Annotated in this window: 58 protein-coding genes and 1 pseudogene (1 of these 59 cut by a window edge); 22 read left to right on the top strand and 37 right to left on the bottom strand. The window is 68.2% G+C overall.

Translation table 11 applies throughout. From position 1 onward, the window contains the following. Positions 1-122: 122 nt before the first annotated feature. Positions 123-428: an integrase core domain-containing protein gene (locus ACUDP5_RS16375; RefSeq protein WP_445656598.1), complete on the bottom strand. Its 306-nt coding sequence runs from the start codon at positions 426-428 to the stop codon at positions 123-125. A 285-nt stretch (positions 429-713) separates the two neighbouring features. On the opposite strand from ACUDP5_RS16375, the gene ACUDP5_RS16370 reads away from it, so the two are divergent. From ACUDP5_RS16370 to ACUDP5_RS16360, 3 genes are all read left to right on the top strand, one after another. Further along, positions 714-1145, top strand: coding sequence for a hypothetical protein (locus tag ACUDP5_RS16370; protein ID WP_445656597.1), 432 nt, complete (start codon positions 714-716; stop codon positions 1143-1145). Between the two features lie 393 nt (positions 1146-1538). Then, a complete protein-coding gene (locus ACUDP5_RS16365; protein ID WP_445656596.1) occupies positions 1539-2618 on the top strand; it encodes a hypothetical protein in 1080 nt (359 codons plus the stop codon). Between the two features lie 202 nt (positions 2619-2820). Then, the gene (locus ACUDP5_RS16360; protein WP_445659176.1) at positions 2821-3327 is read left to right on the top strand and encodes a cupin domain-containing protein; all 507 of its coding nucleotides are present in this window, start codon (positions 2821-2823) and stop codon (positions 3325-3327) included. Between the two features lie 46 nt (positions 3328-3373). Here the strand turns inward: ACUDP5_RS16360 and ACUDP5_RS16355 are convergent, their stop codons facing one another. Then, positions 3374-4780, bottom strand: coding sequence for a CoA transferase (locus tag ACUDP5_RS16355; protein WP_445656595.1), 1407 nt, complete (start codon positions 4778-4780; stop codon positions 3374-3376). 163 nt (positions 4781-4943) lie between these two features. Between ACUDP5_RS16355 and ACUDP5_RS16350 the strand changes: the two genes are divergently transcribed. After that, entirely contained in the window at positions 4944-6137 is a 1194-nt protein-coding gene (locus ACUDP5_RS16350) for a citrate synthase family protein (RefSeq protein WP_445659175.1), read from the top strand. On the opposite strand, the gene ACUDP5_RS16345 is transcribed toward ACUDP5_RS16350, so the two are convergent. The 7 genes from ACUDP5_RS16345 to ACUDP5_RS16315 all read right to left on the bottom strand — a co-directional run bounded on the left by ACUDP5_RS16345 (position 6134) and on the right by ACUDP5_RS16315 (position 11502). Beyond that, complete coding sequence (locus ACUDP5_RS16345) at positions 6134-6619, bottom strand: DUF6882 domain-containing protein (RefSeq protein WP_445656594.1); 486 nt, start codon at positions 6617-6619, stop codon at positions 6134-6136. The genes ACUDP5_RS16350 and ACUDP5_RS16345 overlap by 4 nt on opposite strands. A gap of 139 nt (positions 6620-6758) precedes the next feature. Further along, the gene (locus ACUDP5_RS16340) at positions 6759-7529 is read right to left on the bottom strand and encodes an aldolase/citrate lyase family protein (protein ID WP_263913092.1); all 771 of its coding nucleotides are present in this window, start codon (positions 7527-7529) and stop codon (positions 6759-6761) included. Positions 7530-7539: 10 nt separating this feature from the next. Next, the gene (gene hpaH / locus ACUDP5_RS16335) at positions 7540-8322 is read right to left on the bottom strand and encodes a 2-oxo-hept-4-ene-1,7-dioate hydratase (RefSeq protein WP_263913093.1); all 783 of its coding nucleotides are present in this window, start codon (positions 8320-8322) and stop codon (positions 7540-7542) included. A gap of 10 nt (positions 8323-8332) precedes the next feature. Beyond that, the gene (locus tag ACUDP5_RS16330; protein ID WP_445656593.1) at positions 8333-9196 is read right to left on the bottom strand and encodes a fumarylacetoacetate hydrolase family protein; all 864 of its coding nucleotides are present in this window, start codon (positions 9194-9196) and stop codon (positions 8333-8335) included. Continuing rightward, the gene (locus tag ACUDP5_RS16325; protein WP_445656592.1) at positions 9193-10065 is read right to left on the bottom strand and encodes an amidohydrolase family protein; all 873 of its coding nucleotides are present in this window, start codon (positions 10063-10065) and stop codon (positions 9193-9195) included. Before ACUDP5_RS16325 ends, ACUDP5_RS16330 begins: the two co-directional genes overlap by 4 nt. A 24-nt stretch (positions 10066-10089) precedes the next feature. Then, the gene (locus tag ACUDP5_RS16320) at positions 10090-10470 is read right to left on the bottom strand and encodes a RidA family protein (RefSeq protein WP_175195161.1); all 381 of its coding nucleotides are present in this window, start codon (positions 10468-10470) and stop codon (positions 10090-10092) included. Between the two features lie 69 nt (positions 10471-10539). Beyond that, a complete protein-coding gene (locus tag ACUDP5_RS16315; RefSeq protein ID WP_445656591.1) occupies positions 10540-11502 on the bottom strand; it encodes a Bug family tripartite tricarboxylate transporter substrate binding protein in 963 nt (320 codons plus the stop codon). 223 nt (positions 11503-11725) lie between these two features. Here ACUDP5_RS16315 and ACUDP5_RS16310 point away from each other — a divergent pair, with 223 nt between their 5' ends. After that, a complete protein-coding gene (locus ACUDP5_RS16310) occupies positions 11726-12358 on the top strand; it encodes a flavin reductase family protein (RefSeq protein ID WP_445656590.1) in 633 nt (210 codons plus the stop codon). Further along, positions 12355-13236, top strand: a complete 882-nt coding sequence (locus tag ACUDP5_RS16305) for an IclR family transcriptional regulator (protein WP_445656589.1) — start codon at positions 12355-12357, stop codon at positions 13234-13236. The genes ACUDP5_RS16310 and ACUDP5_RS16305 overlap by 4 nt, the downstream gene beginning before the upstream one ends. Here ACUDP5_RS16305 and ACUDP5_RS16300 read toward each other — a convergent pair. Further along, the gene (locus ACUDP5_RS16300) at positions 13217-13720 is read right to left on the bottom strand and encodes a GNAT family N-acetyltransferase (protein WP_445656588.1); all 504 of its coding nucleotides are present in this window, start codon (positions 13718-13720) and stop codon (positions 13217-13219) included. The genes ACUDP5_RS16305 and ACUDP5_RS16300 overlap by 20 nt on opposite strands. Positions 13721-13833: 113 nt before the next feature. Here ACUDP5_RS16300 and ACUDP5_RS16295 point away from each other — a divergent pair, with 113 nt between their 5' ends. After that, positions 13834-14367, top strand: a complete 534-nt coding sequence (locus tag ACUDP5_RS16295; protein WP_263913100.1) for a MarR family winged helix-turn-helix transcriptional regulator — start codon at positions 13834-13836, stop codon at positions 14365-14367. After that, positions 14364-15158, top strand: coding sequence for a DNA alkylation repair protein (locus ACUDP5_RS16290; RefSeq protein WP_445656587.1), 795 nt, complete (start codon positions 14364-14366; stop codon positions 15156-15158). Before ACUDP5_RS16295 ends, ACUDP5_RS16290 begins: the two co-directional genes overlap by 4 nt. A 41-nt stretch (positions 15159-15199) precedes the next feature. On the opposite strand, the gene ACUDP5_RS16285 is transcribed toward ACUDP5_RS16290, so the two are convergent. Together ACUDP5_RS16285 and gstA are read right to left on the bottom strand one after the other, a co-directional pair. Beyond that, on the bottom strand, positions 15200-16009 hold the full coding sequence (locus ACUDP5_RS16285; RefSeq protein ID WP_445656586.1) for a nucleotidyltransferase domain-containing protein: 810 nt from the start codon (positions 16007-16009) through the stop codon (positions 15200-15202). A gap of 110 nt (positions 16010-16119) precedes the next feature. Next, entirely contained in the window at positions 16120-16725 is a 606-nt protein-coding gene (gene gstA, locus ACUDP5_RS16280) for a glutathione transferase GstA (protein ID WP_445656585.1), read from the bottom strand. A gap of 111 nt (positions 16726-16836) precedes the next feature. Between gstA and ACUDP5_RS16275 the strand changes: the two genes are divergently transcribed. Beyond that, positions 16837-17766, top strand: coding sequence for a LysR family transcriptional regulator (locus tag ACUDP5_RS16275; RefSeq protein WP_445656584.1), 930 nt, complete (start codon positions 16837-16839; stop codon positions 17764-17766). 24 nt (positions 17767-17790) lie between these two features. Next, positions 17791-18219: a GNAT family N-acetyltransferase gene (locus ACUDP5_RS16270; protein WP_263913105.1), complete on the top strand. Its 429-nt coding sequence runs from the start codon at positions 17791-17793 to the stop codon at positions 18217-18219. Positions 18220-18241: 22 nt separating this feature from the next. On the opposite strand, the gene ACUDP5_RS16265 is transcribed toward ACUDP5_RS16270, so the two are convergent. Further along, positions 18242-19144 carry a LysR family transcriptional regulator gene (locus tag ACUDP5_RS16265; RefSeq protein ID WP_445656583.1) on the bottom strand — a complete coding sequence of 301 codons (903 nt, stop codon included), beginning with the start codon at positions 19142-19144 and terminating at the stop codon, positions 18242-18244. Positions 19145-19251: 107 nt separating this feature from the next. On the opposite strand from ACUDP5_RS16265, the gene ACUDP5_RS16260 reads away from it, so the two are divergent. Together ACUDP5_RS16260 and ACUDP5_RS16255 are read left to right on the top strand one after the other, a co-directional pair. After that, positions 19252-20460: an MFS transporter gene (locus tag ACUDP5_RS16260; RefSeq protein ID WP_445656582.1), complete on the top strand. Its 1209-nt coding sequence runs from the start codon at positions 19252-19254 to the stop codon at positions 20458-20460. A 167-nt stretch (positions 20461-20627) separates the two neighbouring features. Beyond that, positions 20628-21299 carry an HAD family hydrolase gene (locus ACUDP5_RS16255; RefSeq protein ID WP_263913108.1) on the top strand — a complete coding sequence of 224 codons (672 nt, stop codon included), beginning with the start codon at positions 20628-20630 and terminating at the stop codon, positions 21297-21299. 75 nt (positions 21300-21374) lie between these two features. Here ACUDP5_RS16255 and ACUDP5_RS16250 read toward each other — a convergent pair whose 3' ends face one another. The 11 genes from ACUDP5_RS16250 to ACUDP5_RS16200 all read right to left on the bottom strand — a co-directional run bounded on the left by ACUDP5_RS16250 (position 21375) and on the right by ACUDP5_RS16200 (position 29689). Next, a complete protein-coding gene (locus ACUDP5_RS16250; protein WP_445656581.1) occupies positions 21375-22334 on the bottom strand; it encodes a DMT family transporter in 960 nt (319 codons plus the stop codon). Positions 22335-22501: 167 nt separating this feature from the next. After that, positions 22502-23380, bottom strand: coding sequence for an AraC family ligand binding domain-containing protein (locus tag ACUDP5_RS16245; RefSeq protein ID WP_445656580.1), 879 nt, complete (start codon positions 23378-23380; stop codon positions 22502-22504). Between the two features lie 129 nt (positions 23381-23509). Then, on the bottom strand, positions 23510-24808 hold the full coding sequence (locus ACUDP5_RS16240; RefSeq protein ID WP_445656579.1) for an RNA polymerase sigma factor: 1299 nt from the start codon (positions 24806-24808) through the stop codon (positions 23510-23512). Beyond that, complete coding sequence (locus ACUDP5_RS16235; RefSeq protein ID WP_445656578.1) at positions 24805-25212, bottom strand: VOC family protein; 408 nt, start codon at positions 25210-25212, stop codon at positions 24805-24807. The genes ACUDP5_RS16240 and ACUDP5_RS16235 overlap by 4 nt, the downstream gene beginning before the upstream one ends. Positions 25213-25234: 22 nt before the next feature. Continuing rightward, on the bottom strand, positions 25235-25648 hold the full coding sequence (locus tag ACUDP5_RS16230; RefSeq protein WP_263913112.1) for a YciI family protein: 414 nt from the start codon (positions 25646-25648) through the stop codon (positions 25235-25237). Positions 25649-25813: 165 nt separating this feature from the next. Beyond that, the gene (locus ACUDP5_RS16225; RefSeq protein WP_263913113.1) at positions 25814-26167 is read right to left on the bottom strand and encodes a YciI family protein; all 354 of its coding nucleotides are present in this window, start codon (positions 26165-26167) and stop codon (positions 25814-25816) included. 115 nt (positions 26168-26282) lie between these two features. Beyond that, the gene (locus tag ACUDP5_RS16220) at positions 26283-26474 is read right to left on the bottom strand and encodes a helix-turn-helix transcriptional regulator (RefSeq protein WP_263913114.1); all 192 of its coding nucleotides are present in this window, start codon (positions 26472-26474) and stop codon (positions 26283-26285) included. Then, positions 26471-26857 carry a hypothetical protein gene (locus ACUDP5_RS16215; protein ID WP_263913115.1) on the bottom strand — a complete coding sequence of 129 codons (387 nt, stop codon included), beginning with the start codon at positions 26855-26857 and terminating at the stop codon, positions 26471-26473. The genes ACUDP5_RS16220 and ACUDP5_RS16215 overlap by 4 nt, the downstream gene beginning before the upstream one ends. Positions 26858-26981: 124 nt before the next feature. Continuing rightward, positions 26982-28022, bottom strand: a complete 1041-nt coding sequence (locus ACUDP5_RS16210; protein WP_445656577.1) for an OmpA/MotB family protein — start codon at positions 28020-28022, stop codon at positions 26982-26984. After that, on the bottom strand, positions 28019-28885 hold the full coding sequence (locus ACUDP5_RS16205) for a MotA/TolQ/ExbB proton channel family protein (RefSeq protein ID WP_263913117.1): 867 nt from the start codon (positions 28883-28885) through the stop codon (positions 28019-28021). The genes ACUDP5_RS16210 and ACUDP5_RS16205 overlap by 4 nt, the downstream gene beginning before the upstream one ends. A gap of 213 nt (positions 28886-29098) precedes the next feature. Next, on the bottom strand, positions 29099-29689 hold the full coding sequence (locus tag ACUDP5_RS16200; protein ID WP_263913118.1) for a GNAT family N-acetyltransferase: 591 nt from the start codon (positions 29687-29689) through the stop codon (positions 29099-29101). 131 nt (positions 29690-29820) lie between these two features. On the opposite strand from ACUDP5_RS16200, the gene ACUDP5_RS16195 reads away from it, so the two are divergent. Beyond that, complete coding sequence (locus ACUDP5_RS16195) at positions 29821-31455, top strand: NYN domain-containing protein (protein WP_445656576.1); 1635 nt, start codon at positions 29821-29823, stop codon at positions 31453-31455. 78 nt (positions 31456-31533) lie between these two features. On the opposite strand, the gene ACUDP5_RS16190 is transcribed toward ACUDP5_RS16195, so the two are convergent. Next, positions 31534-32325, bottom strand: coding sequence for an AraC family transcriptional regulator (locus tag ACUDP5_RS16190; RefSeq protein WP_445656575.1), 792 nt, complete (start codon positions 32323-32325; stop codon positions 31534-31536). Positions 32326-32420: 95 nt separating this feature from the next. Here ACUDP5_RS16190 and ACUDP5_RS16185 point away from each other — a divergent pair, with 95 nt between their 5' ends. The 3 genes and pseudogenes from ACUDP5_RS16185 (at position 32421) to ACUDP5_RS16175 (ending at position 33720) form a co-directional block, all read left to right on the top strand. Beyond that, entirely contained in the window at positions 32421-32672 is a 252-nt protein-coding gene (locus ACUDP5_RS16185) for a hypothetical protein (RefSeq protein WP_263913121.1), read from the top strand. A 141-nt stretch (positions 32673-32813) separates the two neighbouring features. Then, positions 32814-33308, top strand: a pseudogene (locus ACUDP5_RS16180) (DUF523 domain-containing protein); the annotation flags it as partial. Between the two features lie 85 nt (positions 33309-33393). After that, positions 33394-33720, top strand: a complete 327-nt coding sequence (locus ACUDP5_RS16175) for a hypothetical protein (RefSeq protein WP_263913122.1) — start codon at positions 33394-33396, stop codon at positions 33718-33720. Positions 33721-33818: 98 nt separating this feature from the next. Here ACUDP5_RS16175 and ACUDP5_RS16170 read toward each other — a convergent pair whose 3' ends face one another. Both ACUDP5_RS16170 and ACUDP5_RS16165 read right to left on the bottom strand, forming a co-directional pair. Continuing rightward, positions 33819-34373, bottom strand: coding sequence for a hypothetical protein (locus ACUDP5_RS16170; protein ID WP_263913123.1), 555 nt, complete (start codon positions 34371-34373; stop codon positions 33819-33821). Positions 34374-34487: 114 nt separating this feature from the next. Next, positions 34488-35057, bottom strand: coding sequence for a carboxypeptidase regulatory-like domain-containing protein (locus ACUDP5_RS16165; protein ID WP_445656574.1), 570 nt, complete (start codon positions 35055-35057; stop codon positions 34488-34490). Positions 35058-35162: 105 nt separating this feature from the next. On the opposite strand from ACUDP5_RS16165, the gene ACUDP5_RS16160 reads away from it, so the two are divergent. After that, the gene (locus ACUDP5_RS16160) at positions 35163-35726 is read left to right on the top strand and encodes a TetR/AcrR family transcriptional regulator (RefSeq protein WP_263913125.1); all 564 of its coding nucleotides are present in this window, start codon (positions 35163-35165) and stop codon (positions 35724-35726) included. A 54-nt stretch (positions 35727-35780) separates the two neighbouring features. On the opposite strand, the gene ACUDP5_RS16155 is transcribed toward ACUDP5_RS16160, so the two are convergent. Together ACUDP5_RS16155 and ACUDP5_RS16150 are read right to left on the bottom strand one after the other, a co-directional pair. Further along, positions 35781-36857 carry a tripartite tricarboxylate transporter substrate-binding protein gene (locus ACUDP5_RS16155; RefSeq protein WP_263913126.1) on the bottom strand — a complete coding sequence of 359 codons (1077 nt, stop codon included), beginning with the start codon at positions 36855-36857 and terminating at the stop codon, positions 35781-35783. Positions 36858-36925: 68 nt separating this feature from the next. Then, positions 36926-37363 carry a hypothetical protein gene (locus ACUDP5_RS16150; protein WP_445656573.1) on the bottom strand — a complete coding sequence of 146 codons (438 nt, stop codon included), beginning with the start codon at positions 37361-37363 and terminating at the stop codon, positions 36926-36928. A gap of 246 nt (positions 37364-37609) precedes the next feature. Here ACUDP5_RS16150 and ACUDP5_RS16145 point away from each other — a divergent pair, with 246 nt between their 5' ends. Continuing rightward, on the top strand, positions 37610-38494 hold the full coding sequence (locus tag ACUDP5_RS16145; RefSeq protein ID WP_445656572.1) for a LysR substrate-binding domain-containing protein: 885 nt from the start codon (positions 37610-37612) through the stop codon (positions 38492-38494). Between the two features lie 75 nt (positions 38495-38569). On the opposite strand, the gene ACUDP5_RS16140 is transcribed toward ACUDP5_RS16145, so the two are convergent. From ACUDP5_RS16140 to ACUDP5_RS16115, 6 genes are all read right to left on the bottom strand, one after another. Continuing rightward, positions 38570-39502: an ABC transporter ATP-binding protein gene (locus ACUDP5_RS16140; protein ID WP_445659174.1), complete on the bottom strand. Its 933-nt coding sequence runs from the start codon at positions 39500-39502 to the stop codon at positions 38570-38572. A gap of 220 nt (positions 39503-39722) precedes the next feature. Next, entirely contained in the window at positions 39723-40709 is a 987-nt protein-coding gene (locus ACUDP5_RS16135) for an ABC transporter ATP-binding protein (protein WP_445656571.1), read from the bottom strand. 1 nt (position 40710) lies between these two features. Beyond that, positions 40711-41604 carry an ABC transporter permease gene (locus tag ACUDP5_RS16130; protein WP_263913130.1) on the bottom strand — a complete coding sequence of 298 codons (894 nt, stop codon included), beginning with the start codon at positions 41602-41604 and terminating at the stop codon, positions 40711-40713. Position 41605: 1 nt separating this feature from the next. Further along, positions 41606-42523: an ABC transporter permease gene (locus ACUDP5_RS16125; protein ID WP_025138347.1), complete on the bottom strand. Its 918-nt coding sequence runs from the start codon at positions 42521-42523 to the stop codon at positions 41606-41608. Between the two features lie 27 nt (positions 42524-42550). After that, on the bottom strand, positions 42551-44146 hold the full coding sequence (locus ACUDP5_RS16120; RefSeq protein WP_445656570.1) for an ABC transporter substrate-binding protein: 1596 nt from the start codon (positions 44144-44146) through the stop codon (positions 42551-42553). 183 nt (positions 44147-44329) lie between these two features. Continuing rightward, positions 44330-45100: a GntR family transcriptional regulator gene (locus ACUDP5_RS16115; protein WP_445656569.1), complete on the bottom strand. Its 771-nt coding sequence runs from the start codon at positions 45098-45100 to the stop codon at positions 44330-44332. Positions 45101-45300: 200 nt separating this feature from the next. Between ACUDP5_RS16115 and ACUDP5_RS16110 the strand changes: the two genes are divergently transcribed. The 3 genes from ACUDP5_RS16110 (at position 45301) to ACUDP5_RS16100 (ending at position 48763) form a co-directional block, all read left to right on the top strand. Beyond that, the gene (locus tag ACUDP5_RS16110; protein ID WP_445656568.1) at positions 45301-46482 is read left to right on the top strand and encodes a pyridoxal-phosphate-dependent aminotransferase family protein; all 1182 of its coding nucleotides are present in this window, start codon (positions 45301-45303) and stop codon (positions 46480-46482) included. Between the two features lie 71 nt (positions 46483-46553). Further along, on the top strand, positions 46554-47612 hold the full coding sequence (locus ACUDP5_RS16105) for a serine hydrolase domain-containing protein (RefSeq protein WP_263913135.1): 1059 nt from the start codon (positions 46554-46556) through the stop codon (positions 47610-47612). Positions 47613-47752: 140 nt separating this feature from the next. Continuing rightward, complete coding sequence (locus tag ACUDP5_RS16100) at positions 47753-48763, top strand: aldo/keto reductase (protein WP_445656567.1); 1011 nt, start codon at positions 47753-47755, stop codon at positions 48761-48763. Positions 48764-48853: 90 nt separating this feature from the next. Here the strand turns inward: ACUDP5_RS16100 and ACUDP5_RS16095 are convergent, their stop codons facing one another. After that, entirely contained in the window at positions 48854-50185 is a 1332-nt protein-coding gene (locus ACUDP5_RS16095) for an MHS family MFS transporter (protein ID WP_263913137.1), read from the bottom strand. Positions 50186-50300: 115 nt separating this feature from the next. Continuing rightward, positions 50301-51968 (bottom strand): GMC family oxidoreductase, encoded by a 1668-nt coding sequence (locus tag ACUDP5_RS16090; protein ID WP_445656566.1) that lies wholly within the window; start codon positions 51966-51968, stop codon positions 50301-50303. 205 nt (positions 51969-52173) lie between these two features. On the opposite strand from ACUDP5_RS16090, the gene ACUDP5_RS16085 reads away from it, so the two are divergent. Further along, positions 52174-52680 carry the 5' portion of an IclR family transcriptional regulator gene (locus ACUDP5_RS16085; RefSeq protein ID WP_445656565.1) on the top strand. 336 nt of this gene lie beyond the right edge of the window, so 507 of the gene's 843 nt are visible here — the first part of the coding sequence; its start codon is at positions 52174-52176; its stop codon lies beyond the right edge, outside the window.

Genomic DNA, 52680 nt, shown 5'->3' with positions numbered 1-52680 from the left:
GGTGTCAGCTTTCGGCCTGAAGGTGGCTGTGTGAAGACGTAGTCTGACAACTTACTTTCGAAATTCAAATGAAAAAAGACGAAATTTTTGATAGCGTTATAAATAGTTCGTAAGCACCCCTGTCAAGTAGACATCGGTTGATAGACGATCGGAGCAAGGGTTAGCCGGGGCATGAATTGCACTGGCGGAAGGCCACCCAGCGATTCGTGCGGGCGGTACTGGTTGTAATCGAGCAGCCATTGATCGGTAATCGCTTGGACCTGCTCAAGGTTGGCGAACAGGTGCGGAAGCCTCAGTGTCAGACTACGTTTTCGAATCCCGCGCAGCGCCAGGGCCGGAGCATCGTCGCGCAAGGCCACGCGGCCCAGGGCGCGCAACGGGTCGCTCGCAGCCAACGCATGTGCCGCGGCGGTGATAAGCAAGTCCATGAAGGTTCTGGCCTGACAGTTGCCTGCCGAAGGTTGCAATCTACCATCGGCGTCTTGGGGGGCGAAGTCCGCCATGTCTCGCGCGTCAGGGATCCGATTTGCTTCAGGCTACCTAAAAATCGGAATCTTCTAGTGCCCAAGGGGATCGGGAGTGCGTAGTGTAGACCCGCTGCAATTTCCGAATCGATGCTTAGGAAATGTCGATAGTCGGCAACGTATTGGCGGGCTGCGCGCGGGCTGGCGCCAGATTTCGTGAGACGTACCTTCTTCCCTTAAGGAAAAAATATGGTGAAACCGCTCACCGATCAACAACTCAGCTCTTTACAGAAATACGCGAATGAAGGGCGAGTGGCCTGGAAATCTGGAGATATCGAAAAGGCTGAATCGAAATTTCTCAATGCTTGGACATGTATCCCCGAGCCAAAGATCGACTACGACTATGCTCAATCGTTGGCTCGTGGGCTAGTGGTTTTCTATAGAGACACAAGAAAATACAAGTCAGCAAAGTCGTGGATTGAAGTTATGACGCTTCTGTATGGGTCGTCATCAGACCCTTCAGTGCAATTCCTCGCTGCAACCGTACACTTCGACGCAGAGGAATTTGATCAAGCGTACGAACTATTTCGGCAGCTATATGCGAGCTTCGGAAAGCGGCTATTCGACGGGGAAGATAAAAAGTACTTGGAATTCGTGAAAAGGCGATCCAAAGAACAATGACACGGAGTTCCTGGGCGGCATATGCGATGACACCGATGCCCTACTGAGGCGGGTTGAGGTGTCAGACTACGTTTTCGAATCCCGCGCAGCGCCAGGGCCGGTGCATCGTCGCGCAAGGCCACGCGGCCCAGGGCGCGCAACGGGTCGCTCGCAGCCAACGCATGTGCCGCAGCGGTGATCAGCAAGTCCATAGGGAATCGTGAAGGAGAGCAGGCTTGTCGATGGCGACAATCTACTCCGGCGTTCACCGGATGGGGGCGTTGCCTGCGTCTCGGACGTGTGCAATTGCGCTATCGTTTGGGCGCATCGTTGGGGCGGCCTTGCGGCGCTTCATGCGGAAACCATAGCTTTAAGATGCGTTTCTCGTTCGGCAATTGAATTCAGGGTCTTGGTATGAGCAACAATAAAAATTATTCCAAAACGCGCATGGTTACTCTGTTCAAGCGTCCCGGCATCTTCGGCGCTGTCTATGTAGTGACGATAATCCTGGCCGTCTTGTTCATCCCCAATCTGGCGGTAAAGAAAGGATTTGCCGGGCTGTTGATCCTGAGCATGGTTTATCCGATTTTGCGCGAATGGCTGCCATTGCTGCGGCCATTGAGGATGTGGCTGCTTCGGGTGACGGTTCGTCTCATGCGCAAGTTGAGGGCGCTGCAGAAGATTCCGGTAGATGTCATGGTCTGCTATGGCGCAACAGCCATGTTGTGGATCTCCATGCTGGCGTTAGGGGTGGCCGTCGATATGAACATCTTGTGGCATCCCTGGGTCATGGGGGTGTCGTTGGCGTTGCTGACCTATGCGGCCTTGCGGAACATTTTTTTCATCATACGTTCCGTCTGGCGATGGAGCCGACCGTTCTGGGCATCGATTTATCTGCTGATTGGGTCGGTGGCGCTTTGGACCGGCAGGGCGCAGGCATCGCGTTTCACGCTCGAGATAACGGGTGAACCCGCCGAGCGCTTCCCCAATTTCCTGGGGCTGCTTTCATCGGCGTCTTTTGTGCTGCACTTGATCCAGTTTGCGGCCGTCTTGCTGGCGATCTTCGCGGTGGTGCAAATGTTGGTGATCATGCTTGCATCATTCACCCGCGGCTTCAAGGTGTTCAACAAAGCGTCCGCGAAAGACAGGGCGGGATTCTGGGAGCGTTTGCGTACCGGCAAGAAATTCGCAAACGCTCGCGAAGACGGTGAGTTGCGGGCACTCAACGAATTTTTCGCACCTCTTGCCTACACTCTTTTTGCGATGATGGCGATGATGCTGCCCGGCAAGGTGATGGACGCGCCGTCAACCGTTGTCGCGCTCTCTCACGTTCTTGTCGCGATGGAATATTCATCCGCAGGCGCATGCGTCGGTGAGCAAGGCCCGGGGTTGTACGTGCGCATCGCCGACGATCGTGTGTCGAGCGCGAAGAGGGTGGGCGAGGGATATGCCTTTGATTCCGTCGTTTGCGCCAAGCCGGGCCAGCAGGACTAGCGAGTACGCCACTCAACAACCAGGGCTTCTCGCCGTGCCAATAGACGCGCGGCCAATGCACGCAGGGGTGCCGATCTGAGTAGAATCAAGTGCCCGCCATCAGCAATCCCGTGGCGCATTTTTTGCAGCGTTTGATCTGCTGCATGCAGGGCAGATCGGTCTGTTGCCGAGCCAATTCATCCCTTCATTGATTTCACATGCCATGCCAATTTCTGCCGCTGACCTGATTGCGCAGTTTGACCTGCAGCCGCACCCCGAAGGGGGCTATTTCCGTGAAACCTATCGTGCTGCCGATTCGATCTTGCGGGCGGCAGATGGGGCGTCGCGGTCCGCATCAACGGCGATCTATTACTTGTTGTGTGATGGGGCGTATTCCTCGTGGCACAGGATCGGCTCGGACGAAATCTGGCATTTCTACGCGGGCGATCCGCTCGAGGTGTGGGTGCTCAGCGAGGGCAAGGGGTTGACGATCCACCGACTGGGTAACCCGCTTACTCATCCTGGCAGCGTGTTCCAGGCCGTCGTGCCAGCGGGATGCTGGTTTGGTGCGCGCTGTGCGGCGCCTGAGCATCTCGCGCTGGTGGGCTGCACGGTCGCGCCGGGTTTCGAGTTTTCTGAATTCGAACTGGCGGACGCGGCGGCGTTGGCCGCGGCGTTTCCAGACTATGCAGAACATGTTGCGCAGCTCGCACCGCACTCGAAGGCGTGAACGCACCTAGCTCGCCGCTCATCGCGGCTGCGCACAACGCCTGCAGTCACCGCCACCGCGCCGGGCTCGACCCCAACGCACTCGCGGGGTAATCCCACGCTTCCGGAATGTCACCCACTCGCAGCGGCACGTTGACGCGCCGCACCGGGCCCCAAGACGTTTCTTCGATCGTCGTCGTCAGATCCTGCGGTGATTCGGGCGCCAAGGCCGGTCCGCCCTGCAACGGGCCCGCATGCGCCACCAGCACCCGCGCCGTCCGCGCCAGCGAGGCCCGGGCGCTGCTGCCCACACCGGTCGCGTAGCGTTCGGTCAGGCCGCGCAGCGCTGCCGCGGCCATCAGGTAGCCGGTGGCGTGGTCGATGGCCTGGCAGGGCAGCGGCACGGGGCGGTCGCTGCCCGCCGCGCGCATGCCGGCATCGGCAATGCCGGTGCTCATCTGCACCAGGCTGTCGAAGCCGCGGCGGCCATGCCAGGGGCCGGTCCAGCCATAGGCGTCCAGCGACACATCCACCAGCGCGGGGTTGAGGGCGCGGCGGCGGTCGGCGTCCAGGCCCAGGCGCGCCAGGGCATCGGGGCGGTAGCCGTGGATCATCACATCGGCCTGGCCCAGCAACTGTTCGAGCACGGCGCGGTCGGCGGGGTCTTTCAGGTTCAGCCGCGCGCAGCGCTTGCCCAGCACCACTTCGGGCACCGTGCCGGGCTCTTCCCAGCCGATGGGGTCGATGCGCAGCACGTCGGCGCCGTAGCCGGCCAGGAAGCGCGTGGCGACGGGGCCGGCCAGGATACGGGTCAGGTCCAGCACGCGGATGCCTTGCAGCGGGCGCTGGCGGGGAATCTGCCCGCCGGGGCGGGCGGCGTGAATGCCGGGCGCGCGGTGCAGCAAGGGTTCGGCGGCGACGCTGCGGCCCTGGGGGTGGGCCGCCCAGGCGTCCAGGCTGCGCATGGCGGCGGCGCAGCCGTTGCGTTCGACCACGGCCGCTTCCAGGTCATCGGCACGCCAGCGCGCCACGGCCTGGGCAACGGCGTCGCGGTCGGCGGCCACGCCCAGGATGGCCAGGGCCGCGTCGCGGTGGTGGGGCGCGTTGGTGTGCAGCCGTATCCAGCCGTCGGACGCCAGATAGTCGCCCGCCACGGCATCCCATAGCGGCGGTGCGGTCCAGCCGACCGGGCGCAGGGTGGTGCCGAACCAGAAGGACGCCAGGCGCCGGTCGACCTGCACGGGGGGCAGGTCGCCGGACCCCTTGGCCGCGAATTCCGCCAGCGCCAGGCCCGCCGCGCCGATGGCGGCGGCGGCAAAGTCGGTGACGGCAAAGGCGGACGCCAGCGCGCCGTGGCCCGTGACGCTGACACCGGGCAAGTGGGCAGCGTCGCCGCCCGCGGCGAGCCAGAACTGGCGCAGGTAATCGGCGAAGGCGGGGGGCGGCAAGGTCGGGTCGTGGCGGGGGGCGGACATGGCGTTTCCTGGTTCATCAAGCAATGTCGACAGCCTATTCTTCTGGTTTTAATTGTCAATATTGATTAGATTAATCAACTTATCGAGCGGGCTGCCTGCAGACCGACTGCCGAGTTGACCCGTCGCTTGTGACTTTGTGACCTTTCATCCCCCTCTGCGCGCCATGCCCAACTACCTGTCTTCTTCCGAAGCCGCCGCCCGCCTGGGCGTGTCGCGCCAGACGCTGTACGCCTACGTCAGCCGCGGCCTGCTGCACGCCGAAGCGGGCGACAGCCACCGCGAAAGCCGCTACCTGGCTGACGACGTCGAGCGCCTGGCCGCGCAGCGCACGCGGGGCCGCAAGCCCAAGGAAGTCGCCAAGGCGACGCTGAGCTGGGGGCTGCCGGTGCTGGAGTCGGCCATCACGCTGATCGAAGACGGGCAGATGTACTACCGCGGCGTCAACGCGGTGACGCTGGCCGAGTCGGCGTCGGTGGAAGCCGTGGCGGCGCACCTGTGGCAGTGCGATGCGCGCGCCGCGTTCGGCGGCCCCGCGCTGCCGTGGCCGGCCGGGCTGGCCGGCCTGCTCGCGCAGCACCGCGGGCAGCGCGCGGAAAGCGCATTGCTGCCGTTGTTCACCGCGGCCAGCGACGATGACGCGACCGCGCTGTGGCAAGGCGCGGCGGCGCGCCAGGCGCAGGGGTGCGGCGATCTGGTGCGCACGCTGGCCGCCTGCCTGTTGCAGGCGCCGCCGGACACCGCGCCGATTCACATGCAGTGCGCCCGCGCCTGGGGCCTGGATGCCGCCGGTGCGGATCTGGTCCGGATGGCGCTGGTGCTCAGCGCAGACCACGAATTGAACGCGTCGAGTTTCACGGCGCGCTGCATTGCGTCCACCGGCGCCAGCCTGCGCGCGGGCATCGTCGGCGGCCTGGCGGCGCTGACGGGCGGACGCCATGGCGGCACCACGGCGCGCGTCGAAGCCCTATGGGACGAGCGGGATCGCGGCGGCGACCCGGGCGCGACCTTGCGCGAACGCCTGGCGCGCGGCGAAGACCTGCCGGGCTTCGGCCACCATCTTTATCCGGGCGGCGACCCCCGCGCGATCGCCATGCTGGGCCGCATCCTGCCGCAGCGCGCGGCGTGGCAGTCGTTCATCGACCAGGCGTTCACGCTGGTGGGGCAGCGCCCGTCGCTGGATTTCGCGTTGGTGGCGGTGCGTCGCCACCTGGGGCTGCCGGTGGGCGCGGCGTTTGGCCTGTTCGCGCTGGGCCGTTCGATCGGCTGGCTGGCGCACGGGCTGGAGCAGCGAGGCAGCCAGAATGTGATCCGGCCGCGTGCGGCGTATACGGGCATTCGGCCAGAAAAACCGGCTTAGGCGTCTGCCTGCGACAGCGTCACCTGCCCGAACGTCATCCACACGTAGGCGGTGTCCGACGCCTGGGCGCGATACGCGCCGCTGGCTTCGCCCAGGCGCATGGCGACGGCGGTGAATTCCCAGGCCTGTTCGTCTTCGCAGGCCACCTGGCGGGTGGTATAGGCGGGCAGGCCATGGGCCTGGCCGAAGGCCTGCGCCAGTTGCGCGTGTTCGGCCAGTTCGGCGGGCACCGACGGGTGGTCCCAGCCCCACAGGAAGGTGCCGTCGGCGCTGTTGGTGGTGCCGACGATCTGCACCGGCGCGCGGGCGATAATGCCGCCGGGTAGCTGGAACACGATCAGGCCGCTGTCCATGTCCACAGACCATTGCTCGGCTTCGTCCAGGTGCCAGGTGCCGCAGTGCGCGGCGGTGGCGGCGCGCAGGCCTTCCAGGCTCTGGGCGATATAGGTGGCGGCGTCAAAGGCTTGGGTGTTGTCGGACATGCAAGGGCTCGGCAAGTGAGAAAACCGATAGCGTACCCGCAAGCACGGCGGCTTGCCCGTGCCCGGCAGCGCGGTCAGGCGCGCGTTCCAGGGGCAAGCGCCTGGCCGCCCCGCGCGACCAGGCTCCCGTCTTGCGCTGCTACGCGGCCACGCTGAACCGCTGCGCCAGCTGATCGCACTGCCTGGCCAGCAAGGCCGCGTCGACCCCCACCGCCGTGAACAGGCTGCCCGCGGCCATGTAGCGCCGCGCCAGCGTTTCGTCCACGGTCAGCACGCCGGGCGCCTTGCCCGCCTTTCGAATGCGGGCGATGGCGGATTCGACCGCGGCCACCACCTTGGGGTGGCCGGGTTCGCCGGGGTAGCCCAGGCTTGCGGCCAGGTCGGCCGGGCCGATGAAGACGCCGTCCACGCCGTCGACGGCCGCCATGGCGTCCAGCTGCTCCAGCGCTTCGCCGGTTTCGGCCTGGATCAGCAGGCACAGTTCGTCTTCGCAGCGCTGCATGTAGTCGGCGACGCGGCCATAGCGGGTGGCGCGCACGGTGCCGCCCACGCCGCGTACGCCGAGCGGTGCATAGCGCATGCCGGCCACGGCGTGCTCGGCTTCGGCGGCATTCTGCACGTAGGGCAGCAGCAGGGTCTGCGCGCCGATGTCCAGGTAGCGCTTGATCTGCAGGTTGTCGTTCCAGGTCGGGCGTACGACGGGATGGCAGGAGTAGGCGGCCACCGCCTGCAACTGCGCCATCACCGTGGGCAACAGGGCGGGTGAATGCTCGGTATCCAGCAGCAGCCAGTCAAAGCCCGACCCGGCCACCAGTTCGGCGCTGTTGGGGTTGGCCAGCGTGACCCACAGGCCAGTCTGGTGGCGTTGGTCGCGCAGGGCCCGCTTGAATGCGTTGAGGGGAAGTTGCACGGCCGTCCCCTTACGAGAAATGCACCGAGATGCTGCCCAGCGGACCGTAGTCCGCATGGATGGTGTCGCCCTTGGCGACCGCGACGGTGCGGGTGAACGAGCCGGCCAGCACGACGTATCCGGCTTGCAGGCCGGTGTCGTGCTGCGCGAGTTTATTGGCCAGCCAGACGATGCCCATGGCCGGATGCCCCAGCACGGCGGCGGACACGCCCGACTCTTCGATGACGCCGTTCTTCAACAGCAGCGCGCCGACCCAGCGCAGGTCCACGTCCAGCGGCCGTACGGGGCGGCCGCCCAGGATGATGCCGGCGCAGGCGGCGTTGTCGGCGATGTTGTCGACGATGCGGCGCGGGTACTTGCTGCGCCCGTCGATCAGTTCCAGCGCCGGCACCACGTAGTCGGTCGCGTCCAGCACGTCGAACAGCGTGACGTCCGGGCCCTTGAGCGGCTTGCCCAGCACGAAGGCAAGCTCGACCTCCACGCGGGGCACGATGAGTTTATCGGTGGCGATGGTGTCGCCATCCTGGAAGAACATGGTGTCCAGCAAATGGCCGTAGTCGGGCTCGTTGATGCCGACGGTGCTCTGCATGGCCTTGGACGTCAGGCCGATCTTGTGGCCGCGCAACCGCGCGCCGGCCGCCAGCTTGGCGGCAATGATGCGTTGCTGGATGGTGTAGGCGTCGTCGATCTCGATGCCGGGAAAGGCCTGGTCCAGCTGGGTGGTGGGCACGCCGGTGCGTTCGGCCTCGATCAGCAGGTCGGCGGCGCGTTGGCGGGAGGCTTCGTTCAACATGGGGCTTACCTCAGGAGCGCGCGGCCGCTTCGTCGGCCACGGGGTTGGAGAGCGTGCCGATGCCCGAGACTTCCACCTCGACCACGTCACCGGGTTTCAGGAAACGGGGCGGCGTGAAGCGCACGCCCGCGCCGATCGGCGTGCCGGTCGAAATGACGTCGCCGGGTTGCAAGGTGGTCCAGGTGGAGATGTAGCGGATCAGTTCATCGAACGGGAACATCAGGTTGGCGGTGGTGTCGTGCTGGCGAATCTCGCCGTTGACGCGGGTGGTGACGGTCAGCGGCGCGCGGGGGTCGAACTCGTCGGCGGTGACGAGCCAAGGGCCCATGGACCCGCTGGCGTCCCAGTTCTTGCCTTGGGTGACGTTGAACTTGCCGTGGCGCAGCCAGTCGCGGATCGTGCCTTCGTTCAGGCAGGTCAGGCCGGCCACGTGCGACCAGGCGTCGGCCGCGGCGATGCGGCGGCCGGCCTTGCCGATGACCAGGGCGATTTCACCTTCGTAGTCCAGCTGTTCGGATTCCGGCGGCCGCAGCAGCGGCTGGCCGTGGCCCACGAACGACTCGGGAAAGCGCGGGAACACGCTGGGGTATTGCGGCGGCGCGCTGCCGTCTTTGTATTCCTCGTTGCGGTTGCCGTAGTTGACGCCCACGCAGATGATCTTGCCGGGCGCGGCAATGGGCGGGCGCAGCGTCAGGGCCGCCAGCGGCAACGTGGCGTCCAGGTTCGCGGCCAGGTCGGCCAGGCGCGGCAGGGCGCCGGCCGCCAGCACGGCGTGCAGGTCGGCATGGCCAAGCTGGCTCAGGTCGACGACCGAGTCGCCGCGCAACAGGCCGAAGCCGGCGCGGCCCTGGTATTCAAAGGACAGGAGTTTCATGCGTCGAATCCAAAAAGGCGGGCCGGGTTGTCGACCAGAATTTTCTTGAGCGTGGCGTCGTCGCCCGCGTAGCGGTGCAACTGATCCACCAGGCGGCCCTCGTCGGGCGGCTGCTTGACGGACACCGGGTGGGGCCAGTCGCTGCCCCATACGACGCGGTCGGGGTTGGCGGCGATCAGGGCGTGGGCCAGCGGCACCACGTCGTCCCAGGGCGGGCCGGATCGCGACAGCTTTTCGGTCAGCGACAGCATTACCCAGAAGTTGCCCCGGCCCAGCAACTCGACCAGCTTGCGGCGCGTGGGGTCGTCGGCCCCGGCGGTGGGGTCGGCGCGGCCCATGTGGTCGATCAGCACCGGAATGTCCAGCGCTTCGAACTGAGCCGCCTGCGCCATCATGCCGTCGGGTTCGGGCTGGAATTTTGCGTACCAGCCCAGTTCGCGGATGCGGTCGATGGCGCGCTGGAACGTGGCCGGGTCCATGCTGATGCCCAGGCCCTGGCGGGTGAAGCGCGCGCCGCGCACGCCCGCGTCGTGCAGCCGGGCGATGTAGGCGTCGTCGCGTTCGGCCAGCACCAGCGCGTTGGCGCAGCCGCGGTAGCCGGGGCCGGCCGTGGCCAGACCGTCCAGCACCACCTGGTGGTCGGCGCCGTAGGTGGTGGCCTGCACGATGACGCCGCGCTCGATGCCCAGCAGGCGGTGCAGGCGCAGCGCGGTGTCGATGGTGGCGCTGGGCATTTCATAGGCCGAGCCGGGGCGCACCGGGTAGCGGTAGACGGGCCCGAACACGTGGAACTGGCTGTCGCAGGCTTTCGGCGGCAAGGCCGTGGCCGGCGCGGTGGGGTGGGGGTGAAAGGGCAGGTATTGCGGCATGTTGGTCCTTGGTGTTGGCAGGCCCTAGCCCAGCACCGCGACGAAGTCGCATTCGATGAGCTTGTCGCCGTCCAGGTCCGCCTGCATGGTGTGGCGGGCGGGGCGATCGGCCGGGTCGGGAAAGGCGCGCAGCCACACGGCGTTGAGCGCCGCGCGCTGGCTGCGGTCGCGCATCCAGACGGTCATCTTGGCGATCTGGCCGAGCGACCCGCCGCCCGCTTGAACGATGCGGCGGATGTGGTCGAACATCAGCTCGCACTGGCGCTCCAGCGTGTCGCCGTAGGCGCCCGTGGCCGGGTCCGTGCCCTGGATGCTGCCGGAATACAGCAGGTTGCCGACGCGGCAGGCGGCGGGAATGGGGTTCTTGTGGCTGAAGCCTTCGGCGTAGATGCTTTGTCGTGTCATGGTGTGTGGCCAGGGAAAGGAGTCGGGAGCGGGCAGGGTCGGTCGGCGCCACAAGGCGCCTTGCGCAACCTAGTTGGCGGTGATGCCGGCGCGTTCGATGATGGGCGTCCAGCGCGCGTCTTCCGCGGCCAGGTAGCGGGTGAAATCGGCGGGCGAACTGGCCTGGGCATCGGCGCCCAGTTCCTGGAAGCGCTGGATGATGTCGGGCTGGCGCAGGATCTTGTCCAGCGCCTGGCTCAGTTGCGCCAATACCTCGGGCGGCGTGCCCTTGGGCGCCAGCAGGCCAGTGAAGGTGGCGGCTTCCATGCCGGGCACGCCGGCTTCGGCAAAGGTGGGCACGTCGGGCAGCGACGGCACGCGCTGCGCCGTCGTCACGGCCAGGCCACGCGTGCGGCCTTCCTTGATGTACGGCAGCGATACCGAGATCTGGTCGAAATTGAAGTCCACCTGGCCGCCCAACAGGTCGGTGGTGGCGGGGGCGTTGCCCTTGTATTGCGCCGTGGTCCAGCGTGCGCCGGTCAGCGATTGCAGCAGTTCGCTCACCAGGTGGTTGGTGGTGCCGGCGCCCGGCGAGGCCATGTTCAGCTTGCCCGGTTCCTGCCTGGCCAGCGCCAGCAGGTCGCCCAGGGTCTTGACCGGCAGGCCGGGCCGCACCTGCAACACCAGCGGCGTGTACGACACCGAGCTGATGGGTTCGAAATCGCGGTCCCACTTGTAGGCCTGGCGCTTGAAGATCAGCGGGCTGAACAGCAAGGGGCCGTTGGCCGCCATGAACAGCGTGTAGCCGTCGGGCGCCGAGCGCGCCACCTGTTCGCCTGCGATCATGCCGCCCGCGCCCGGCTTGTTTTCCACGATGAACGGCTGGCCGAACGCCGCCTGCAGGCCCGGCCCGATCAGGCGCGCGGCCACGTCCACATTGCCGCCGGGCGGGTAGGGCACCACGATCTTCACGGGTTTGTCGGGCCAGGCGTGGGCGAGGGTGGTCACAGCGGTCAGCGCCAGGGCGGCGCAGGCTTTGGCAAGCGGGTGCATGGGTTGTCTCCTTGGGTTGTTCTGTTGTTTGCACAGACTCTAGAAACTTGCCCGCCGGGCGACAACGCCAAAAATTCGAAAAAGTCCGAATGTTGGACTTATTGCGGGAATCGCGGTTTGTCCGGATTCACCGCCCCCTGGAAAACCCGGGAAAATGGGCGCAAAGCTATCGTCGGCCGCGGTATTGGCCGGCTTTTCAGGTTCAATATATGGACGTCTTGTGATGCGTATCGCCGCCCCGGAACTGACCCCCGAACAAACCTACAAGCTCATGAGCGGCATCGTGGTGCCGCGCCCGATCGCCTGGATCACCACGCTGGGGCCGGGCGGCAAGGTGAACCTGGCGCCGTTCAGCTGCTATACCTTCGTGTCCAACACGCCGCCGATGCTGGGCGTGAACATCGGCCGCAAGGCGGGGCTGCGCAAAGACACCGCCCGCAATATTCTTGAGCACGGCCATTTCGTGGTGAACATCGGCAATGCAGACCTGCTCGATGCCATTCACGCCAGCGCCGAAGAGCATCCGCCCGAAGTCAGCGAAGCCGAACTGCTGCAGCTGGACGTGCTGCCGGGCGAGGCCATCGCCACCCCGCGCCTGGCCGCGGCGCCCGTCAGCCTGGAATGCGTGCTGCACAGCGTGACGCCGTTTGGCGACACGGGGGCGGAATTCTTCGTCGGCGAAGTGCGGCTGTTTCACATCCGCGACGGGCTGGCGCGCGACGGCAAGATCGACACCACCTTGCTCGACCCCGTCTGCCGCATCGGCGGGCCGAACTACGCGCGGCTGGGGCCGCTGATCACCAAGCGCACGCTGCGCCAGACGCCCAAGTCGGTCATGGGGCAGGACACGCCATGAACGCGCGGGCGGGTGGCATAGCGGGCGACGTCGACGCACTGCGAGGCACGGTGGACGATGACCATACGCCGCGCGGCACGGCGGCGGGCAACGAGGCCGACGACGCGCTGCCCGGCGCGCAGACCGTGCGCCGCGCCATGGCAATCCTGCGGCTGGTGGCCTGCGGGCAAGAGCGGGGCGTGCGGCTGATCGACCTGGTGCGCATGTCGGGCCTGAACCGGCCCACCGTGCACCGCCTGCTCAAGACGCTGGTGCAGGAAGGCGCCGTCGAGCAGGACGTGGCCACCCGGCGTTACCTGATCGGCGGCGAGATCAGCCTGCTGGGCCTGGCACGCACGCGCCGCTTTCCGCTCTTGACCCTGGCCGATCCGTATCTGGCCGAACTGGCCGACCAGGTGGGGGACACCGTCTTCCTCAGCGTGCGCCACGGCCACGATTCCATCTGCATTGGCCGCAAGACCGGGCATCATCCGATCCAGGTGCTCTCGATCGAAGTGGGCGTGCGCCGGCCGCTGGGCCTGGGCGTGTCGGGCGTGGCGCTGCTGTCGTGCCTGGACGCGTCGGAAAGCGCCGCCATCGTGCACGCCAACGCCGCACGCCTGGCGGTGGCGGGGGAATCGGTCGATGATATCTTGCGGCGCGTGGACCAGGCACGTGCCAGCGGCATCGCGCATGCGCCCAACGGGCTGATGCCGGGCACCAGCGCGGTGGCGCTGGCGATTCGGGCAGATGATCGCGAACCGCTGGGCGCGGTGACGGTGACGGCCATGGCCGACCGGCTGGCCGGCGGCCGCCTGGCCCAGGTGGCCGAACGCATGCGCGACCGGGCGCAGGCCATCGCGCGGCGCCATGCCGAGGTCAGCGAACGGCGGCGGTAGGCTTGGGCAGTGCGTAAACGCGGGTGTCGCGGCCGTAGTGCGTTTCGTTGGCCTGGTACACGAAGCCCAGCTTGTGCAGTACGCGCTGCGAACCCAGGTTGTCCGGCCAGGTGACGGCAAACAATGCCGTGATGTCCAGCGTGCGCCAGGCATAGTCGCACAGCTGGCGCGCGGCCTGGGTGGCGTAGCCGCGGCCCCAGGCGGCCTGCTGCAGGCGGTAGGCCAGTTGCAGCCGGCCGGTGTCTTCCAGGCGGGTCAGGCTGATCCAGCCGACGGCCGCGCCGTCCGGCGCCACCACGGCCCAGTGGCCGATAGCGTCCACCGGTTGCTGCAGCCAGTCCAGCAATTCCTGGCGGCGCGCGTCGGTGGCCGGTTTCACGCCGGTGCTGTGGCGCATGACCTCGGGGTCGGACTCCAGGGCCAGGATCATCGGCACGTCGTCTTCGCGCAGGCGGCGCAGGGTGACGTCTGCATGTGGGGGCATAGGGGCGGGGCGTGAATGGGATGAATGCCATGATAGCGGCCGCGCCGACGACCACTTGCCAATTAATAGTTAGCCGCCATACTATATGCCACCATATTTCATGAGCCAAGTCCATGCCGCAGCCCGTTCGCCCCATGCTGGAACCCAAGCACCACGCCCTGCTGGACGAGGCCGCGCGTCGCGGCCTGCCCTCGTGCGATGGCATCGAACTCTGCTTCCAGGTCCTGGCCTTGGCCCGCGCCATTGACCGCGACTGCGCCGCGCGCCTGGCGCCCAGGCAGCTGTCCGAAGGCAAGTTCGTGCTGCTGTTCCTGCTGCATGGGCAGGCCGGCGGCCTGCCGCCCCACGAACTCGCGACGCGGGCTGGCGTGACGCGGGCCACGGTGACGGGGCTGCTGGACGGCCTGGAGCGCGACGGCTTCGTGCAGCGCCAAGCGGGGCAGCAAGATCGGCGCATGATCACCGCGCGGCTGACCGCCAAGGGCAAGACTACGGCGGCCAAGCTGTTCAAGGAACACGCGCAATGGATCGGATCGTTGTTCGACGGCCTGTCGCCGGCGGACCGTGCGCAGTTGAGCACGTTGCTGGGCAAGGTCTGGCAGGGCACCGACAGCGGCCGCGCCGCGTTGCTGGAGCAAGCCCGATGACCGCCGCATCCGCACGCAAGCCTGCTGGCCGCGGCGTGAAGGACATCGATGCCAAGCGCCTCGCACAACTGAATGCGGGCGCCCCGGCCTTGCACCTGACCGAATGCCTGGCGGTGGACTTTGCGCAGCTGATGCAGGCGGTGGCGCCGGATGTGGGCGCCGCCGGACTGGAACAGATGCGCGGCGCCGCCACTGCCGGCATTTCCAGGCGCATGGCGCTGGCGGCAGGCATCCTGCAGGCACAATTGGGCGCCGACGCCTTCGCGCGGATGGCCGGGCATGCGTCGGACACGGTGCGCGGATGGGCCTGCTTCATGGCGGGCGCGGCGCCGGGCCTATCGCTGAAGCAGCGGCTCGCGTGGATTCAGCCGTTGGCCGATGACGCGCATTTCGGCGTGCGGGAATGGGCCTGGCTGGCCGTGCGCCCGGCGCTGGCGGCCGAGCTGGATACGTCGATTGCGCTGTTGCGTCCCTGGACGACGCACCCATCAGAGCGGCTGCGCCGCTTCGCCAGCGAGTCGTTGCGGCCGCGCGGCGTGTGGTGCGCCCATATCGCGGCGCTCAAGGCCGACCCGGGCCGCGCCTTGCCGCTGCTGGAACCGCTACGCGCGGACCCGGCGGTGTATGTGCAGGATTCGGTGGCGAACTGGTTGAACGATGCCAGCAAGGACCAGCCGGCCTGGGTCAGGGCGGTGTGCACGCGCTGGGGCAAGGAAAGCCCGGTGGCCGCCACCCGGCGTCTATGCACGCGGGCCTTGCGCACCATCGGCGCCCAGGCCAAGTCGGGATAGTCGCCTATCCCGATCGTTGGGCCGGTATGCGCCGGCCGCGTTCAATACGTCAGCGATGCCCCCGTCACGACTTCGTACAGGAACCGGTCCAGCCGTTCGGTCTGGCCGTCCGGCCGGTCGAAGAAAGGCGCATTTTCCAGGGCCGTCAGCGTGGCTTCCAGATAGGCGTGGATCAACGGAAAGCGCGGGCCTTCCCTGGCCTCGCCGGCCTGCATCTTGATGGCCAGCAATTCGTTGATCTCGTCGCGCAGCGCGGGGTCGGTGACCATGGTGTCGGCCAGGTCGGCAAAGCGCATGGGCGGAATGCCGCGGCCGCTGTCGATCCATTGCGCGGCCAGCACCGGGCGCAGCACGTACAGGTATTTCTTCAGGCGCACGGTGTCGCCTTGCAGCGACTCGCGAAAGTTGCGCCCCGCCATGGCCACGTAGTGCCAGCGGCCCTTCATCTGCGAGAAATACTCGCTGCGAAAGTGCCGCAGCCAATCGCTGGTGGCGTCGTCCTGGCGGTACAGCACGGGCGAGTCCAGCCATTCGAACAGCGTGGGGTTGGACCCGCGCAGCAGTTGCAGCGCCTTGCGCAGTTCCCAGCCGGACACGTCCAGTTCATCGTCAATCGGCAGCTCGATGACGTCGCGCTGCGGCGACACGCGCAAATACCAGTCCAGCTTGTGCACGTACAGGAAGCGCACGTCGTAGTCGCTGTCGGGCGAGGCAAAGCCCCAGCCGCGGCTGCCGGATTCGCAGGCGAGCAGCACGCGCACGTCGTGGCGCTGTTCGATGTGTTCCAGGGTGGCCATGACGCGTTCGCGAATGGCCGGATCGATGGGGTGGGCGTGCAGGATCGAAGTCATCCGCAGATGCTATCACTGCGAACGATGCCGTGCCGCGTCAGGCGCCGCGCGCGCATGGCGGCCTTCGGTGCTGGGCCGCTGCCTTGCGCGCCGCCGACGCGGCGCATCGTTCAACCCGCCGCTTCCGCCGCCAGCGCGGCCTGCACCGCGGGGCGCGCCTCGATGCGAGCCTGGTAGTCGGGCAGGCCCGGCCAGCGCGCCAGGTCGATGTCGAACTGCGCCGCCCACCGCAGCACCGTGTACAGATAGGCGTCCGCCACGCCGTAGCGCTCGTCCAGCAGCGCCTGCCGTCCGCGCAGCGCCGCGGCCAGGTAGTCCAGCCGCTTTTCCAGGCGCGCCTGCCACCAGGTGCGCGCGTCCTCGGGCAGGGCGCGATTGAACAGCGGCCCGAAGCCGCCATGGATTTCGGTGGAAATGAAATTCAGCCATTCCTGCAGCCGGCTGCGGGCCCAGCTGCCGGCGGGCGGGGCCAGGCCGGTCTCGGGGCGCAGGTCGGCCAGGTACTGCACGATGGCCGGGCCTTCGGTCAGCACCTGGCCGTCGTCCACTTGCAGCGCCGCGACGTAGCCCTTGGGGTTGATGGCCAGGAAGTCGGCGCCGTCGACGGTGCGCTTGGTCTGGTTGTTCACTCGCACCCGTTCGAAGGGCAGGGCCAGTTCGCGCAGCACGATGTGCGGCGCCAGCGAGCAGGCGTTGGGGGCGTAATACAGCTTCATGCGGGCATCCTGAATCAATCGCAAAAGGGGGTTCCAGGCGTCAGCATGGGGCCGCCGCAGAAATCCGTAAAATTAAGCTTTCAGAAACAAGACATAAGTTGAACTGATGCCATGATGAACCTGATCCACTGGCGGCTGCTGCTGGCCGTGGCCGACGCCGGCAACATCACGCATGCCGCGCGGCAGGTGGGCATGACGCAGTCCGGCGCCAGCCAGGCCATCGCCCAGCTCGAACAGCAACTGGGCGCGCCGCTCTTCACGCGGGAACGCCGCCAAAGCGTGCCCACGGCGCTGGGCCTGCGGGTGGCGCAGGAAGCCCGCGCCATGCTGGCATCGCTGGGCCGCATCCAGACGCTGGCGCGCGAGGCCGCGGGCACGGCGGGCGGGGTGCTCCGGCTGGCCAGTTTCCCCATGGTGTTTTCGACCATCCTGCCGCCGGTGCTGCGGCGTTTTCGCCAGCTGCATCCGGGCATCGAGGTGATCGCGCTGGAAGCCAGCGACAGCGAGGTCGAAGACCTGCTCGCCGCCGGCACGGTGGACGTGGGCGTGGTGCTGAACCCGCCGGCCCGCCGCCGCACCTGCCCGCTGGGCGCGGACGACTGGGTGGCGGTGCTGCCGGCGGCACACCCGCTGGCGCTGGGCGCGTCGGTGCCCCTGGCGCAATTGGCGGCGCAGCCGTTTGTACTGGCCACCGGCGGCTGCACGGCGCACGCGGGCAGCGTGGCCGCCGACGCCGGACTGGCCCTGACCGACGTGCGCGCCCAGGTCATGGAATGGTCCAGCGCCTTTGCGCTGGTGCGCGACAACGTCGGCGTGGCGCTGGTGCCCGAGCTGACCTTGCCCGAGAATCGCCGCGGCCTGCGCGTGCTGCCGCTGGCGGCGCCCGTGCAGCGGCGTTTCGCGTTGGCGGCGTCGGAACCGGCCAAGGACGCGCCGGCCGTCCAGGCGCTGTTCGATATGTTGCGGCGCGATGACAGCCCTGGCCGCGCCCCGCGGCCGCGCGGCGCGCACGGTCATCGCGCCGACATGGCGCCGCGCTAGCATCGCGTTTTTCGGCGAGGCAACATGATCATCCGCAATGCAGAGGTCGGCGACAGCGCCGACATCGTTGAACTGCTGGCCCAGTTGGGCTACCCCGGTACGCAGGCGTTCGTGCCCGGGAAAATCGAGCGCCTGCTGGGCCACCGCGACGCCGAACTGCTGGTGGCCGAGGACGGCGGCCGGCTGCTGGGATTCATCGGCCTGCACTTCATGGTGCAGCTGGCCTTGCCGGGCGACTTCTGCCGCATCACCTATTTCTGCGTCAGCGATTCGGCGCGCGGCAGCGGCGTGGGCCGGGCGCTGGAAGAGGCGGCCGCGTCGCTGGCCGTGGCGCGCGGCTGCGACCGCATCGAAGTGCATTGCCATGAACGGCGCGTGGACGCGCACCGCTTCTATTACCGCCAGGGCTACGAGGAATCGCCGAAGTACCTGATGAAGCGCTGCCAGCGCTGAAAGGCCTTGCGGCGCGGCGCGTTCAAGCCGCCGCCAGCGCCGCGGCCAGCGTACGCGCCGCCGGCCCCAGCGGCTGGTCGATGCGGTGCGCCAGGTAGACCTCGGTCGCCACCTGGCTGCCGCGCCCCAGGCCGCCGGCGGGCAGGCGCAGCAGGCGGCCGTCGGCCAGGTCGCGTTCCACCAGCCACAGCGGCAGCCGGCCCCAGCCCACGCCGGCCAGGATCAACGCATGCTTGGTGTCCTGCCCGCTGACCCGACACGTCTGCGGCGACAGCACGGCAAAGTCGCGGCCGTCGCTGAGCGTGGACGGATCGGTCTGCACCACTTGCACATGGTCGGCCAGGTCGGGCGTGGCCAGCGGCTGGCCGTCGGCCACGCGCACGGCCAAGGGATGGCCCGCGCCCACCACCGCCACCATCTGTATCGACGACAGCGCCTGCAAGGCAATGCGCGGATGCCGGAAATGCTCGCCCGCGACGATGCCCAGCTGGTGGCTGCCGGCCAGCAGCGCGGCAATCGGCCCGCCCAGCGGCAGCACCGCCACGCGCGTGGCTACCGACGGATAGACCGCGCGCAGCCGGTTCAGCGCGGCGCCCACCTGGGCAATGGGATACAGCGTGTCCACCACCAGCGACAGTTCCAGCTCGACCCCTTCGCCCAGCCCCTGGGCGCGGGCCCGCATGGCATCCACGCGCAGCAGGATATCGCGCGCATTGGCCAGCAAGGCCTGGCCTTCGGGCGTCATGACGGGGCGGTGGCCGCTGCGGTCGAACAGCCGCACGCCCAACTGCGCTTCCATGTTGGCAATGGCGTGGCTGACGGCCGATTGCACCCGCGCCAACTGCCGCGCGGCGGCGCGGAAACTGCCGGTGTCGGCCACGGCGGCAAACACGCGTAGCTGGTCCAGGGTCAGGGCGTCTATCATCGGGGGCTTGATCTGTTTTTTAGATCGGTTCCATCAAAAGATTATCACTTATCAGAATCGGCTCCGCCCGGCATGCTGGCGGCTTCGCCAAGCGAGGAGAGGCAAGGATGGACAAGGCAGAAGGCGCGGCGCAGGCCGGCCAGCCGGCAGTCACGCGCTGGGGCGCGGTGCTGGCGATCGTGGGCGCAGGCGTCGTGGCGTCGTTGCAGGTGGGCAAGGTCATCATCGCGGCGCCCCTCTTGCGCCGCGACCTGGGGCTGGACCTGGCGTCCATCGGCACGCTGACGGCCGTGTTCTCGATCCTGGGCGTACTGGGCGGCATTGCGGCGGGCGGCATCATCGCGCGGTTCGGCGCGCGCCGCATGCTGTTGTGCGGCCTGCTGGCCACGGCCCTGGGCACCGCGGCGGGCGCATTGGCGCCGGGTTATGGCCCCTTGCTGGCCTCGCGCGTGGTTGAAGGCCTGGGGTTCCTGCTGATCACCGTGGCGGGGCCGGCGGCCTTGCAGCGCATCGTGCTGCCGTCCAGCCGCGACCTGGCCTTTGCGCTCTGGAGCTGCTATATGCCCACCGGCATGGCCGTGGCCATGCTGGCCTCGCAGGCGTTTGGCGATTGGCACGCCTACTGGTGGTGCGCCGGGGCCGCGGTGCTGGTGGCGCTGGCCTGCGTGGCCGCGCTGGCGCCGGCCATCCCGGGCGGCAAGGGGCTGTCGTGGGCCGGTTTGCGCCAGGACACCACCGACACCCTGGGCGCCACCGGGCCGCTGCTGCTGGCCGCCTCGTTCACGCTCTACAGCCTGATGTTCTTTGCGCTGTTCACGTTCCTGCCGGTGTTGCTGATGGACAAGCTGGGCCTGCCGCTGGCCACCGCCGGGCTGTACAGCGCGGCGGCCAGCGCCGCCAACATCATCGGCAACCTGGGGGCGGGCGTGCTGCTGTCGCGCGGCTGGCGGCGGTCTACCTTGATCGCCTGCGCCAGCGCGGCGATGGGCGTGGTGGCGCTGCTGATCTTCCGATCGGTGTTTCCGGCGATGCCGACCTTTCTCCTGTGCGTGCTGTTTTCGGCGGTGGGCGGGTTGATCCCGGCCACGCTGCTGGGCACCGCGCCGCTGGTGGCCCCCCGGCCGGCGCTGACGGCTTCGGCCGTCGGCCTGGTGATGATGGGCAGCAACCTGGGCCAGGTGATCGGCCCGGTCACGGTGGGCGGCGTGATCGACCGCTATGGCTGGGCGCAGGCCTCGCTGATTGTCGCGGCCGCGGCGCTGGGCGGCGTGTTCATCGCGTGGCGGTTGCGCCGGCTGGGCGGGGCGGGGTTGTAGGCGCAGGCAGGATCGTTGGCGCAATCCGGACGGCGCCGTCGGCACGGAACGATAGCCCGGGGCGATACCGGCAAGGCAGGCATGGCGGTGGCCGCGCACGCGCCGCACGACCGTGCAGCGGTCACGCGTCGGGCCTATCATGCAAGCTCGTCCTTCCTGGAGCCACCATGTCTTTTACGCCTGTCCCGCGCCTGGTCATCTTCGATTGCGACGGTGTCCTGATCGATAGCGAAATCATTGCCGCGCGCGCCCAGTCGCGCGCGCTGGCCGAACACGGCATTGCGATCACGCCGCAAGAGGCCGCCCGGCGCTTTGCCGGCATTCCCGACGCCGACATGTGGCAGACGCTGCAAGACGAAAACGCGCGTGTGCTGCCCGAGGATTTTCCGCGCCAATACGCCGACCGGCTGCAAGACACCTTCCGCCAGGAACTGCGCGCGCTGCCCGGCGTGCGCGAAACCCTGGCCGCGCTGCGCGAGCGCGGCATCGAATTCTGCGTGGCGTCCAGCAGCACCCCGCCCAAGCTGGAAGCCGCCCTCAAGCTGGTGGGCCTGTGGGATGCATTCGCGCCGCACGTCTTCAGCACGGCGCAGGTGGCGCACGGCAAACCCGCACCCGATGTGTTTCTGTTCGCCGCGCGCCAGATGCGCGCCGCCATCCTGGACTGCGTAGTGGTCGAAGACAGCGTGCCCGGCGTGCGCGCCGCCCGGGCCGCGCGCATGCGGGCGGTGGGCTATGTGGGCGCCTCGCACAACGGCCCGGACCAGCGCCAGCGCCTGCTGGACGAAGGCGCGTTCGAGGTCATCGACGATCTGCGGCGGCTGACGGACATCATTTAGTCGCCTGCGGTCAACGCCGTTGCGCCACTGCCGTGATGCCACTGCCGTGATGCCGCCGCAGTGACGACACCCCGGTCAGGCCGCCGCCGGCACGGCTTCGGGCTTGACCCGCACCGCGCGCAGCACCCCGATCACCAGCAGCGCGATGCCCACCAGCGTCAACGGCTGCGGCAGGCTGCCGCGCAGGATGAAGGCGTAGGCCAGCGCCGCCAGCGTCTCGAACACGATCAGTTGCCCGGCCAGGGCGGTGGGCAGGCGCTGGCTGGCTTCGTTCCAGCACAGCGTGCCCAGCCACGACGAGAACAGCCCGATGACGATCATCAAGCCCAGGAACACCTCGGGCCGAGGCCCCAGCGGCATGGCAAAGCCGCTGCCGGTGGCGGCCATGCCGCCCCACAGCAGGGCATAACCGGCCAACGCCAGCGGCAGCGTCGCCACGCCCTGGGCGGTAGCCCAGGTGCGCGGGCTGCGGCCGGGGTGGTCGCGCAGCCAGTCGGCGTTGCGCAAGGGGTACCAGGTCCAGCAGGCCACGGCGCCCAGCGCCAGCACGGCGCCGATGGCGTAGCGCGTCAGGTCGGCGTCGGCCTCCTGGCGCAGCGCCTGCAACTCGACCTGGTTGACGCAGCCGATGCCCAGCGCAATCAGCGCCAGCGACGGCGCCAGCCGCTTCCAGGGCAGCCGGCCGTCGCGCCGCGCATTGCGCAGGTTGGCGCAGATGGCAATCACCACGGGCAGCGTGCCGATGATCATCGTGGGCACGGGGCCGCCGGCGCGCTGGATGGCGCTGGCCAGGCACAGGTAATAGAGCAGGTTGCCAATCGCCGCCAGCTTCAGCGCTTCGACCCAGTCGGCGCGGGTCAGCTGGCGCAGGGCCCGGCGGTCCAGCCAGGCCAGCGGCAGCGCGATCAGGCCGAATGCCAGGTAGCGCGCCACCGATTGCAGGGCGGCGGGGTATTCGGGCAGCAACAGCGGGCCGACGAACACCAGCCCCCACATCAGGCCGGCCGCCAGCGCGTACAAGGTTCCTGCCCACATAAAGACTCCCATCGCGAATTCAATACAGACGGGCAGTCTAGCGATGAGGGCGGGGCGGGTCTTGTACCAGATTGCTGTGGCGCCGGGGGGGCATGCCGTCGGCAGGGCCGTGCCGGCGGGTGGCGGACCAGGGCCTGCGCGAGACGGCTTTTTCTTGTGGGCAGGCCCTAGGCGCGCACTTGCTTCTGATAGCGGGCCGGCGTCACGCCATAGCGGCGGGTGAACGCCCGCGTCAGGTGGGCCTGGTCGGTCAGCCCGGCAGCCAGCGCCACCTGCGCCGGGGTTTCGCCCGCGGCCAGCAGGCGCTTGGCCTCGAACAGGCGCAGCGCCATCAGCATCTGCTGGGGCGTGGCGTGGTGCTGCGCCTGGAAACTGCGCAGGAAATGGAATGGGCTCAGCCCGGCCACGTCGGCCAGTTCTTCCAGCGACAGGCGCCGCGACAGGTTGGCGCGCAGGTAGTCGATGACCCGGGCAAAGCGCGGCACGGCGGCCGCCTGCAAGGGTCGAGGCACGCGGGCGTGGCGGCGAAATTCCGTCAGCAGCGCGTACAGGGCGCTGTCGAACGCCAGCGGTTCGCGGGCCTGCCACAAGGCGTCGAGCAGCGCGGTGACGCGCTGCGCGCTGGCGGCGTCGTGGCCCACGGCGCAATCGAACCACCAATCGGCTTCGCCGGTGACCCGCGCGACCACGGCGGGGTCGATGTAGGCCATGCGGTAGCGCCAGCCGCCTTCGGTTTCGGCCTGGCCGGTGTGCAGTTCGTCGGGGTTCATCAGCACCACCGACCCGGACGGGGCCAGGTGCTCGGCGCCGCGGTAGCGAAAGCGTTCGACGCCGGCTTCGATCGCGCCCAGGCCAAAGGCTTCGTGCGTATGCGGCTCGAAGGCGTGGCGGATGATGTGGGCGCGGTACAGCTCGACGCCGGGCCGATGCGCCTGGCGGCGAAATTCGGCACGGTCGTCGGGATGGTCGAACGCCTGCGGCACACCGGCGATGATCGGCTCGGCGGGCGCGGCGGCGCCGCGGGGGGAAGGCAACAGGGAAGCCATCCAGGAATTTAAACATGATCGGTCGCGCCGTGGCCGCGCGCGCCGCAAACGTCAGACCAATGCCCGCCCGTGGGGGGCGACTCGGACCCGCCAGCGGGGGCGGATCCGCCCGGCGCCAGGGTCGTGGCACTATTTTTCCGCCTCGCCCTCCTGCATGGCCGCCTGCCGCGCCAGCAGCATCTCGCGTTCGCGGGCGTTCTGGGTGATGCCGGCCGCGCGTTCGAATTGCGCCGCGGCTTCGGCGCGCCGGCCCAGCTTGGCCAGCAGGTCGCCGCGCACACTGGGCAGCCAGTGGTAGTTGGCCAGCGACGGATCGCGGGCCAACTCGTCGGCCAGGTCCAGCCCGGCCTGCGGACCGAAGGCCATGCCGACGGCGACCGCGCGGTTCAGTTCCACCACCGGCGACGGCATGGCTTGCGCCAGCCGGTCATACAGCGCCACGATGCGCGGCCAGTCGGTGTCTTCGGCCTGCCGTGCCCGCGCATGGCAGGCGGCCAGGCCGGCCTGCAGCGCGTAAGGCCCGTTGGCGCCGCCCAGGTCTTCGGCCCGCGCCAGGGCGGCCAGGCCGCGGCGGATCAGCAGCGTGTCCCAGCGGCCGCGGTCCTGCTCCAGCAGCAGCACCGGGCGGCCCTGGGCGTCGCTGCGGGCATGCAGCCGCGAGGCCTGCAATTCCATCAGCGCCACCAGTCCGTGCACCTCGCTTTCCAAAGGCGCCAGTTGGGCCAGGATGCGCCCCAGCCGCAACGCTTCGTCGCACAGCGCCGGCCGCATCCAGTCCTGCCCCGAGGTGGCGGAATAGCCTTCATTGAAGATCAGGTAGATCACTTCCAGCACCGACGCCAGGCGCGCCCCGCGCTCTTGCGGGCCGGGCACCTCGAAGGGCACGCCGGCCGCGGTCAGGCTGCGCTTGGCCCGCACGATGCGCTGGGCGATGGTGGATTCCGACGCCAGGAAGGCACGCGCGATCTCGGCCGTGGACAGCCCGCCCAGCAGGCGCAGCGTCAACGCCACCCGCGCCTCGGTGGACAGCACCGGGTGGCAGGCCGTGAACACCAGCCGCAGCAGGTCGTCGCCGATGTCGTCCTGGCGCGCGGCATCCAGCGCGTCGACGAAATCGGGTTCCACGTCGGCCTGCAGCGCTTCCAGTTCATGCCCGATCTGCTCGTGCTTGCGGTGGTGGATGGCGTCCAGCCGCAGGCGGTCGCGGGCGCGGTTTTTGGCGGTGGTCATGAGCCACGCTCCCGGGTTGTCCGGCACGCCGGTGGTCGGCCAGCGCTCCAGCGCGGCCACCAGCGCGTCCTGGGCCAGTTCTTCGGCCAGCCCGACATCGCGCACCAGGCGCGCCACGCCGGCAATGACGCTGGCGGCTTCGATGCGCCAGACGGCCTCGATGGCGCGGTGCGTGGCGGCGGCGTCCGGCGGGGTCATGCCTGCGGGGTCTCGCCCGGCACCATGTGGAACACCTCCCAGATGTGGCCGTCCAGGTCGTCAAAGCCGTGGCTGTACATGAAGCCGTGGTCCTGCGGCGCGCGCGGCGCGGTGCCGCCGGCAGCGGTGGCGCGGGCCACCAGGTCGTCGACTTCGGCGCGGGTCTCGCACGACAGCGCGATCAGCACTTCGGTGCTTTGCGTGGCATCCGCGATGGGTTTGCCGGTAAAGCCCTGGAAGAAGGGTTTCACCAGCAGCATCACGTAGATGTTGTCGCCCACCACCATGCAGGCGCCCTGGTCGTTGGTGAACTGCGGATTGAAGGTGAACCCCAGGCTTTTGAAGAAGGCCTGCGACTTCTGCATGTCGCGGATGGGCAGGTTGACGAAGATCTGTTTGTGCATGGCGTGTCTCGGTTCAGGGGAATCAGCGGCCGTTGCCGGGCAGGGCACGAAAACGCTCGATGGCCTCGCCGGCGCCCAGGTCGTCCAGTTCGTACAGCTGGCGCACTTCGATTTCGCACGGCTGGTCGGGGAACGGTTCGGGAAAGCGCAGCGTCCATTGCAGGGCTTCTTCGCGCGATCGCACCTGGATCAGGGTGTAGCCGGCGATCAGTTCCTTGGTGTCGGCAAAGGGGCCGTCCACGACCTTGCGCTGGCCCTTGCTGTCGTACTGGATGCGCCAGCCGGCCGATGTGGGCCGCAAGCCGTTGGCATCGAGCAGCACGCCGGCCTTGGCCAGGGCCTCGTGGTAGGTGCCCATGGCGGCGAGCAGGCTGGCATCCGGCAGCAAGCCGGCTTCGCTGTCGGACGTGGCGCGCACGATGATCATGAATCGCATTGCAGTCTCCTGGTGTCGGTGGCAAGGCCCCAGGATTCGGGGCTTGTACCGGCACGACGCATGGCGCAGCGGCAAATCGACATCGCCATCCCTGATCTAGGGTAAATACCTAGTCAACGGGGCGGCTGCTGGCCGGTGTCCGCCTACGGCCGCCCGGCCGCGGCCTTACAGGAAACAGGGCCCCAGTTCCCGCACTTCGACCGTGGCCCACTGGGCGGCCGGGCACTCGGCCGCCAGCTTCAAGGCTTCGTCACGGCTGTCAGTGGTCAAGAGGAAAAAGCCGCCGATCATTTCCTTGGCTTCGGCGAACGGGCCGTCGACCAGCGTGCGCTGGCCGCCCCGTACCCGCAGCCGAACGCCTTCGGCATCGGATTTCAGCGATTCGGCGGCTTTCAGCAGGCCGCGCGACTGCAGGCCTTCGGCATAGCGCAGCATCTGCGCGTAGGCCTCGCGGCCTGCTTCCGGCGTGCGCTCGGCGCGTTGGCCCGTCGGTTCGACTATCAGCAGCATGTACGGCATGGATTCTTCCTGGTGAACGGCGCCCGGGGCGCGCTTGCAAGGCAGGGGCAGGCCGCCAGATTACAGCGGTTTGGCGCGCGCCGGGAGGCCCCGCTTCGGGGCCTGGCGACCCGATTCAGTCCTGCGGAAAAATGCGTTCGAGCGGCATGCCGAAGACCCGGGCGATGGCGAAGGCCAGCGGCAGGCTGGGGTCGTAGCGGCCGGTTTCGATGGCGTTGACGGTCTGGCGCGACACGTCCAGCTGTTCAGCCAGCGTTGCCTGGCTCCAGCCGCGTTCGGCGCGCAGGTCGCGGATGATGTTTTTCATCGGTTGCGCAGGTAGGTGATGGTGCTGGCGCCGACCCAGGCGATGGCCATCAGGGGCCAGACAAAAAACATGCTCAGCTTGGGAAAGCCGGCCAGCTCCAGGAAGCCGTAGGTGAATGTGGCGCCGGCGGTGATCGCGGCAGCAACGGCCAGGTGTTCGACGGTGGTCTTGCGCATGAACTCGTCGGATTGGCGGATCTGCCGCACCACGGAACGGATGATCAGCAAGATGCCCAGCACGGGGCTGGCTAGCAGCGCGGTGCGCAAGGCGCCGGATTCGAGCCGTGCGCCGGCATACGCCGAGGCGGCTACCAACGCCGCGTAGAGCGCCATCGCGACGCCGAATTCCTTGAGATAGCGGCGCAGGGCCAGCTTCTGATTCATGAGGGCAATCTCCGGTTGTGTAAAGCGTGCTTGACATTCTGGGGGTGGGATGTCGGTGTGTCAAGGTTGCTTTACATGGGCGGCAAAAATAAAACCGGCCGAAGCCGGTTGTGCTGACGTGAGGTCAGGAATTGCCGGGCGGGGCCGCAGCAGGGGCTTGCGCCTGGCCCGTGGCCGCCGGGGCAACGCCGGCCTGGGACGCGCGGGTCCGGGCCGCCGAGGGTTGTGCCGTTTTTGCGTCTGCCGCCTTGGGCTGGGCCGGCTGTTGCGCTGCCGTGATGTCCATGATCAGTTCCACCCGCCGATTGGCCGCCCGGCCCGCGGGGGTGTCGTTCGACTCGATCGGACGCGTTTCGGCATAGCCCACCGCGCGCAGGCGGCTGCCGGCCACGCCGTCGCGCACCAGTTCGCGCAGCACGCTGGTGGCGCGGCTGCTGGACAGTTCCCAGTTCGAGGCGAACTGGCGCGTCTGGATCGGAACGGGGTCGCTGTGGCCTTCCACCGACACCTGGTAGGCGTTCTTGTTCAAAATCACGGCCAGGCGCTTGATCACGTCCAGCCCGGCCGGGCTGAGCGTGGCCTGGCCCGACGGGAACAGCAGTTCGTTGCTGATCCGAAAGCTCACCGATTGCTCGTTGATGATGACGTCGACCGACTTGCCCAGGTCGCCCAGGCCCAGCGATTCCTTGGACGGCGCCTTCAACGGCTTGGCGGCATCGGCCACCACCACGCCGTCGGCCGGCGGTTCGGAGCTTTCCGCGGCGGCCGCGGCAACCGGCGCGGGCGGTTCCGCCCAACTGGCCGGAATGGCGACCGCATCGAATTCGGAATACTCGCCGTCATAGGTCGGCAGGCCCTTGGTCGCCAGCGTGCCGACCAGGTCCACCTGTTTGTCGCCGGCCTCGTAGAAGCCGCCGTGCAGCCGCGACACCGCCAGCAGCACCACCAGCATGGCCAGCAGCAGCGTGATCAGGTCCAGGTAGCTCAGCAGCCAGTTCTCGGCGTCCTGCTCGACCGTTTCCTCGACGTGCCAGCGGGCGTAGCGGTCCTTGCGGTCGCTTTTGCTGGGGCGCCAGCCGCTGTTGGCCGCCGCCTTCTGCGCACGCATCTGGGCCTGGCGGGCCTGCTCGATCCGCTGCGCCAGGGAAGGAGAAATCAGGCTCATTGGCGCGCGGCGGCGGGGCGGGTAATGGACACGGGCTTGGCGGCGGCCGGGGCCACCTGGCCTTCGGCCTTGGCGCGCGGGGCCGAAGCGCCGCCGTCGTAGATTTCGTCTTCGACGTGCATCACGAACGAATTCAGCGTTTCGCGCACCACGGCCGGGCCGCGCTTCTCGCACATCATGGCGATGCCCTGCAGCACCATGTTCATGGATTCCACGCGGCGCGCGGTACGGCGTTCCAGCTTCACGGCGATCGGCTTGCAGACCAGGTTGGCCAGCAAGATGCCGTAGAAGGTCGTCATCAGGCCGATGGCCAGCTGCTGGCCGATCATCGTCATGCTGCCGTCGCCCAGCACCGCCATCAGGTTGATCAGGCCGATCAGCGTGCCCAGCATGCCAAAGGCGGGCGCGAACGTGGCCATCACGCGGAACATCTGCGCCTCGGCCATTTCACGGGCCCGCAGCCGCGACACGCGCCACTGCAACAGCTCGATGATCTGCTCTTCCGGGGTGTTGTCGATGATGAGCTGCACGCCGGTGCGCAGGAACGGGTTGGTGACCTTTTTCAGCTCCTGCTCGACCTTGTGCACGTCCGTGTTCATCCACAGCTGCGCCATCGTCACCAGTTCTTCGATGTCGCGCTGCTGGTCATGCTGGTCGTTGCGGAACACCGTCACCACCAGCTTGAACACCCGCATCACTTCGGACAGCGGGTAGGCGATGAACAGCGCGGCGCAGGTGCCGCCCAGCACGATGGCCAGGCCCGGCAGGTTGAAATACAGGCCCGGGTCGGTGGCGGCCAGCGCCACGACGATAACCAGGGTAAGCAGGCCGACGACGGCGCCGATGACGGTAGACGGATTCATGGATCTTGCCCGATAGCTGGGGCACTCCGTTCACGGAATGCCGGATGGTGGCAAATTCTAGCCACGGACCGGGTCGGCCAATCGGGAAGAAAACGGGGCGAAAGGGGCGGTAAGCGCCGGCTTAAACCGCTTTTCAGGGGGCGCGCCGGGGCGCGTCCCGGCAGAAAAAACAGGGGCGGATTACGGGGCGAACCGAAGCGGGATCGCCCGCCGTCAATCCGCGGCCCCGGCCGGGCGGGCAGCCTGTTGCCGCCGCGCCCGCCATTCCTCGCGGGTGATCTCCCAGACTTCGGCCTGCATGCGGCCCGAGACAAAACCGCGTTCTTCCGTGGCCACCAGGCGCATGCCGGTGCGCCGCGACAGGTTGCGCGAGCCGTCGTTGGCGACGGCCTTGGGCGCCCGCAGCACCGGTTGGTCCAGCACCTCGAACCAATAGCCGGTGACGGCCTCGCTGGCCTCGGTCATGTAACCGTGGCCGCGAAAGTCCGGGTCCAGCCAGAAGCCGCGGTGGTTGCCGGGGTCGTCCTGCATCAGGCTGATGAGGCCGATCAGGCGGTCGGGTTCGGCGCGCGTGCGCAGCGACCAGTGCCACTGCACGCCGCGCCGCATCGCCGGCAGCGCCACCCGTTCGACATAGGTGCGTGCGCCGTCCGGCGGGTAGGGCCAGGGCACCTGGTCCGCCAGGTAGCGCACCACTTCCCATTGCGGAAAGATGCGCTGGATGGCCGGGGCGTCGTCCAGGCACAGCGGCGGCAGGATCAGGCGGTCGGTGGCAAGCGTGGGCAGGGCGGCGGCGTCGGGCATGGGGGCGGGTCGTTCGGGGCCGGGGTGGGGCGAGCGGATATGTATATCATGGGCGACATATCGCGGCAGAAGGCCGTGGGTGCTGCGCGGTCATTGGCAGCATCCCGGCCGCCGCAGCAACGGAGAAGAATATGAATGCCAACGAAAACGTCAGCATGGCGCTTTTTTGCGACTTCGAGAACGTGGCGCTTGGCGTGCGCGACACGAAATACCAGAAGTTCGACATCCGCCCGGTGCTCGAGCGCCTGCTGCTCAAGGGCAGCATCGTGGTCAAGAAGGCCTATTGCGACTGGGAACGCTACAAGGAATTCAAGGCGCCCATGCACGAGGCCAATTTCGAACTCATCGAAATTCCCCACGTGCGCCAATCAGGCAAGAATTCGGCCGACATCCGGCTGGTCGTCGACGCGCTGGACTTCTGCTACACCAAGTCGCACGTCAACACCTTCGTCATCATCAGCGGCGATTCCGATTTCTCGCCCCTGGTGTCCAAGCTGCGCGAGAACAACAAGAAGGTGATCGGAGTGGGCGTCAAGCAATCCACCTCGGACCTGTTGATCGCCAATTGCGACGAATTCATTTTCTATGACGACCTGGCCCGCGAAGGCCAGCGCGCCGCCGACGCCCGCCGCGACAACCGCGGCGCGGCCAGCCCCGCCCAGCGCCGTTCGCCGGACGAAGAACGCCGCCGCAAGGAAGAGATCGAGGCCCGCAAGACCCAGGCGGTGGACATGGTGGTCGAGACCTTCGAGGCCCTGATGGCCGAACGCGGCGACAGCGGCAAGATCTGGGCCTCCGCCCTGAAAGACGCGCTCAAGCGGCGCCGCCCGGATTTCAACGAGTCCTACTACGGCTTTCGGGCGTTCGGCAACCTGCTGGACGAGGCCCAGTCGCGCGGTTTCCTGGAAGTGGGCCGCGAAGAAAAATCGGGCACCTACGTGTACCGCGACACCGCGGGCGGCGGGCAGGCGCGGGCGGGCGGCAAGTCCGCCGTGCGCGCCTTGGCGTCGACGGCAGCGGGCGCTGACGCCTCGCCAGAGGCCGCCACGGCTGACGAGGCCGACGCCAGGCCGGCCCGCCATGCACGCGGCGGCCGCAAGCAGCCGGAGGCCTCGGGTGGCCGGGGCGGCCGCGGGGGCACGGGCCGCGCCTCGGGGCGTCATGACTCGGGCCGCGAGGGGGATGAGCCCGTGGCATTGCCGCTGTGGGGCGTAGAGCCGACCGCCGCGCCGTCGCAGGCATTTGAGGCCGACGCGGGGCAATCGATGCCTGCGGGCGCGTTCTCGGGGCCGGCCGGCAGCGAATCGCCGTTCGAGGCGCCTTCTGCGCCGCCGTCGTCCGATGCCGCGCCGCCTGCCGACAACAAGGGCCGGCGCGGTTCGCGTGGCGGACGTACGGCGGCCAAGAGCGCCCGCCACGCGACAGCGGCTGCTGCGGAATCAACCGGGTCGACCGTGGCGTCGACGCAGGCCCCGGCCAGGGGGGCGCCTGCCGCGGACGCTGCCGCTGCGGAATCGGCGCAGTCCCGTCAAGCCGCCGAGCCGGTGTCGGCCCCGGCCAGCGCCGATCCCGCCGCGGCAGCGTCTGCCCCGGAAACCGGCCGCAAGCCGGCGCGCGCCGCGAAGTCCGGCCGTCGCACGTCCGCGGGGGCGTCAAAGCCAGCGGATGCCTCGGCCTCGGAACCGGCCGCCGAACCCGCGGCCAAGCCCGCCCGCAAGACGGCGCCGCGCGCCCGTCGCCCGCGCAAGGCGGCCGACGCCGAGTGATCGGGGTGCCGTGACAGGCAACGAGGCCTGGCGCATGCGCCAGGCCTCGGTCATTCCTGCCGCGACGGTGGGTCTGATTCAGTCGCCGCCGTAGCGCCCCGGCGTCACCCCATATTCACGCTTGAACATCGCGATGAACGCGCTCACGTTGTCGTAGCCGGATTCCAGCGCGGCGGCCGTCACGCTGTGGCCGGCGGCCAGCATTTCCTGGGCGCGCATCAGCCGCGCCTGCTGGCGCCAGGCGCCCAGGGTCAGGCCGGTTTCTTCCAGGAAACGCCGCGCCAGCGTGCGCGGCGCCATGCCGACTTCCACGGCCCAGGCGGCCAGCGGGCGGGTGTCGTCGGGGGTATCCGACCAGGCCAGCGCCAGTCGCTGCAGGCGAGGGTCGCGCGGCAGCGTCAACCCGTCGCCGGCGCGCGGCAGGGTGCGGATTTCATCGCGGATGAGTTCCACGATGCGGGTGCGGGCGGCGTCCGGGGCCTCGGCCATGTCGCTCCAGGTGGCCGCGCGTTCCACCGCGGCCAGCAGCAACGCCGATGCCTGCAAGGCGCACGGGTGCTCCGGCAGGCCGGCGCAGGCGGCGGGGCTGAGGTAGGCGCTGTAACCCGCATACGAGCCATGCGAGCGCAATCCGTGCGGGCAATCGGGCGGAATCCAGAGGGCATGCGCCGGGGGCGCCACCCATTGGCGGTCGCCGGCAACCACCGTCAACAAGCCGCGAAACGCGCCGAACAATTGGCCGCGCGCGTGATGATGCAGGGCGGTGTGCCGCAGCGTCGTTTCGTGTCGCCGCACCGCCAGCAGGCGGGGGCCGCGGGGCGAGCCGGCCAGATCGGGGGCGATCAAGGGGGGCGAGGCGGGGTCGGTCATATGGCATAAATGCGGTATCGATTGACCAAATTACCGCAGATTTGCCGCCGCTGCCCGACTATCGTGATGCCTGTGCCCCTCAACAGGAGAAAACCATGAAAGCACAGGACGTCTTGCCCGACGACCAGAACGTCGGCAGTTTCCAGGGTGTGGCCGTGCGCAAAGGCACGGTGGGCGCCTTCCTGGCCAACGCGCGGGTCTGGACCGACCCCGCCGCCACGCCGCAGGCACGCGACGACGCACAGCGGGACATGCGCGACGCCTTGCCCGCGTTGCGTGCGCTGGGCCTGTTCGACGTACTGCAGGTGCGCGACCCGGTGTTGCGCCAGTGGCTGGACGCGGCCTGACGCGTCCGCCTGGCGTGCCCCCGCACCGCGCCGTGTCGCGCCGGCCGGTGTTCTAATCGGGCATTCACGGGCGTCAGCCCCTTGATGCGCCACGGGCCGCGGGTCGTCGCGGCCGCTGGCGCATCGCTTGCCGGATTTTTCATGCAATACGTTCTTGTCAGCGCCTGTCTCCTGGGCAAGCCCGTGCGGTACGACGGGCGCGCCGTGCCCAACGACCATGCCGTGTTGGCGGGTTGGCTGGCGGGCGGCCGGGTGGTGCCCGTCTGTCCGGAAGTCGCGGGCGGCATGCCGATTCCGCGTCCCCCCGCCGAAATCGAACCCGGCGCCACGGCGGCCGCCGTACTGGCCGGCCGCGCCCGGGTGGTGGCGGTGTCTGGCGACGACGCGACCCTGCCGTTCGTGACCGGCGCCCGCGAAGCGCTGGCGGCGGCCCGCAAGCACGGTATCCGCGTGGCCGTGCTCAAGGAAGGCAGCCCGTCCTGCGGCAGCGGCTATGTCTACGATGGCCATTTTTCGGGCGTGAAGCAGCCGGGGGTGGGCGTCACCGCGCAGTTGTTGGCCGATGCCGGCGTGCGCGTCTTCAGCGAACATCAGTGGGCCCAGGCCCAGGCCTGCCTGGCGCAGATGGAGGCGCAGGCCAATGGCCTGCCGCCGTCGTCGGCCGCCAGCCACGACCCGACATCGCCACCCGACCAGGCCCGTTCGTCAGCGGAGACGGGCGATGGGATTTAACGTCGGCGACTGGCTGATCCTGGTGGCCGTGGCGGCCGGCGTGGTGTCGGCCTGGCGCCTGGTGACCGGCATGGCGCGCGGGCGCTTGCTGGCGCGGGTCGGCGCGGGCCTGTCGGCGGTGTTTTCGGCGTTTTTCTTCTGGCTCTGGTACGCCATGTACCTGAAATGGGACTTCAACGAGCTGGGCCGCTACTACGATCCGGACGATGGCGTGGTGTACACGGATTCAGGTTTCGTCTGGGTGCTGCCGGCAGCGCTGGCCTTGTTGGCGGCAATTTTCTTTGCCTGGCGCGGCTGGGGCGGCCGGCGCGGCTGACGGTCGCCTGATGCACCGCCCTGTGGCGGCGGTCAGCCAGACGACGGCGCCGGACCGACGGATCGGCCGGCCCGGCGCAAGGGGGCGTGACGGAAGCTTCAGTTGGCCCGATAGCCCCGGCTGTTCATGCAGGAATCCAGCGCCCGGTTGTAGGTGTCCACCATGACCTGTGTGGTCCATTGCGAGATCGTGGCGGGGTCGTAACCGCTCTGGTTCATGGCCCAGCGATGGCATTCGTTGGACGCGCTGGCCTGGGCCTTGTCCACCGGTGCCGCGGCGGCGTACTGCACGGGCGCGTATTGCGGCTCGGGCGCGGCGTAGACGGGGGGCGCCGAATAGACCGGCGGGGCGTCATAGACGGGCGCCGTGTACACCGGCGGGCTGTAATAGGCCACGCCCGGCGCGTAGGTCGCCGTCTGCACGTAGGTGGGGCCGGAATTGGCGGCCAGGATCAAGCCGGTGGCGGCCAGCGCGAGGGCGCCGCCGACCCACCAGCCGCTGCTGCCGCCGCCATGGGAGTGGTGATGCCCGCCGCCGTGGTAACCGCCGTGATAGCCGCCGTGGCCACCCCGGTAACCGCCGGCGAGGGCGGGAGAACTTGCGACGGCCAATGCCAGCGCAACGCCGACCATCCGACCTGTGAACCGCTTCATGATCTTGCTCCTGATCCGCCAGGCCGTGCCTGTTGCCGCAGCTGGCGATACCCGTACTGTAACGCCGCCGGCGCGCAATAGTTGTGTCAAGAACTACGGAGATTTCAAGTGATTTCAGGGCCTTACGGCAGGAGCGGTGCCGTTCGTTGTGCGATCCGGCTCGGGGGCGGGCGCGGGTCGGGCGTCGGTCGGCGCGGCCGGCCGGGCGCCGGGCTGACCGGGTGCCGGCGGCTTGCGCATGAATGGCGATCCGCCCGGGTTGTTGCAAGAACGCGACTCTCCGGCCTTGAGATGAATGACGGCATTGTCGTCAAACGTGTCAGCGTTGCGGTCGTGGGTCTCGTAGGTTTCGTACCCGGGTTTTTCGACGCACCAGTTCCAGAAAAAGACTTCCGAGCCGTGGATCGCCAGGACCTCGACGCGCCATTCGTGGTGCGCGTCGAAATGGGCGCGACCGTCCGCGGACGTGCGCGCTTCCTCGCGAAAACGGTCGTGACCGTAGGGGTAGGCGCCGGATATCAACACCACCCGCGCATCGCCAACGGGCTGCGCGGCGGCATCCAGGACGGTGATGTTCGCGGCAGGTTGCAGGGTCTTGTGGGTGGGGTAGGGAATGCAGCCCGAAAGCGCCAGGATCAGCGCTGCGCCGCAACATATAAAGAGAGATCGCAACAATCGCAACATTACCCGCTTCTATGTATGTAGGAATGTATGGCAAAAATTTTGGAAGGATAGTAATTTCACGCGATGACGACGGCACCACCCCCCTCAACACCGCAAGACAAGCGTTTGACCAAAGGTGAACGCACGCGCCTGCATCTCCTGGAAGTCGCGGCGGCGGAGTTCGCGGAACGCGGTTTCCAGCATACCCGCATCAGCGACATCGTCGCCCGGGCGGGCGTGACGCAACCGGTGTTCTACCAGTACTTTGCCAGCAAGCAGGCGGCCTACGACGAGCTCGTGGGCATGTTTGCGCAGCGATTGCGGCAAGAGGTCTGCCACGCGCGGCTGGACGACGACCTGCAAGGCCTGCCGCAGGACGTGCGCGTGCGGCGCGGCGTCAGCAACTGGCTGGCTATCCTGCAGGAAGATCCCAACCTGACGCGCATCGGCTTTTTCCAGGTCGAGGCGGCCGAGGCCTTGAAGGACGAACTGGTGGTGATGATCGCCGAAAACGTCCGCATCGAGCAGCGCGCCGGCCTGTTCCGCCAGGACATCGCACCCGAATGGCTGGCCCATGCCTTCATGGGCGTGATCGAACGCTTCACCCGGCAGATGCCGGACGAGCAGCAACGCGAAGCGCTGGCCGACTTCATCACCAATATGTTCCTGGAAGGCGTGCGGCAGCGCTGAAGCGGCCGGCGCCACGGCGCCGCCCGGGCGCCGTTCCCCCGGACGACCCGTCGTCTATTCGACCCGGGCGCCCGATGCGCTGACCAGCTTGCCCGCCGCGTCCCAGTCCGCCTTGAGCAGGTCCTGGAATTGCGCGGGCGACCTGGCGTCGGCTTCGACGCCCAGCGACGCCAGGCGCGTCTGCACCTTCGGGTCGGCCAGCACCTTGTTCACCGCGGCGTTGATCTTGTCGCGTTCGGCGGGCGCAATGCCGGCCGGCGCCAGCAGGCCCAGCCACGAATCGAAGGCATAGCCGGGCAGGCCGCTTTCGGCCACGGTCGGCAGGTCCGGCGCAAAGCGCGAACGCTGCTTGCCCGTGTAGGCCAGGAACACCACGCGCGGGTCGTTGCGGTAGCCGGTCACGCCGATCGTCGCGGCCGTCACGGCGGCCACCCGGCCGGCCAGCAATTCGGTCACGGCATCGCCGGTCGACTTCATGGGAATGTGCTGCATCTGCGCGCCCGCGGCGGTCAGGAACGACGCCATGCCCAGGTGCGAGGCGCTGCCGTTGCCGGCCGACGCGTAGTCATAGGCGCCGGGCTTGGCCTTGACTGCCTGGATGAACTCGGCGGTGTTGGCGGCCTTCAGTGCGGCGGATGCCAGGATGATGTAGCCGGTGTTGCCCAGGTAGGCCACGCCGGTGAAGTCCTTGTAGGGATCGTAGTTCAGGTTCTTGTACAGGTAGCCCGCGATATGGTGGCTGGCCGCGGCCAGCACCAGCGTATTGCCGTCGGGCGCGGCGCGCGCCACCTGGGCGGTGCCCACGGTGCCGCCGGCGCCCGCGCGGTTTTCCACCACGATCGACGCGTTCAGCGCCTGGCCCAGCTCGTCGCTGATGGCGCGGGCAATGGTGTCCTGCACGGCGCCGGTGCCGTACGGCACCACGATGCGGATGACGCGCTGCTGGGCGTGGGCGGTGCCCAGGCCGGCGCCGGCCAGGGCGGCAGCCAGGGCCAGCACGACGGCGCGGCGGGCGGGGAAGCGGGTCCGGTCGGAAGTCGTGGGGCGGGCAGGGGCGGCGCGGGAAGGGGCGAGGCCGGACGGAATGAGGCGGGAAAGAATGAGGCGGGGCGGGATGCGGCGGGTAGGCATGGAACGGGCAGCTCGTGGAGTGATATGCGGCGTCGGACTCTACCGGTCCGGTCCGCCAGCACCAACGATTAATTCCCCGCTTGCTTATTCCCGTGCGTTATTGGGGCGGTCGCCACCCAGGTTTCGTGCAGGTGCCGCCATCGGGGGTGGCCGTCCGCATCAGCGATGAAGGCCGCGGTGGCCCGTCGCACCGTCGCGCCGCCGTGCCAGGCGTGCGACTCGCGATAGGTCAACACCGCGGAACCTGCGCTGGCGTGCAGCACCGCGAACTCGTCTATGCGGATGGAAAGCCCGGGCCGGCTGCCGGCCAGGCGCGCGAACAGGCCGGGCAGGGCGCCGTCGGGCAGGCGCTGCCCGTCGGTCGTGACCATGCTGAAGTCGTCGGAAAAATACGCCAGCAGGCGCGGCAAGGTATCGGACGGCAGGGCCGTCTGACCGATCCATTGTTCGATCAGGGCGTGGGCGGCATGCGCCGCATCGCGGCAACGGTCGGAAAAATCAGGCATCAATGGGGGCTCCGGCGGGGCGCCTGCTGCCAGGGCGTGCGCCGCAATGGGGAAGGGGCTGTGGGGCCGCCCGCGCGGGCGGGATGGCCGGTGTCCGTGGGGGCCGCGTCGCCTGACGCGCGGTGAGGGGCAAGGCGACCCGGCGGCAGGATCACGGAGCGCCATTCTAGAAAGCCGATTGTTCGATAAGAAGCCCCGTTCCATAGATATACTGTTCGTATTTATTTGACAATTGACGGGGCGCCCATGATCAACCTGAACCGACTGGCAATGCTCGTCGCGGTGGTCGACGCCGGCTCGTTCACGGCCGCAGCCCTGGCGCTGGGCACGACCAAGGCCGTCGTCAGCTTCAATATCAAACAGCTGGAACACGAATTGGGGGTGGCCTTGCTGGTGCGCAGCACCCGGCGGCTGGCCTTGACCGAAGCGGGGGAAGGGTTCTACGCCGATTGCGCCAGGCTGCTGCGCCAGGCCGATGCCGCCGTCGACCAGGCGCGCGCCGGGCAGGGCGACCTGTCAGGCAGCCTGCGCGTGACGGCCAGTGTCGACTACGGCAACCGCGTCGTGGCACCCGCGCTGGCGGCGTTCGCGCGGCAGCACCCGGGCTTGCGCATCCACTATCAGGCGGGGTCGGCGCACGCCGACCTGATATCCGAACGGCTGGACCTGGCCATCCGCGTGGGGGCGCAGGAAGACTCGAACCACCGCGCCACGCGCATCGGGGCATTCAAGCTGTGGCTGGTGGCCGCGCCGGACCTGCTGGCCCGCCATGGCATGCCGCGCACGGCCCCGGCGCTGGCCGCGCTGCCGTGGCTGGCCAACCGCCCGGGGCGCAGCGATCATTGGCGGTTGACCGACGGCAAAGGACGCGAACACGACCTGCGCGTCGAGCCGGTGGCGCAGGCGGATACGGCGTCCGCGCTGCTGGCGTTTGCCCTGGCGGGCTGCGGCGTGGCGGCGCTGCCGGACTGGCTGCTGCAAGAACCGCTGGCGCGCGGTGAATTGCAGCGGGTGCTGCCGTCGTACACCCTGCCGCCGCAGCCGGTATACGCGGTGTACCCGGACACGCGCCACGTCAGCGCCAAGGTACGGCAGTTCATTGATTTCCAGCGCGAACGCAGCGGGGGCTGACGCGATCGGCGCAATTCCAGCCATCAGCCCCACCCGCGCAGTCGCTGCAATCCGCAACCCGCGATGCAGGGCGGACTACGCCACCGCGACCCCGCCATGGTTCGCAGCGCGCACTTCATCCACCGGATAAAGATGGCACGCCACCACCGCTCCGTCGCGCGGCGTCAGCGCCGGCCGGTCCTGGCGGCATTGCGGCATCGCATGGCGGCAGCGCGGATGGAACGGGCAGCCGGAAGGCGGATGCAGCGGATCAGGAAACGACAGCCCCAGCCCGGTATCGGGAATGCCCAACCCGGGCTCGGGCGTCAGCACCGACGCCAGCAATGCCTGCGTGTAGGGATGGCGCGGGTCGTGGAACAGGCGTTCGGTCGGCGCGGATTCGACCACCCGGCCCAGGTACATCACCGCGACATGGGTGGCAATGTGTTCCACCACCGCCAGGTTGTGGCTGATGAAGACATAGGTCAGGTTGAATTCCCGCCGCAGGTCCATCAGCAGGTTCATGATCTGCGCCTGCACGGACACGTCCAGCGCGGATGTCGGCTCGTCGCAGATGACCAGTTCGGGGTGCATGACCAGGGCGCGGGCAATCGCCACGCGCTGGCGCTGCCCGCCGGACAGCTGCCCGGGCGTGTTGTGGGCCAGCCGCGCCGGCAGGCCCACGCGTTCGAGCATCTCGATGGCGCGGCGCATGCCGGGGTTGGGAATGCCGTGCACTTCCAGCGGCAGCGACACGATGGACGCAATCGAGCGGCGCGGGTTCAAGGACGAATACGGGTCCTGGAAGATGGGCTGCACCCGCCGGGCCAGCGCGCGTCGGCTCAGTTGGCGGATGTCCTGGCCGCCCAGGTGAATGGCGCCCTGGGTGGGCGGAATCAACCCCAGCAGCACGCGCGCCAGGGTGGACTTGCCGCAGCCCGATTCGCCCACGATGCCCAGCACCGAGCCGCGCGGTACGTCCAGGTCTACGCCATTGACGGCCTGCAAGGTGGTGCGCGGGCGGAACATGCCGGTGCGGATCGAAAATTGCCGGCTGACGGCCCGGGCTTGCAAGAGCGGCACGGCGTCTGCCGGCGCGGGGGCGGCCGGGTCGAGCACGCCGGCGGGCGAGGCGGCGTGATCTTCCGTGGCGGATCGATTCAAGGGCGTGTTCATGCCAAGCCTCTGTGCGTGCGGATCATGGGCGCATTCGTACCCAGGCTTTGTTCGTGCGGATCAAGGGCGCCGTTCATGCCGTGCCCCCCTCCGTGCGGATGCAGCGCCATTGCGGCCCGGGCGCATGCCCATGCACCGGCACCGTGTCGCGGCATTGCGGCTGGGCGTGGGGGCAGCGGTCGATGAAGGCGCAGCCGCGCAATTCGCCCACCAGCGACGGCACCACGCCGGGAATGGTGCCCAGCGGCTGGCCCGGCGCGGTGCGCCCGGGCACGGGTATACAGCCCAGGAGGCCCTGCGTATAGGGATGCCGCGGCGCGGCGAACAGGCCGGCCACCGGGCCTTCTTCGACGATCTGGCCGGCGTACATCACGGCCACCTGCCGGGCGATGCGGGCGACTACGCCCAGGTCGTGCGTGATAAGCACCATGGCGATGCCCAGCTCGGCCTGCAGGTCGGCCAGCAAGCGCAGGATCTGCGCCTGGATGGTGACGTCCAGCGCGGTGCTGGGTTCGTCGGCGATCAGCAGTTCGGGCCCGCACATCAGCGCCATGGCGATCATGACGCGCTGGCGCAAGCCGCCGGACAATTGATGCGGGTACTGGCCCAGGCGCTGCGCGGCCGACGCGATGCCGACCTTTTCCAGCAGCTCGACCGCGCGGTCGCGCGCCTGCGGGCCGCTGGCCCGGCGGTGGTGGATGTAGTGTTCGGTCAGTTGGTCGCCGATGGGGTAGGCGGGGTTCAGCGCGGTCATGGGTTCCTGGAACACCATGGCCATCTTGTTGCCGCGCAGCGCATTGACGCGGCGCGGCCGGGCGCCGGACAGGTCTTCGTCCAGCACCGCCAGCCGGCGGGTGCTGCGGCGGGCCGCCTTGGGCAACAGGCCCATGATGGCCAGCGAGGTCATGGACTTGCCACAGCCCGATTCGCCCACCAGGCACAGCGTTTCGCCGCGCGCCACCTGGAACGACACGTCGCGCACCGCGTGCAGCGTGCCGCGCGGGGTGGCGATGTCCACGGTAAGGCCTTGTACGTCCAGCACGATGTCCGTGGCGCTCATGTCAGGCTCTCTCTTCGGGGGTCAGCAGTTGATGCAGGCCGTCGCCCGCCAGGTTGATCGCGAAGATCAGCAGCGCCAGGGCCGACCCGGGAATGGCGATCAGCCAGAACGAAAAGAACATATAGGCCTTGGCCTCGGAAATCATCAGCCCCCACGAGGGCAGCGGCGGCTGCACGCCCAGGCCCAGGAACGACAGCGAGGCTTCCAGCAGGATGGCGCTGGCGGCTTCGAGCGTGGCGATGACGATCAGGTGCGGCACCACGTTGGGCAGCACTTCGCCCCAGACGATGCGCCAGGTGGACGCCCCGGCCGCCTGCGCCGCCGACACGTATTCCAGCGCCCGCACCTGTTGCGTGGCGCTGCGCATGACCACGGCGTAGCGGTCCCACTTGAGCAGGCCCAGCACCAGGATCACCACCCAGAGCGAGCCGCCGACGATGGCCACGGTGGCCAGCGCCACCAGGATCACGGGCATGGACAGGCGGGTGGTCACCAGGAACGACACGGCCATGTCGACCTTGCCGCCGAAGTAGCCGGCCGCCATGCCCATGGCCGTGCCGATCAGGCCGGAGATCAGCGCCACCGACAGGCCGATCAATAGCGAGATGCGGGCCCCGTAGAACAGGCGCGACAGGTAATCGCGGCCCAGCTGGTCGGTGCCCAGCGGATGCAGCCAGGTACCCTTGGCGTACCAGACCGGCGGCGCGGTGCGGTAGGCCAGGTCCTGGTAGTAGGGGTCGTGCGGCGAGATCCAGGGTGCGAACAGCGCGATCAGGGTGATGAGCAGCAGGATGCCGCCGCCGGCCAACAGGGCCTTGTTGCGGCGCAGGCGGCGCCAGCGCAGGGCCGATGCGGTCAGCTCGGGCGATTGGGGGGCGAGGGTAGCGGTGGTCATGTCAGGACACCCGGATGCGTGGATCGAGCCACGCGTTGGCGATATCGGCAGCCAGCGTCAGCAGCACGTACAGCACCGACAGCAGCAGCACGATCAGCTGCATGACGGGGTAGTCCTTGTAGGTGATGCTCTGGTAGGCCAGGTAGCCCAGGCCGTCCAGCGCGTAGATGGTCTCGATGACCACCGACCCGCCCAGCAGGTAGCCCAGCTGCACGGCCGCCAGCGCCACCACCGGCACGATGGCGTTGCGCAGCGCATGCTTGAAGATGATCTTGCGGGCCGGCAGGCCCTTGGCCCGCGCGGTGCGGATGTAGTCGGCCCCCAGCACTTCGACCATGCCGGCCCGGATCAGCCGCATGAAGGCCGGCGCCACGTAATAGCCCAGGGCGATGGCCGGCATCACGAAATGCTGCCAGCTGCCGCTGCCCGATACCGGCAGCAGCCGCAGCGAAATCGAGAACAGCATGATCAGGATCAGCGCGAAGAAGAAATTGGGCAGGGCCTGCCCCAGCACCGCCACGGCCAGGCACAGGCGGTCGATCCAGCTGCCCTTGTACAGCGCGGCCAACACCCCCAGCGGAATGGAAATGGCCAGGGCGAAGGCCAGCGCGCCCAGGCCCAGCAGCAGCGTGGTCTTGAGCTTGGACAGGATCAGCGGCCCGGCGTCGGTCTTGAAATACACCGACGTGCCGAAGTCGCCTTGCAGGATGTGCCACAGCCAGTCGGCATACTGCACCACCAGCGGCCGGTCCAGCCCGTAGGTCTTGCGGATCATGTCGATGTCGGCCTGGCGCGCGCCTTCGCCGGCCAGCGCCAGCGCCGGGTCGCCCGACAGGTGCAGCAGCAGGAAGGCCAGCACCGACACCGTCAGGGCCACCAGCACCGCCAGCCCCAGCCGCCTGATCGTGAAATAAAGCATGCGTGAATCTCCGCCTGCGTCAGCCGATTACTTCCAGCTCATGTCCCAGAACCGGATCAACTCGTCCGAATAGGGCTTGAAGTTCAGGTCCTTGGTGGCCACGTAATAGGCCGGCAGCGTCCAGAGCGGCACGGCGTAGGCCTTTTGCGCGATCAGGTCCAGCGCCTGCTTGTACAGGCCGTTGCGCGTGGCGCTGTCGATGGTGTGGTCGCCCTTGTCGAGCAGCTCGCGCACCTGCGCATCGCGGGTGACGTCGTCGTTGCCGAAGGCGAAGTACACCGGGGTGGACGCCGACACGTCGTTGACCAGGTTGGACGCCCAGGTCTGGTGGGTCAGCGCCGCCTTGTTGGCGCGGATCATGTCGCGCATGGCGGCGTATTGCAGGAAGTTGAGCTTGGCGCGGATGCCCACGGCCTGCAGGTAGTTGATGATGGCTTCGGTCTGGTTGCGTTCGCGGTAGGCGACGATGTCGATGTCAAAGCCATTGGGGTAGCCGGCCTCGGCCAGCAGCTTCTTGGACAGGGCGGGGTCGTACGGGTAGGTGGGGGTGACGTCCTGCGTGCAGCCCGCTTGCGACGGGGTGCAGATGGCGTTGATCAGCCCGCCGCCTTCGCCCACGATGTTCTTGAGCATGGCCTGCCGGTCGATCGCGTGGATGATGGCGCGGCGCACCCGTTCGTCTTTCAGTTGCGGGGCCGGCGTGCCTTCCTGGATGTTCATCTGCATGAAGACGATGCGCATGGTGTTGCCGGTGACCATCTGCAGCGGCGGCAGGCCGCCCAGCTGTTCGGCCTGGTCTTTGGGCACGCTCATGATCAGGTCTTCGCCGCCCGAGATGACTTCGGCCATCTGCGTCTGGCGGTCGGGAATGAAGCGGATGACCACCTTGCCGATCTTGGGCTGCGCCTTGGGCGAGTCCTTGAAATAGTCGGTGTTGCGTTCCAGCGTGATGGACTTGCCGGGCTGGTAGTCCACCACCTTGTAGGGGCCCGAGCCCACGGGTTTCGCGTTCATGCCCTTGGGGCCGACTTCCTGGTAGTACTTGGCCGGGTGGATGGCCGCGGTGGTGGACAGGTATTCCTTGGCGCCGGGGAAGGGTTCCTTGGTGGTCAGGCGCACCTTGTACTTGCCCAGCTTTTCGACCTTGTCGATCCAGGCCACGTTCTGCTGCGTGACGGCCTTGTTCTTCGGGTCGGCCACATAGTTCAGCGTATACACGACCGAATCGGCGTCGAATTCTTCGCCGTTGTGGAATTTGACGCCTTCGCGCAGCTCGAATTCCAGGGTCTTGTCATCGACCTGGGTAAAGCTCTTGGCCAGCTGCCCCTTGTATTCGTTGGTGACCGGGTCGCGGTACAGCAGCGTGTCCCAGACGTTGGCGGCGATGATGACGCCGATGCGCACGTTGTTGTAGTACGGATCGACGCTTTCGGGCGCCTGGTCGTAGGCCATGCGCAGGGTGTCGTCTTTCTTGCCGGCGTGGGCGGGCAGCGCCGCGAGCGCGGCGGCGCCCAGCAGCAGGCTGGCCAGTGCACGCCAGCGCAGGCGCGGCAACGGCCCGCGCAACAGCGGCAGGTGCGACGGAAAGCGGAACGGAACGGAATTGACGCGGCGGTCGGCCATGGCGAGGCTCCTGTGGACCGGAACGGTGGAACGGAATACTGCCGGGTGCTGCATGAACCGAAGCGGCGCCTGGGGCCGTCGGTTCACATGAATCAGTCACTGCGGTACTGCGTATCTAACGTCTCTGGGCCGGGATGCGCCACCCCGATTCTTATAGGTTTTGTCCTCGCGCCTGGGGAATGCTTATGAAGAATCAGACGGGCTTACTTGCAGGGGCGCCACGCTTTTCAGGGCCGCCTCGCATTTGCGCTGCAGGTGTTCGCGCATGATGCCGGCCAGCCGGTCGGCGTCGCGCGCTTGCAGGGCGTCGGCCATGTCGATGTGCTCGCGCATGGCCTGGTCCCACTTGCGTTGGTCTTCGTTGGACACGAAGCGCAGGTTCTGGATGCGCGCGTTCTGCGCGTCGTACAGCTGCTTGAGCAGGTGGTTGTGGGCGGCCAGGCTGATGCGTTCGTGGATGTCGCGGTTGGTGCGGAAATACGTGGGCAGGTCGCGGCGCGCATGGCTGGCCATCATCTCGAAGGTCAGTGCGCGGATCTCGGCGATTTCGGCCTCGGTGGCGCGTTCGCAGGCCAGCCGGCACGACATGGCTTCCAGGCCGCCGATGACCTCGAAGGCCTCGCGGATGTCGGCCACGCCCAGCGCCACCACCTGCGCGCCGCGGTTCGGTTCGATGCGCACCAGGCCTTCGGCGGCCAGCACCCGGAAGGCTTCGCGCAGCGGCGTGCGGGACACGCCCAGCAGGTCGCACAGGGCGCGTTCGTTCAGGCGGGCGCCCGGGGCGAATTCACCCTGGATGATGCGTTCGCGCAGTTGTCCGGCCACGGTGGCGGGCAGGGTGCGGCCGGCCCCAGGCGCCGGGCGCGGCAGGTCGGCGGGCGACCCGTCAGGGACGACGCCGGCAGCCGGGGCTGCGGGCGCGGTGTCCGGCATCAGGCTGGGATTGCTGCGCATTGGTATACAAAAATTCCCCGTGTTTTTTCCGACTATAAACCGTGTGCCAAGGCTTTAATCATGGGTGAATACCCTAGCTTATAGGCGTAAAAACAATGGGATAGAGTGGCGCATGACGTAGCCGGGTTTGCCCCGATTGCGCCGTTGAATCGCTGCGCCTCTTTCGTTGGTATACAAAAAAATCCCCTCCAAGGCTACGCATGCACCCCCTTGAAACCTCTCGTTCCGGCCGGCATTTCCTGCAGATTCCCGGGCCCACCAACGTGCCCGACCGGGTGCTGCGCGCCATCGACCAGCCCACCATCGATCACCGCGGGCCGATGTTCGGCCAGTTGGGGCTGGCGGTGCTGGCGGCGCTCAAGCCGGTGTTCCAGACCGAGGCGCCGGTGATCATCTTCCCGTCGTCCGGCACGGGCGCCTGGGAAGCCGCGCTGGTCAACACGCTGTCGCCCGGCGATCGCGTCCTGATGGTCGAAACCGGCCACTTCGCCAGCCTGTGGCGCAAGCTGGCCGGCCGCCTGGGGCTGGACGTCGACGGTCTGGCGGGCGACTGGCGCCGGCCGGTGGACGCGGCGGCGATCGGCGCGCGGCTGGCGGCAGATAGCCAGCACGCCATCAAGGCGGTCTGCGTGGTGCACAACGAAACCTCCACCGGCGTCACCAGCGACATCGCCGCCGTGCGCGCCGCCATCGATCGCGCCGGGCATCCGGCCCTGTTGATGGTCGACACGATTTCATCGCTGGGCTCGGTGGACTACCGCCACGACGAATGGGGCGTGGACGTCACCGTGGCCGGCTCGCAAAAGGGCCTGATGCTGCCGCCCGGCCTGGCCTTCAACGCCGTCGGGCCGCGCGCGCTGGCGGCGGCCGACTCGGCGCGGCTGCCGCGTTCGTACTGGGACTGGCGCGAGATGCTGGCCGCCAATGCACGCGGCTATTTCCCGTACACCCCGTCCACCAATCTGCTGTACGGCCTGCACGAGGCGCTGGCCATGTTGCAGGCCGAGGGCCTGCCGCAAGTGTTCGCGCGCCACCAGCGCCATGCCCAGGCCACGCGGCTGGCGGTGCAGGCCTGGGGGCTGGAACTGCTGTCGCTGGACCCGGCCGCCCACAGCCCCGCGCTGACGGCGGTGCTGATGCCGGCCGGCCACGGCGCGGATGCCTTCCGCAAGGTCGTGCTGGACCGCTTCGACATGTCGCTGGGGCAGGGCCTGGGGCAGTTGTCCGACCGCATCTTCCGCATCGGGCACCTGGGCCACTTCAACGACCTGGCGCTATGCGGCACGCTGGCCGGCGTCGAAATGGGCCTGGCCGCGGCGGGCGTACCGCACCGGCCCGGCGGCTTGCAGGCCGCCATGGAATTTCTGGCCAAGGCGCCCTGATGGCGCCCGGCCTCGCTTTCAACGGCGGCTGGATGGCACAGCGTCCGGCCGCGTCATAACCAGGAAATGCAATGAACGCGCTTATGCAGCAGGCGATCCAATTCGCCAACGACCATGAATCCACCTGGGACCGCAGCGTCAACGGCGTCTTCGGCGTGCACCAGAACGACCCGCCGCCCTGGAACCGCCTGCTGGGCCCCATCCACGATCGCGGCCCGGTGTCGGGGGTGGTGGTGGTGAACGGCAAGACCGTGGCCGAATGGGGCGAACCCGAACGCGCCGACCTGACCTTCAGCGTGGCCAAGCTGTACCTGGCCATCCTGGCCGGCGTGGCCCACGACCGCGGCCTCTTGCCCGACGTGGACGAGCCCGTCGGCAAGCGCGTGCCGGGCATCGGCTTTGACGACGGCCAGAACGCCCGCATCACCTGGCGCCAGCTGCTGCAGCAGACCAGCGAATGGGAAGGCGAACGTTTCGGCGTGTCGGACCAGGCCGACCGCTACCGCGCCGTCACCTTCGGCGTGCCGCCCGACGGCAAGAAGGGCGATGCGCGCCCCTTGCAGGCGCCCGGCACGTACTGGGAATACAACGACGTGCGCATCAACCAGCTGTCGTACGCACTGCTGCACCTGTTCCGCAAGCCGCTGCCCGAGGTCTTTCGCGAAGCCGTCACGCGGCCCCTGGGCGCCAGCGAAAACTGGCAGTGGGTGGGCTACGACAACGCCTGGGTCGAGATCGACGGCCAGCGCATGCCGTCGGTGCCGGGCGGCTCGCACTGGGGCGGCGGTATGTCCATCAGCGCGCGCGACCAGGCGCTGATCGGCCAGATGCTGCTCAATGACGGCTGCGCGGCCGATGGCCGGCGCATTCTGTCCAGCGAATGGCTGGCCGCCATGCGCACGCCGTGCGCCATCGCGCCGTACTACGGCTACCTGATCTGGCTGAATCACGAAGGGCGCGTGTTTCCCAGCGTGCCGGCGTCCAGCTTTTTCGGCGTGGGTGCGGGCAGCTCGTTCACCTGGGTCGAACCCGAACGCAAGATGGTCGTGATCGTGCGCTGGCTCAATTCGGCGCATGCCGATGCGCTGTTCGGCAAGATCCTGGCCGCCGTCGACGCGCCGGCCAGCTGAACGAGCCTTGCCCCGGAATCCCTGCGGCCCGCAGGGATTTTCCGCGGCCTGTCAGCATTCTTCTGGCAACATGACCCATCCGCTCGCCGGGCAGCCGGCGGGCGTGTTCGCATTTGCCAAGCAACCAAGGACACATTGCCATGAACTACCGCCGACTGGGAACCAGCAATCTTCGCGTTTCGCCCCTGTGCCTGGGCACCATGATGTTCGGCGAGCAGACGCCCGACGATGACGCCGCCCGCATCGTCGCGTCCGCCCGCGACCACGGCCTGAATTTCATCGATACGGCCGACGTCTACAACGACGGCCGATCCGAAGAAGTGGTGGGCAAGGTGCTGGCCGGGCAGCGCCACGACTGGGTGCTGGCCAGCAAGATCGGCAACCCGGTGGGCAAGGGCCCGAACCAGTCGCACTACTCGCGCCAGTGGCTGATCCGCGGCGTCGAACAGAGCCTGTCGCGCCTGGGCACCGATTTCCTGGACATCCTGTACCTGCACCGCGACTACCACGAAGAAAACCTCGAAGAAGCGCTGTTCGCGCTGGGCGACCTGATCCGCGCAGGCAAGCTGCGCAGCTTCGGGCTGTCGAACTTTCGCGGCTGGCGTATCGCCGAAACCCTGCGCCTGTGCGAAAAGCTGGGCGTGCCGCAGCCGGTGGTGTGCCAGCCGTACTACAACATGCTCAATCGCGGCCCTGAAGTCGAGATCCTGCCGGCCTGCCAGCATTACGGGCTGGGCGTGGTGCCGTACAGCCCCATCGCCCGCGGCGTGCTCACCGGCAAGTACCTGCCGGGCCAGGCGCCTGCGGCCGATACTCGCGCCGGGCGGGGCGACCGCCGCATCCTGGCCACCGAATTCCGCGAAGAATCGCTGCAGATCGCCCAGCAACTGGTGCAGCACAGCGCCGCGCGCGGCGTGCAGCCGGGCCACTTCGCCACGGCCTGGGTGCTGGCCAACCCGATCGTCACCAGCGTCATCGCCGGCCCGCGCACCCTGGCGCAGATGGACGACTACTACGCCGCGCTGGACGTGAAGATCACGCCCGAAGACGAAGCCCTGGTCGACACCTGGGTGACCCCGGGCCATGCGTCCACGCATGGCTACAACGACCCGAACTACCCGTTCTTCGGTCGTCCTGTCACGGCGGCCTGAAAGCGGCGAGGGCGGGTCCGTGAGGGTCCCGCCCGGGCAACCGCGCCGCATCCGCGGGGGTCGCGCCTGACGGGCGCGAACCCGCCGCGCTCAAGCCTTGCGCAGGCCGCCGGCGGCCCGCAGCGTCGTTTCCTGCGTGGCCGTCCGGCCGCCGCGCCCGATCAGCCACGCGCACAGCGCCGACACCACGCCCGCGAACAGCACGTACAGGCAGATCAGCCAGGGCTGGCCGCCGCCGCTCTTGAGCAGGGCGGTGGCAATGATGGGCGTGATGCCCGAGGCGAAGATGCCCGAGAACTGATACACGAACGAGATGCCGGTGTAGCGCACCTTGGCGTCGAACAGCTCGCAGAACAGCGCGGCCTCGGGCCCATAGACGGCGGCATACAGAATGCCCAGGGGAATGATGATGGCCAGCCACACCAGCATCATGTTGCCCTCGCTGTTGAGCATCAGCCAGAATCCCGGAAAGGCGGATATGGCCGTGATCAGCGAGCCCCAGCAATACACCCGTGAGCGTCCGATCCGGTCGGACAGCCGCCCGAAATAGGGAATGAAAAAGCACATCACCAGCGCCGCGGCCATGACGCCGATCAGCGCCTCGGTGCGCGATATCTGCAGCGTCTGCGTCAGGTACGAGATCGAGAACACGCCGAAGACGTTGAAGAACACGCCGTCGATGTAGCGCGCGCCCATGCCCTTGGCGACGTTGCCGGGGTAGCGGCGCATCATGTCCATGAAGGGAATGCGGCTTTCGGCATTGTCACGCTTGACCGCGGTGAACTCGGGCGTTTCCTTGATGTTCAGGCGGATGTACATGCCCACCCCCACCATCGCGGCCGATGCCAGGAAGGCGATGCGCCAGCCCCAGGCCATGAACTGCGCATCGGTCAGCAGCGTGGATAGCAATGCCACCGTGCCTGATGCCAGGCACAGCCCGATCGCCAGGCCGATCTGCGGCAACGACGCGTAGAAGCCCTTTTTGCCGGGCGGCGCATATTCATACGCCATCAGCACCGCGCCGCCCCATTCACCGCCCAGGCCGATGCCCTGGAACACGCGCAACAGCAGCAGCAAGATGGGCGCCCAGATGCCGATGGTGTCGTAGGTGGGCACCAGGCCGATCAGGAAGGTGGACACCCCCATGATCATCAGCGTCATCACCAGCATGCTCTTGCGGCCGATGCGGTCGCCGAAATGGCCGAAGATCAGCCCGCCCAGCGGCCGGGTGATGAAACCCACCGCAAAGGTGGTGTAGGCCAGCATGGTGGACACCAGCGGATCGCCCGTGGGGAAGTACAGCTTGTTGAACACAATGCCGGCAACCACGCCGTACAGGAAAAAGTCGTACCACTCGATGGTGGCGCCGATCAGCGACGCGGCGACGACTTTGCGCACCGCGGTTTCGTTCTGCTTGGCCATGCCTGTCTCCTTTGGTGGGGCGGGCGGCGCTCTGTGGCGCTGCTCCGCGACAAACGCTATGTCATGAGGGGTGAACCTTGGTTTCGAGTGGCGCGTTGCAAGTGATGGGTTGCCGTCATGCTGTCTGGCGCTGCGGCGCGGCGGCGGGTTTTTCGTGCAGGCGGGTCTGCCGGCGCGCCTGTTGCAGGTCCTGCAGGATGAAGTCGGCCGCGCGCTCGGCCAGCATCACCACCGGCACATTGGTATTGCCTGACACCAGCGTCGGCATGATGGAGCAGTCCACCACCCGCAACCCGTCCACCCCGTGCACGCGCAGGCGCTCGTCCACCACCGCCAGCGGATCGCTGCGCGGACCCATCCTGGCGGTGCCGGACGGGTGGAAGATGGTGGCGCCGTACTCGCGGCAGAAGTGCAGGATATCGTCGTCGCTGCGGACCTCGGGGCCGGGCCGGAATTCCCGTTTCATCAGGCCGGCCAGCGGCTCGGTGGCGGCCAGGCGGCGGGCGTACTTCACTGCGGCCACTGTCATGCGGCGGTCCAGCTCGGTGGACAGGTAGTTCGGCTGCATCGACGGCGCCTCGAACGGGTCGGCGCTGCGCAGCCGCACCGCGCCGCGCGACGACGGCCGCAACTGGCAGACCGAATAGGTGCAGCCCGAAAACGGATGCACCTTGCCGCCCGCCATGTCGGCCGACAGGGTGGCGAAATGAAATTGCGTGTCGGGACTGGCGCTTGCCGGATCCACCCGGCAGAACAACCCGCCCTGGTTGATGCCCACGGCCAGCGGCCCGCCGCGAAACAGCAGCCATTGCAGCCCCATGCCGACGCGGCCATGCAGGGTGCGCAGCTGGTCGTTGGTGGTGATGGGCTGGCGGGTTTCGTAGATCAGCCGGATTTGCAGGTGGTCCTGCAGGTTCTCGCCCACGCCGGGCAGGTCGCGCACCACGCGTATGCCGAACGGGCGCAGCAGCGCCGCAGGCCCCACGCCGGACAGCTGCAATAGCTGCGGCGACTGCAAGGCGCCGGCGCACAGCAGCACTTCGCGCCGCGCTCGCAGCGTGCGCAACTGGCCGCCCTGGCGGTAGCGCACGCCGACCGCGCGGCTGCCTTCGAACAGCACCGCCATGGCGTGCGCATCGGTCTCGATACGCAGATTCGCGCGGCCCTGCGCCGGGCGCAGGTAGGCCACGGCGGTCGAGCAGCGGCGGCCGTTGCGGGTGGTCAGCTGGTAATAGCCCACGCCGTCCTGCTCGCCGGTATTGAAGTCGCGCACCTGCGGCACGCCCAGCGCCTGGGCCGCGCCGATCAGGCCTTCCACCAGCGGGTGCGGCGTCTTGATCGACGTGGCGTTCAGCGGCCCCTCGGTGCCGCGCGTGTCGCCCGGCCCCAGGTCGTTGTTTTCCAGCTTGCGAAAGTAGGGCAGGCAGTCGTCCCAGCCCCAACCCGGGTTGCCGGCGGCCGCCCAGGCGTCGTAGTCGCGCCGCTGACCGCGAATGTAGATCAGCCCGTTGATCGCGCTGGACCCGCCCAGCGTGCGGCCGCGCGGCCAATAGATGCGGCGGCCCAGCATGTTGGGATCGGGGTCGGTGTAGTAGCCCCAGTTCACCACTTTGTGGAACATGGTCTTGCCGTAGCCGATGGGAATGTGGATCCACGGCGAGCGGTCCGGCGGACCGGCTTCCAGCAGGCAGACGGTGTGTTCACCGCTGGCGGTGAGGCGGTTGGCCAGCACGCAGCCGGCTGAACCGGCCCCCACCACGATGTAGTCCACGGCATCAGACATCTCTGGTTTTCTCCCTGGTGTGGCCGATCTGGCGCGGGTTGCGTAACCCGGACGGATGGCGCGTTTACCCTGCTTGCCGCCGCGCCGCGCACTTATATACTGGCCCGCAGGACGGGATCGGCGCGATGCGCGCGCTGGCTGCATCTGTGGCGATTCTAGGAAGCGATCAGACGAAAGAAAGCGCGATCCGCGCGCCAACGGGGAAATGGAACAGAACATGCCTCTTCGGTTTCAAAATCGCAGTGCAGCATCGCCGCAGGCGGCGGCCGAAGGCGCCGAGGCGCCCGACGATGCCCGGTCCTTGCGCGCGCTGCGGGTGCTGGACTACCTGGCGCGGGCGCAGCATCCGCCCACGCTGGCGCAATTGGCCCAGCGGCTGGAGATGCCCAAGTCCACGCTGATGCGATTGCTGGCGGCGATGCAGCGCGCCGGTTACGCCGCCGCCACGCCGACTGAAAACGGTTTCGTCCCCGGCCCGCAAGCCACCGCATTGGCGCTGTCCACGCTGCGCGCGTCGGCCTTCACCCGCGCCTGCCGCGCCGTGCTGGCGCAACTGGTGGGCCAGCTGGGCGAAACCTGCAACCTGACCGCGCCCGACGGCGACCAGGTCCTTTACATGGAACGCGTCGAAACGGCGGAACCGCTACGGCTGTTCTTCGCGGTCGGCAGCCACGTGCCGATGCATTGCACCGCCAGCGGCAAGCTGTTCCTG

This window comes from Achromobacter sp. NCFB-sbj8-Ac1-l (assembly GCF_052695805.1).
This window is presented reverse-complemented; position numbering and strand designations above follow the sequence as displayed.

What these genes read in the sequence shown, in the direction of transcription:
- ACUDP5_RS16375 (WP_445656598.1), bottom strand. Translation starts at nt 428, where the DNA reads ATGGACTTGCTTATCACCGCCGCGGCACATGCGTTGGCTGCGAGCGAC.
- ACUDP5_RS16370 (WP_445656597.1), top strand. Translation starts at nt 714, where the DNA reads ATGGTGAAACCGCTCACCGATCAACAACTCAGCTCTTTACAGAAATAC.
- ACUDP5_RS16365 (WP_445656596.1), top strand. Translation starts at nt 1,539, where the DNA reads ATGAGCAACAATAAAAATTATTCCAAAACGCGCATGGTTACTCTGTTC.
- ACUDP5_RS16360 (WP_445659176.1), top strand. Translation starts at nt 2,821, where the DNA reads ATGCCAATTTCTGCCGCTGACCTGATTGCGCAGTTTGACCTGCAGCCG.
- ACUDP5_RS16355 (WP_445656595.1), bottom strand. Translation starts at nt 4,780, where the DNA reads ATGTCCGCCCCCCGCCACGACCCGACCTTGCCGCCCCCCGCCTTCGCC.
- ACUDP5_RS16350 (WP_445659175.1), top strand. Translation starts at nt 4,944, where the DNA reads ATGCCCAACTACCTGTCTTCTTCCGAAGCCGCCGCCCGCCTGGGCGTG.
- ACUDP5_RS16345 (WP_445656594.1), bottom strand. Translation starts at nt 6,619, where the DNA reads ATGTCCGACAACACCCAAGCCTTTGACGCCGCCACCTATATCGCCCAG.
- hpaH (WP_263913093.1), bottom strand. Translation starts at nt 8,322, where the DNA reads ATGTTGAACGAAGCCTCCCGCCAACGCGCCGCCGACCTGCTGATCGAG.
- ACUDP5_RS16330 (WP_445656593.1), bottom strand. Translation starts at nt 9,196, where the DNA reads ATGAAACTCCTGTCCTTTGAATACCAGGGCCGCGCCGGCTTCGGCCTG.
- ACUDP5_RS16325 (WP_445656592.1), bottom strand. Translation starts at nt 10,065, where the DNA reads ATGCCGCAATACCTGCCCTTTCACCCCCACCCCACCGCGCCGGCCACG.
- ACUDP5_RS16320 (WP_175195161.1), bottom strand. Translation starts at nt 10,470, where the DNA reads ATGACACGACAAAGCATCTACGCCGAAGGCTTCAGCCACAAGAACCCC.
- ACUDP5_RS16315 (WP_445656591.1), bottom strand. Translation starts at nt 11,502, where the DNA reads ATGCACCCGCTTGCCAAAGCCTGCGCCGCCCTGGCGCTGACCGCTGTG.
- ACUDP5_RS16310 (WP_445656590.1), top strand. Translation starts at nt 11,726, where the DNA reads ATGCGTATCGCCGCCCCGGAACTGACCCCCGAACAAACCTACAAGCTC.
- ACUDP5_RS16305 (WP_445656589.1), top strand. Translation starts at nt 12,355, where the DNA reads ATGAACGCGCGGGCGGGTGGCATAGCGGGCGACGTCGACGCACTGCGA.
- ACUDP5_RS16300 (WP_445656588.1), bottom strand. Translation starts at nt 13,720, where the DNA reads ATGCCCCCACATGCAGACGTCACCCTGCGCCGCCTGCGCGAAGACGAC.
- ACUDP5_RS16295 (WP_263913100.1), top strand. Translation starts at nt 13,834, where the DNA reads ATGCCGCAGCCCGTTCGCCCCATGCTGGAACCCAAGCACCACGCCCTG.
- ACUDP5_RS16290 (WP_445656587.1), top strand. Translation starts at nt 14,364, where the DNA reads ATGACCGCCGCATCCGCACGCAAGCCTGCTGGCCGCGGCGTGAAGGAC.
- ACUDP5_RS16285 (WP_445656586.1), bottom strand. Translation starts at nt 16,009, where the DNA reads ATGACTTCGATCCTGCACGCCCACCCCATCGATCCGGCCATTCGCGAA.
- gstA (WP_445656585.1), bottom strand. Translation starts at nt 16,725, where the DNA reads ATGAAGCTGTATTACGCCCCCAACGCCTGCTCGCTGGCGCCGCACATC.
- ACUDP5_RS16275 (WP_445656584.1), top strand. Translation starts at nt 16,837, where the DNA reads ATGATGAACCTGATCCACTGGCGGCTGCTGCTGGCCGTGGCCGACGCC.
- ACUDP5_RS16270 (WP_263913105.1), top strand. Translation starts at nt 17,791, where the DNA reads ATGATCATCCGCAATGCAGAGGTCGGCGACAGCGCCGACATCGTTGAA.
- ACUDP5_RS16265 (WP_445656583.1), bottom strand. Translation starts at nt 19,144, where the DNA reads ATGATAGACGCCCTGACCCTGGACCAGCTACGCGTGTTTGCCGCCGTG.
- ACUDP5_RS16260 (WP_445656582.1), top strand. Translation starts at nt 19,252, where the DNA reads ATGGACAAGGCAGAAGGCGCGGCGCAGGCCGGCCAGCCGGCAGTCACG.
- ACUDP5_RS16255 (WP_263913108.1), top strand. Translation starts at nt 20,628, where the DNA reads ATGTCTTTTACGCCTGTCCCGCGCCTGGTCATCTTCGATTGCGACGGT.
- ACUDP5_RS16250 (WP_445656581.1), bottom strand. Translation starts at nt 22,334, where the DNA reads ATGTGGGCAGGAACCTTGTACGCGCTGGCGGCCGGCCTGATGTGGGGG.
- ACUDP5_RS16245 (WP_445656580.1), bottom strand. Translation starts at nt 23,380, where the DNA reads ATGGCTTCCCTGTTGCCTTCCCCCCGCGGCGCCGCCGCGCCCGCCGAG.
- ACUDP5_RS16240 (WP_445656579.1), bottom strand. Translation starts at nt 24,808, where the DNA reads ATGACCCCGCCGGACGCCGCCGCCACGCACCGCGCCATCGAGGCCGTC.
- ACUDP5_RS16235 (WP_445656578.1), bottom strand. Translation starts at nt 25,212, where the DNA reads ATGCACAAACAGATCTTCGTCAACCTGCCCATCCGCGACATGCAGAAG.
- ACUDP5_RS16230 (WP_263913112.1), bottom strand. Translation starts at nt 25,648, where the DNA reads ATGCGATTCATGATCATCGTGCGCGCCACGTCCGACAGCGAAGCCGGC.
- ACUDP5_RS16225 (WP_263913113.1), bottom strand. Translation starts at nt 26,167, where the DNA reads ATGCCGTACATGCTGCTGATAGTCGAACCGACGGGCCAACGCGCCGAG.
- ACUDP5_RS16220 (WP_263913114.1), bottom strand. Translation starts at nt 26,474, where the DNA reads ATGAAAAACATCATCCGCGACCTGCGCGCCGAACGCGGCTGGAGCCAG.
- ACUDP5_RS16215 (WP_263913115.1), bottom strand. Translation starts at nt 26,857, where the DNA reads ATGAATCAGAAGCTGGCCCTGCGCCGCTATCTCAAGGAATTCGGCGTC.
- ACUDP5_RS16210 (WP_445656577.1), bottom strand. Translation starts at nt 28,022, where the DNA reads ATGAGCCTGATTTCTCCTTCCCTGGCGCAGCGGATCGAGCAGGCCCGC.
- ACUDP5_RS16205 (WP_263913117.1), bottom strand. Translation starts at nt 28,885, where the DNA reads ATGAATCCGTCTACCGTCATCGGCGCCGTCGTCGGCCTGCTTACCCTG.
- ACUDP5_RS16200 (WP_263913118.1), bottom strand. Translation starts at nt 29,689, where the DNA reads ATGCCCGACGCCGCCGCCCTGCCCACGCTTGCCACCGACCGCCTGATC.
- ACUDP5_RS16195 (WP_445656576.1), top strand. Translation starts at nt 29,821, where the DNA reads ATGAATGCCAACGAAAACGTCAGCATGGCGCTTTTTTGCGACTTCGAG.
- ACUDP5_RS16190 (WP_445656575.1), bottom strand. Translation starts at nt 32,325, where the DNA reads ATGACCGACCCCGCCTCGCCCCCCTTGATCGCCCCCGATCTGGCCGGC.
- ACUDP5_RS16185 (WP_263913121.1), top strand. Translation starts at nt 32,421, where the DNA reads ATGAAAGCACAGGACGTCTTGCCCGACGACCAGAACGTCGGCAGTTTC.
- ACUDP5_RS16175 (WP_263913122.1), top strand. Translation starts at nt 33,394, where the DNA reads ATGGGATTTAACGTCGGCGACTGGCTGATCCTGGTGGCCGTGGCGGCC.
- ACUDP5_RS16170 (WP_263913123.1), bottom strand. Translation starts at nt 34,373, where the DNA reads ATGAAGCGGTTCACAGGTCGGATGGTCGGCGTTGCGCTGGCATTGGCC.
- ACUDP5_RS16165 (WP_445656574.1), bottom strand. Translation starts at nt 35,057, where the DNA reads ATGTTGCGATTGTTGCGATCTCTCTTTATATGTTGCGGCGCAGCGCTG.
- ACUDP5_RS16155 (WP_263913126.1), bottom strand. Translation starts at nt 36,857, where the DNA reads ATGCCTACCCGCCGCATCCCGCCCCGCCTCATTCTTTCCCGCCTCATT.
- ACUDP5_RS16150 (WP_445656573.1), bottom strand. Translation starts at nt 37,363, where the DNA reads ATGCCTGATTTTTCCGACCGTTGCCGCGATGCGGCGCATGCCGCCCAC.
- ACUDP5_RS16145 (WP_445656572.1), top strand. Translation starts at nt 37,610, where the DNA reads ATGATCAACCTGAACCGACTGGCAATGCTCGTCGCGGTGGTCGACGCC.
- ACUDP5_RS16140 (WP_445659174.1), bottom strand. Translation starts at nt 39,502, where the DNA reads ATGTTCCGCCCGCGCACCACCTTGCAGGCCGTCAATGGCGTAGACCTG.
- ACUDP5_RS16135 (WP_445656571.1), bottom strand. Translation starts at nt 40,709, where the DNA reads ATGAGCGCCACGGACATCGTGCTGGACGTACAAGGCCTTACCGTGGAC.
- ACUDP5_RS16130 (WP_263913130.1), bottom strand. Translation starts at nt 41,604, where the DNA reads ATGACCACCGCTACCCTCGCCCCCCAATCGCCCGAGCTGACCGCATCG.
- ACUDP5_RS16125 (WP_025138347.1), bottom strand. Translation starts at nt 42,523, where the DNA reads ATGCTTTATTTCACGATCAGGCGGCTGGGGCTGGCGGTGCTGGTGGCC.
- ACUDP5_RS16120 (WP_445656570.1), bottom strand. Translation starts at nt 44,146, where the DNA reads ATGGCCGACCGCCGCGTCAATTCCGTTCCGTTCCGCTTTCCGTCGCAC.
- ACUDP5_RS16115 (WP_445656569.1), bottom strand. Translation starts at nt 45,100, where the DNA reads ATGCGCAGCAATCCCAGCCTGATGCCGGACACCGCGCCCGCAGCCCCG.
- ACUDP5_RS16110 (WP_445656568.1), top strand. Translation starts at nt 45,301, where the DNA reads ATGCACCCCCTTGAAACCTCTCGTTCCGGCCGGCATTTCCTGCAGATT.
- ACUDP5_RS16105 (WP_263913135.1), top strand. Translation starts at nt 46,554, where the DNA reads ATGAACGCGCTTATGCAGCAGGCGATCCAATTCGCCAACGACCATGAA.
- ACUDP5_RS16100 (WP_445656567.1), top strand. Translation starts at nt 47,753, where the DNA reads ATGAACTACCGCCGACTGGGAACCAGCAATCTTCGCGTTTCGCCCCTG.
- ACUDP5_RS16095 (WP_263913137.1), bottom strand. Translation starts at nt 50,185, where the DNA reads ATGGCCAAGCAGAACGAAACCGCGGTGCGCAAAGTCGTCGCCGCGTCG.
- ACUDP5_RS16090 (WP_445656566.1), bottom strand. Translation starts at nt 51,968, where the DNA reads ATGTCTGATGCCGTGGACTACATCGTGGTGGGGGCCGGTTCAGCCGGC.